The organism is Microtetraspora sp. NBRC 13810 (assembly GCF_030268685.1).
GTDB lineage: Bacteria > Actinomycetota > Actinomycetes > Streptosporangiales > Streptosporangiaceae > BSRQ01.
This window is the reverse complement of record NZ_BSRQ01000002.1, coordinates 1-57,671: the sequence shown is the minus strand read 5'-3', so window position 1 is coordinate 57,671 and position 57,671 is coordinate 1. Positions and strand designations below refer to the sequence as shown.

The 57,671-nt window shown below is 70.7% G+C and carries 49 protein-coding genes and 2 pseudogenes (1 of these 51 running past the window's edge); 23 read left to right on the top strand and 28 right to left on the bottom strand.

The genetic code is table 11. The annotated features are described in order from the left end of the window. From asnB to QSK26_RS04045, 3 genes are all read right to left on the bottom strand, one after another. On the bottom strand, positions 1–1,786 hold the 5' portion of the coding sequence (gene asnB / locus QSK26_RS04055; RefSeq protein ID WP_285773587.1) for an asparagine synthase (glutamine-hydrolyzing). 59 nt of this gene lie to the left of the window's left edge; 1,786 of the gene's 1,845 nt are visible here — the first part of the coding sequence; the start codon lies at positions 1,784–1,786; the stop codon falls past the left edge of the window. A 207-nt stretch (positions 1,787–1,993) separates the two neighbouring features. Then, a complete protein-coding gene (locus QSK26_RS04050) occupies positions 1,994–2,929 on the bottom strand; it encodes a sulfite exporter TauE/SafE family protein (protein ID WP_285773586.1) in 936 nt (311 codons plus the stop codon). An 832-nt stretch (positions 2,930–3,761) separates the two neighbouring features. Beyond that, positions 3,762–6,632: a helix-turn-helix transcriptional regulator gene (locus QSK26_RS04045; protein ID WP_285773585.1), complete on the bottom strand. Its 2,871-nt coding sequence runs from the start codon at positions 6,630–6,632 to the stop codon at positions 3,762–3,764. A gap of 93 nt (positions 6,633–6,725) precedes the next feature. On the opposite strand from QSK26_RS04045, the gene QSK26_RS04040 reads away from it, so the two are divergent. From QSK26_RS04040 to QSK26_RS04030, 3 genes are all read left to right on the top strand, one after another. Next, a complete protein-coding gene (locus QSK26_RS04040) occupies positions 6,726–7,907 on the top strand; it encodes an MFS transporter (protein ID WP_285773584.1) in 1,182 nt (393 codons plus the stop codon). Then, positions 7,885–9,273 (top strand): M20/M25/M40 family metallo-hydrolase, encoded by a 1,389-nt coding sequence (locus QSK26_RS04035; RefSeq protein WP_285773583.1) that lies wholly within the window; start codon positions 7,885–7,887, stop codon positions 9,271–9,273. Before QSK26_RS04040 ends, QSK26_RS04035 begins: the two co-directional genes overlap by 23 nt. A gap of 92 nt (positions 9,274–9,365) precedes the next feature. Continuing rightward, entirely contained in the window at positions 9,366–9,773 is a 408-nt protein-coding gene (locus QSK26_RS04030; protein ID WP_285773582.1) for a nuclear transport factor 2 family protein, read from the top strand. Here the strand turns inward: QSK26_RS04030 and QSK26_RS04025 are convergent. Continuing rightward, on the bottom strand, positions 9,770–10,306 hold the full coding sequence (locus QSK26_RS04025) for a (2Fe-2S)-binding protein (RefSeq protein ID WP_285773581.1): 537 nt from the start codon (positions 10,304–10,306) through the stop codon (positions 9,770–9,772). The two genes, QSK26_RS04030 and QSK26_RS04025, sit on opposite strands and share 4 nt — an antisense overlap. Then, positions 10,303–11,184 carry an FAD binding domain-containing protein gene (locus tag QSK26_RS04020; RefSeq protein ID WP_285773580.1) on the bottom strand — a complete coding sequence of 294 codons (882 nt, stop codon included), beginning with the start codon at positions 11,182–11,184 and terminating at the stop codon, positions 10,303–10,305. The genes QSK26_RS04025 and QSK26_RS04020 overlap by 4 nt, the downstream gene beginning before the upstream one ends. Positions 11,185–11,243: 59 nt before the next feature. Here QSK26_RS04020 and QSK26_RS04015 point away from each other — a divergent pair, with 59 nt between their 5' ends. From QSK26_RS04015 to QSK26_RS04005, 3 genes are all read left to right on the top strand, one after another. Next, positions 11,244–13,469, top strand: a complete 2,226-nt coding sequence (locus QSK26_RS04015) for a xanthine dehydrogenase family protein molybdopterin-binding subunit (RefSeq protein ID WP_285773579.1) — start codon at positions 11,244–11,246, stop codon at positions 13,467–13,469. Positions 13,470–13,630: 161 nt separating this feature from the next. After that, entirely contained in the window at positions 13,631–14,251 is a 621-nt protein-coding gene (locus QSK26_RS04010; protein WP_285773578.1) for a hypothetical protein, read from the top strand. Positions 14,252–14,337: 86 nt separating this feature from the next. Beyond that, the gene (locus QSK26_RS04005) at positions 14,338–18,810 is read left to right on the top strand and encodes an HAD-IC family P-type ATPase (protein WP_285773577.1); all 4,473 of its coding nucleotides are present in this window, start codon (positions 14,338–14,340) and stop codon (positions 18,808–18,810) included. A 79-nt stretch (positions 18,811–18,889) separates the two neighbouring features. Here the strand turns inward: QSK26_RS04005 and QSK26_RS04000 are convergent, their stop codons facing one another. After that, entirely contained in the window at positions 18,890–19,567 is a 678-nt protein-coding gene (locus QSK26_RS04000; RefSeq protein WP_285773576.1) for an FAD-dependent monooxygenase, read from the bottom strand. A gap of 95 nt (positions 19,568–19,662) precedes the next feature. Between QSK26_RS04000 and QSK26_RS03995 the strand changes: the two genes are divergently transcribed. Further along, the gene (locus tag QSK26_RS03995) at positions 19,663–19,902 is read left to right on the top strand and encodes a hypothetical protein (protein ID WP_285773575.1); all 240 of its coding nucleotides are present in this window, start codon (positions 19,663–19,665) and stop codon (positions 19,900–19,902) included. A gap of 24 nt (positions 19,903–19,926) precedes the next feature. Here the strand turns inward: QSK26_RS03995 and QSK26_RS03990 are convergent, their stop codons facing one another. From QSK26_RS03990 to QSK26_RS03980, 3 genes are all read right to left on the bottom strand, one after another. Further along, on the bottom strand, positions 19,927–20,457 hold the full coding sequence (locus QSK26_RS03990; RefSeq protein ID WP_285773574.1) for a hypothetical protein: 531 nt from the start codon (positions 20,455–20,457) through the stop codon (positions 19,927–19,929). Further along, entirely contained in the window at positions 20,454–21,941 is a 1,488-nt protein-coding gene (locus QSK26_RS03985; protein WP_285773573.1) for an ATP-binding protein, read from the bottom strand. The genes QSK26_RS03990 and QSK26_RS03985 overlap by 4 nt, the downstream gene beginning before the upstream one ends. A gap of 91 nt (positions 21,942–22,032) precedes the next feature. Further along, positions 22,033–22,713, bottom strand: a complete 681-nt coding sequence (locus QSK26_RS03980; RefSeq protein ID WP_285774178.1) for a response regulator — start codon at positions 22,711–22,713, stop codon at positions 22,033–22,035. A gap of 181 nt (positions 22,714–22,894) precedes the next feature. Between QSK26_RS03980 and QSK26_RS03975 the strand changes: the two genes are divergently transcribed. The 4 genes from QSK26_RS03975 to QSK26_RS03960 all read left to right on the top strand — a co-directional run bounded on the left by QSK26_RS03975 (position 22,895) and on the right by QSK26_RS03960 (position 25,631). Continuing rightward, positions 22,895–23,269: a hypothetical protein gene (locus QSK26_RS03975; protein WP_285773572.1), complete on the top strand. Its 375-nt coding sequence runs from the start codon at positions 22,895–22,897 to the stop codon at positions 23,267–23,269. 341 nt (positions 23,270–23,610) lie between these two features. Further along, the gene (locus QSK26_RS03970; RefSeq protein WP_285773571.1) at positions 23,611–24,057 is read left to right on the top strand and encodes a class F sortase; all 447 of its coding nucleotides are present in this window, start codon (positions 23,611–23,613) and stop codon (positions 24,055–24,057) included. An 87-nt stretch (positions 24,058–24,144) separates the two neighbouring features. After that, on the top strand, positions 24,145–25,242 hold the full coding sequence (locus QSK26_RS03965) for a M20 family metallopeptidase (protein WP_285773570.1): 1,098 nt from the start codon (positions 24,145–24,147) through the stop codon (positions 25,240–25,242). A 53-nt stretch (positions 25,243–25,295) separates the two neighbouring features. Then, positions 25,296–25,631, top strand: a complete 336-nt coding sequence (locus QSK26_RS03960) for an MmcQ/YjbR family DNA-binding protein (protein ID WP_285773569.1) — start codon at positions 25,296–25,298, stop codon at positions 25,629–25,631. Between the two features lie 28 nt (positions 25,632–25,659). On the opposite strand, the gene QSK26_RS03955 is transcribed toward QSK26_RS03960, so the two are convergent. Beyond that, positions 25,660–26,646, bottom strand: a complete 987-nt coding sequence (locus QSK26_RS03955; protein WP_285773568.1) for a helix-turn-helix domain-containing protein — start codon at positions 26,644–26,646, stop codon at positions 25,660–25,662. 70 nt (positions 26,647–26,716) lie between these two features. Here QSK26_RS03955 and QSK26_RS03950 point away from each other — a divergent pair, with 70 nt between their 5' ends. Both QSK26_RS03950 and QSK26_RS03945 read left to right on the top strand, forming a co-directional pair. Further along, positions 26,717–27,988 (top strand): MFS transporter, encoded by a 1,272-nt coding sequence (locus QSK26_RS03950; RefSeq protein ID WP_285773567.1) that lies wholly within the window; start codon positions 26,717–26,719, stop codon positions 27,986–27,988. 5 nt (positions 27,989–27,993) lie between these two features. Then, entirely contained in the window at positions 27,994–28,959 is a 966-nt protein-coding gene (locus QSK26_RS03945; protein ID WP_285773566.1) for a magnesium transporter CorA family protein, read from the top strand. 1 nt (position 28,960) lies between these two features. Here the strand turns inward: QSK26_RS03945 and QSK26_RS03940 are convergent, their stop codons facing one another. Beyond that, positions 28,961–29,572, bottom strand: a complete 612-nt coding sequence (locus QSK26_RS03940) for an SDR family NAD(P)-dependent oxidoreductase (RefSeq protein ID WP_285773565.1) — start codon at positions 29,570–29,572, stop codon at positions 28,961–28,963. A gap of 178 nt (positions 29,573–29,750) precedes the next feature. Here QSK26_RS03940 and QSK26_RS03935 point away from each other — a divergent pair, with 178 nt between their 5' ends. Continuing rightward, on the top strand, positions 29,751–30,857 hold the full coding sequence (locus QSK26_RS03935; RefSeq protein WP_352244287.1) for an ISL3 family transposase: 1,107 nt from the start codon (positions 29,751–29,753) through the stop codon (positions 30,855–30,857). A gap of 144 nt (positions 30,858–31,001) precedes the next feature. On the opposite strand, the gene QSK26_RS03930 is transcribed toward QSK26_RS03935, so the two are convergent. From QSK26_RS03930 to QSK26_RS03920, 4 genes are all read right to left on the bottom strand, one after another. Then, positions 31,002–31,625 carry a M15 family metallopeptidase gene (locus tag QSK26_RS03930; RefSeq protein WP_285773564.1) on the bottom strand — a complete coding sequence of 208 codons (624 nt, stop codon included), beginning with the start codon at positions 31,623–31,625 and terminating at the stop codon, positions 31,002–31,004. Positions 31,626–32,039: 414 nt separating this feature from the next. Continuing rightward, positions 32,040–34,181: a glycoside hydrolase domain-containing protein gene (locus QSK26_RS03925; protein ID WP_285773563.1), complete on the bottom strand. Its 2,142-nt coding sequence runs from the start codon at positions 34,179–34,181 to the stop codon at positions 32,040–32,042. Positions 34,182–34,801: 620 nt separating this feature from the next. Beyond that, positions 34,802–35,362: an RICIN domain-containing protein gene (locus tag QSK26_RS41700; protein WP_352244295.1), complete on the bottom strand. Its 561-nt coding sequence runs from the start codon at positions 35,360–35,362 to the stop codon at positions 34,802–34,804. Between the two features lie 63 nt (positions 35,363–35,425). Beyond that, positions 35,426–36,442: a hypothetical protein gene (locus QSK26_RS03920; RefSeq protein WP_285773562.1), complete on the bottom strand. Its 1,017-nt coding sequence runs from the start codon at positions 36,440–36,442 to the stop codon at positions 35,426–35,428. A gap of 466 nt (positions 36,443–36,908) precedes the next feature. Here QSK26_RS03920 and QSK26_RS03915 point away from each other — a divergent pair. Continuing rightward, positions 36,909–37,121, top strand: a pseudogene (locus QSK26_RS03915) (hypothetical protein); the annotation flags it as partial. 408 nt (positions 37,122–37,529) lie between these two features. Here QSK26_RS03915 and QSK26_RS03910 read toward each other — a convergent pair. After that, positions 37,530–38,141, bottom strand: a complete 612-nt coding sequence (locus QSK26_RS03910; RefSeq protein WP_285774197.1) for a hypothetical protein — start codon at positions 38,139–38,141, stop codon at positions 37,530–37,532. Here QSK26_RS03910 and QSK26_RS03905 point away from each other — a divergent pair. Beyond that, positions 38,022–38,600, top strand: a complete 579-nt coding sequence (locus QSK26_RS03905) for an SWIM zinc finger family protein (protein ID WP_285774176.1) — start codon at positions 38,022–38,024, stop codon at positions 38,598–38,600. The genes QSK26_RS03910 and QSK26_RS03905 overlap by 120 nt on opposite strands. Here the strand turns inward: QSK26_RS03905 and QSK26_RS03900 are convergent. The 10 genes and pseudogenes from QSK26_RS03900 to QSK26_RS03855 form a co-directional block, all read right to left on the bottom strand. Then, positions 38,561–39,250, bottom strand: a pseudogene (locus QSK26_RS03900) (GntR family transcriptional regulator); the annotation flags it as partial. The gene QSK26_RS03905 and the pseudogene QSK26_RS03900 overlap by 40 nt on opposite strands. Before the next feature lie 42 nt (positions 39,251–39,292). After that, positions 39,293–40,057: a 3-oxoacyl-ACP reductase FabG gene (fabG, locus tag QSK26_RS03895; protein ID WP_285773560.1), complete on the bottom strand. Its 765-nt coding sequence runs from the start codon at positions 40,055–40,057 to the stop codon at positions 39,293–39,295. A gap of 10 nt (positions 40,058–40,067) precedes the next feature. Further along, positions 40,068–41,069: a phosphotransferase enzyme family protein gene (locus tag QSK26_RS03890; RefSeq protein ID WP_285773559.1), complete on the bottom strand. Its 1,002-nt coding sequence runs from the start codon at positions 41,067–41,069 to the stop codon at positions 40,068–40,070. Positions 41,070–41,095: 26 nt separating this feature from the next. Next, positions 41,096–41,797, bottom strand: coding sequence for a hypothetical protein (locus tag QSK26_RS03885; RefSeq protein WP_285773558.1), 702 nt, complete (start codon positions 41,795–41,797; stop codon positions 41,096–41,098). After that, entirely contained in the window at positions 41,790–42,074 is a 285-nt protein-coding gene (locus QSK26_RS03880) for a BMC domain-containing protein (protein ID WP_285773557.1), read from the bottom strand. Before QSK26_RS03880 ends, QSK26_RS03885 begins: the two co-directional genes overlap by 8 nt. 31 nt (positions 42,075–42,105) lie before the next feature. Beyond that, positions 42,106–42,351 carry a EutN/CcmL family microcompartment protein gene (locus QSK26_RS03875; RefSeq protein ID WP_285773556.1) on the bottom strand — a complete coding sequence of 82 codons (246 nt, stop codon included), beginning with the start codon at positions 42,349–42,351 and terminating at the stop codon, positions 42,106–42,108. Further along, positions 42,351–42,761, bottom strand: a complete 411-nt coding sequence (locus QSK26_RS03870; RefSeq protein ID WP_285773555.1) for a hypothetical protein — start codon at positions 42,759–42,761, stop codon at positions 42,351–42,353. The genes QSK26_RS03875 and QSK26_RS03870 overlap by 1 nt, the downstream gene beginning before the upstream one ends. Then, a complete protein-coding gene (locus QSK26_RS03865) occupies positions 42,758–43,381 on the bottom strand; it encodes a BMC domain-containing protein (RefSeq protein ID WP_285773554.1) in 624 nt (207 codons plus the stop codon). Before QSK26_RS03865 ends, QSK26_RS03870 begins: the two co-directional genes overlap by 4 nt. 1 nt (position 43,382) lies before the next feature. After that, positions 43,383–44,885 carry an aldehyde dehydrogenase family protein gene (locus QSK26_RS03860; protein WP_285773553.1) on the bottom strand — a complete coding sequence of 501 codons (1,503 nt, stop codon included), beginning with the start codon at positions 44,883–44,885 and terminating at the stop codon, positions 43,383–43,385. Beyond that, a complete protein-coding gene (locus QSK26_RS03855; protein WP_285773552.1) occupies positions 44,882–46,150 on the bottom strand; it encodes a class-III pyridoxal-phosphate-dependent aminotransferase in 1,269 nt (422 codons plus the stop codon). Before QSK26_RS03855 ends, QSK26_RS03860 begins: the two co-directional genes overlap by 4 nt. Before the next feature lie 223 nt (positions 46,151–46,373). Between QSK26_RS03855 and QSK26_RS03850 the strand changes: the two genes are divergently transcribed. The 3 genes from QSK26_RS03850 (at position 46,374) to QSK26_RS03840 (ending at position 49,939) form a co-directional block, all read left to right on the top strand. Next, positions 46,374–47,873 (top strand): APC family permease, encoded by a 1,500-nt coding sequence (locus QSK26_RS03850; protein WP_285773551.1) that lies wholly within the window; start codon positions 46,374–46,376, stop codon positions 47,871–47,873. A 13-nt stretch (positions 47,874–47,886) separates the two neighbouring features. Next, complete coding sequence (locus QSK26_RS03845; RefSeq protein ID WP_285773550.1) at positions 47,887–48,894, top strand: acetamidase/formamidase family protein; 1,008 nt, start codon at positions 47,887–47,889, stop codon at positions 48,892–48,894. A gap of 190 nt (positions 48,895–49,084) precedes the next feature. Continuing rightward, entirely contained in the window at positions 49,085–49,939 is an 855-nt protein-coding gene (locus tag QSK26_RS03840; RefSeq protein ID WP_285773549.1) for a hypothetical protein, read from the top strand. Positions 49,940–50,029: 90 nt separating this feature from the next. Here the strand turns inward: QSK26_RS03840 and QSK26_RS03835 are convergent, their stop codons facing one another. Both QSK26_RS03835 and QSK26_RS03830 read right to left on the bottom strand, forming a co-directional pair. Continuing rightward, on the bottom strand, positions 50,030–50,758 hold the full coding sequence (locus QSK26_RS03835; protein ID WP_285773548.1) for an MOSC domain-containing protein: 729 nt from the start codon (positions 50,756–50,758) through the stop codon (positions 50,030–50,032). Positions 50,759–50,767: 9 nt separating this feature from the next. Then, a complete protein-coding gene (locus QSK26_RS03830; protein WP_285773547.1) occupies positions 50,768–53,344 on the bottom strand; it encodes a hypothetical protein in 2,577 nt (858 codons plus the stop codon). A 188-nt stretch (positions 53,345–53,532) separates the two neighbouring features. Here QSK26_RS03830 and QSK26_RS03825 point away from each other — a divergent pair, with 188 nt between their 5' ends. The 4 genes from QSK26_RS03825 (at position 53,533) to QSK26_RS03810 (ending at position 57,492) form a co-directional block, all read left to right on the top strand. Beyond that, entirely contained in the window at positions 53,533–54,108 is a 576-nt protein-coding gene (locus QSK26_RS03825; protein WP_285773546.1) for a MerR family transcriptional regulator, read from the top strand. A 237-nt stretch (positions 54,109–54,345) separates the two neighbouring features. Next, entirely contained in the window at positions 54,346–55,641 is a 1,296-nt protein-coding gene (locus tag QSK26_RS03820) for an extracellular solute-binding protein (RefSeq protein WP_285774175.1), read from the top strand. A gap of 16 nt (positions 55,642–55,657) precedes the next feature. Further along, a complete protein-coding gene (locus QSK26_RS03815) occupies positions 55,658–56,638 on the top strand; it encodes a carbohydrate ABC transporter permease (protein ID WP_285773545.1) in 981 nt (326 codons plus the stop codon). After that, entirely contained in the window at positions 56,635–57,492 is an 858-nt protein-coding gene (locus QSK26_RS03810; RefSeq protein ID WP_285773544.1) for a carbohydrate ABC transporter permease, read from the top strand. The genes QSK26_RS03815 and QSK26_RS03810 overlap by 4 nt, the downstream gene beginning before the upstream one ends. Positions 57,493–57,671: the final 179 nt, after the last annotated feature.

Below are 57,671 nucleotides of genomic sequence, written 5' to 3'. Positions count from 1 at the left end.
CCAGGGACGCGCGGGTCTGCAGGAGGCTGATCTCGGCCACCGGCTGCTCCAGCGCCTTCCGGATCTTCGGCACGTCGACGAGGTCGGTCAGCTCGTGGCGGTCCAGCAGCCGGGTCACCTCCTTGCGCAGCGCCCTCTCGTAGGCGGGGTCCTGGGTGGAGGGGTAGGGGCTCTTGACCCGCTCGACCACCGACCGCGGCAGCACGTCCGCGGTGGCCGCCCGCAGCAGGCTCTTCTCCCTGCCGTCGAAGGTCTTCATGGCCCAGGGCGCGTTGAAGACGTACTCGACGAGCCGGTGGTCGCAGAACGGCACGCGGACCTCCAGGCCGACAGCCATGCTCATGCGGTCCTTACGGTCGAGCAGGATCTGCACGAACCGGGTGAGGTGCAGGTAGCTGATCTCCCGCATCCGCCGTTCCAGGCCGGTCTCGCCGGGCAGCCGCGGCACCTCGGCGAGCGCCTGCTGGTACCGGTCGGCCCGGTAGCGGGGCAGGTCCAGCTTGCGCAGCAGGTCCTCGTCGAGGAGCTGCCCCGTCGTGGCGTGCCCGGTGGGGTCGTGCGGCGACAGCCAGGGGAAGGTGTCGGCGTTGACCGCGACCGGGTCGTGGAACCACTTGTAGCCGCCGAACACCTCGTCGGCCGACTCCCCGGACAGCGCCACCGTCGAGTGCCGCCGGATCGCCTTGAACAGCAGGTAGAGCGAGGTGTCCATGTCTCCGATGCCGACCGGCAGGTCGCGGGCGGTGAGGACGGCGTCGCGCACGGCGGGGTTCATCAGGTCCGCGGAGTCCAGGACGATGTCGGTGTGGTCCGCGTCGACGTGCCGGGCCAGGTCGTGCACGAAGGGGGTGTCCGGCGTCTCGCGCACCGCGTCGGGCTTGAAGTGCTCGGTGTAGCCGGTGAAGTCCACGGAGAAGGACCGGACCTTGCCCAGCCCCTGTTCGCGGAGCTGCTGGGCGGCGAGCGCGGTGACCGCGCTGGAGTCGAGGCCGCCGGACAGCAGGGTGCACAGCGGCACGTCGGAGATGAGCTGGCGGGCGACGATGTCGTCCAGCAGCTCGCGCACGGTCCGCACGGTGGTCGGGATGTCGTCGGTGTGCTCGTAGGAGGACAGCTGCCAGTAGCGGCGCTTGCTGAGCCCCTCCCTGCGCACCCGCACGAGTTGGCCGGGGCGCACCTCGTGCATGCCCTCGAAGATCGCCTGCTCCGGCGTCTTGACGAAGCCGAGCATCTCGCGCAGGCCGTCCGGGCCGATCGCCCGCTTCGCCAGCGGGTTGGCCAGGATCGCCTTGGGCTCCGAGCCGAACAGCACGCCGTGCGGCGTCGGGTAGTAGTAGAGCGGTTTGATGCCCATCCGGTCGCGGACGAGCAGCAGCTCCTCGCGGCGGGCGTCCCAGATCGCGAAGGCGTACATGCCGTTGAGGTGGTCGACGAGGTCCTCGCCCCATTCGAGGTAGGCGTGCAGGACGACCTCGGTGTCGCTCTCGGTCCGGAAGCGGTGGCCGCGCGCGGAGAGCTCGGCGCGCAGCTCCTGGAAGTTGTAGACCTCGCCGCTGTAGGTGAGGACGGCCAGCGGCCTGCCGTCGTCCTCGGCGGTCATCGGCTGCCGGCCGCCCTGGAGGTCGATGATCGCGAGCCGGCGATGGCCGATGCCGGCGTGCGGGGCGACCCACAGTCCCTCGTCGTCGGGTCCGCGGCAGGCCATCGTGTCCGTCATGGCCTGTACGGTCTCCCTCGCCAGTTCGAGGTCCCGCTCGTAGTCCACCCATCCGCATATGCCGCACATATCGACGATCCCCCTTGCTCGTCGGAACTTAGTTCAGCTAATAAAACAGCGGATGGGTGCCCTGATATGCCCTGCCTTAGGCAAAATCTACGTTTTTGGGGGATATGTCAGCTTTTGTCGGCATATGCCGAAAGGGGCGCCCGGGGGCCCGCCCTTTCGGGGCGGTGCCGCCGGGCGCCCCTTCCGGGCGAGCGGTCGTCCGAGGTGTCAGGAGGCGGCGGTGGGCTCGGCCTCCCGCTTCTCCGCCTCGGCCTCGACCGCCTCGACGGACTCGTGCGCCTTGTCCTTGCGGTACTCGCGGACCGAGTAGACGATCGCGGCGACCCAGATGACCGCGATGACGATGTACGACACGGTCTGCACGCTGTCGGAGGCGTCGATCCAGTCGCTGCGCAGCAGGGTGCGGACGTTGGTCAGGATGATGAGACCGCCCACGGCCGAGCCGAGGATGCGCGGCGGGATGTGCCGGACCAGCCAGGCCGCGATGGGGGCGGCGATCACACCGCCGAGCAGCAGCACGCCGACCCAGGCGAAGTCGATGTTCTCCGAGCCGATGCCGATGATGAAGCCGATGCTGGCGGCGATGGCGACGAGGAACTCGCTGGCGTCGATCGAGCCGATCACCTTGCGCGGCGCGAGGCGCCCGCTGGCCAGGATGGCCGGGGTGCCGACCGGGCCCCAGCCGCCGCCGCCGGTGGCGTCCACGAACCCGGCGACCAGGCCGAGCGGGCCGAGGAACCGCTTGCGGAGCGGCTTGCCCAGGTTGCCGCGGGGCAGGCCGAACGCGGTGAACCGGACCAGGATGTAGAGGCCCAGCGCCAGCAGGATGATGGACATGATCGGAGCCGCGGTCTCCGTGGACAGGCTGGACAGGAACGTCGCGCCCGCGAACGCGCCGATGGCACCCGGAATGGCGATCTTGGCTACGACTTTCCAGTCGATGTTGCCGAAGCGCCAGTGCGAGATGCCAGAGGCGAGTGTGGTGCCGATCTCGGCCAGGTGCACGGTCGCCGAGGCGGCGGCCGGGTTCGTGCCGATGGCCAGCAGAAGGGTCGTCGAAGTGACCCCGTAAGCCATACCTAGGCTGCCGTCGACCAGTTGGGCCGCGAGACCGACCAGGCCGAGCAGGATGAGTGCGCGCACGACATCCGCCTCCCCTATATCCCTACTTAATAGACTGGGAATATCGTTTGCTAGCGGAGCGGATCCGTCAAGTCACGTTTTGAGCACCTTCTGTGGGATGGCGGGTGTGGGGCTGATGGCGCGGTGGTGAACGACCGTGCCGCGAGGGGCCTGTGGGGCGGAGGGCCCCGCCTTTCGACCCCTTGCCCGGAACGCGCCATGATTACCCGATGAGTCAAGATTTTTTACGCTATATCCGGTGAGGTGCGCCGTGGAATCGGGAGGCGCCACTGCCGGTCGCGAATGGCGCCGGATATGACGGCGACCCTCCGGTGATTCCGGCTTTCGGGGGCGCGGTGTCCTGCTTCGCCGGCGCGGCGGCGTACGGAACGCATGCCCGCGAAATGGCGGAAAGCCTGGAGAAAGCGAACCGGGATACGACGTCCGCCCCATGACCGGCGATCCCGGCACGGCCTCGCAGCCAGGATGATCCCGCGTCACCGGAGCGCCGCGGACATGGCCAGGGCGCTGCCGGCCCGGCCCGGCGGCGACCCGCCCTCAGCCGCCCGGCCCAGGAGATCGGTCACCCAGCGACAGGAGATCGACGTCGTACGCCCCTGGAACGTCTGCCCGCCGCCGGAAGTCCGCGCCGCCTTTCCCGGGCAGAGCCCTTTGTGCAAAGGCCAGGTTCTGGTGCGCGGCAGGGGATTCTCGCCGGTCCATCGCCCTGTGCGTGGCCGCCATCGCGTGCAATTCCGTCACGCCGGACAACCGTGTCAAAGGCGCCGTATCTATGTCGGCCGTTCGCCGCGCTGCACGTTCTCCACCGGCAGGGAGGCCCGTTCGCGACGGCCTAGACCAGCCTGTGCCGATGGGCCGCCGTGGCGGCCTGGACGCGGCCGCGTACGCCGAGCTTGGCGAGGATGTTGCCCACGTGCACGCCCGCCGTCTTCACCGAGATGAACAGTTCCTCGGCGATCTGCCGATTGGTACGCCCGTCGGCGAGCAGGCGCAGGACGTCCCGCTCGCGTGGCGTGAGGCCGAAGGCGCGCTCCCCGGCCGGGCCGGTCCCGCCCTGGGCGTCGAGCGGGATCCGCGCCAGGCGCGCCAGCCGTTCGATCCTGGCGCGCAGGGGCTCGGCCCGCAGGTGGTCCGCCTCCCGGGCCGCGTCGGCCAGATGACCGGCGGCGCGGGTGCGGTCGCCCGCCTCCGCGGCGTGTTCCGCGGCTCTCAGCAGGGCCAGCGCGCGGGGGTACGGCTGGTGGAGATCCGTCCACGCGTCAGCGACGCGTGGCCACAGGTCCGGTTGTCCCGCCTCGGCGGTGCTGGCGAGGCGGTGGGTTTCCTGGACGGGCCCGATCACCGGCAGCGTGGCCGCGGCCTCGGGCAGGCCGGGCACGGCGAGGGAGGCGCCCGCCTCGATCACCGGCCACAGGTAGCGCGGGCTCGCGTGCCCGCCGCGCAACGCCTCGGCCACCAGTCGCGCGGCGTCGGCCGTGCGCCCCTGCGCCTTACGGAGATCCACCTCCATGCGCACCAGGAGGAGATGGTCCTGCGCGTAGGAGGTGCCTCCGGTGAAGACCTCCCGGGCGTGCGCCGCGGCGTTCTGCGCGGCTCCGAGGTCACCTCTGGCCAGCGCGATCGTCCCGGTCAGCACCATGAGGTACGCGCCGAGGCTGGGGGTCGGGGCGAGCCGCAGGGCGTGTTCGACGATCTCGGCGGCCTCGTCCCACCGGCCCAGCGCGATCAGCGCCTCCGCGAGGTTTCCCGCGTGGGTCGGGCCCGCGGTACGGGCGAGGCCGGGCCGCGTGGCCGCGAGCCCCCGGCGGGCCGCATCCGCCGCCTCCGCGTACCTTCCCGCGCCCTGCAGGACGTCGGCCTCGCAGCGGCAGGCGTGCAGGAGCGCGGCCCGGTCACCGATGCGGCGCGCCGTCGCCTGGGCTTCGACCAGGTGGGGCAGTTGCGCGTCGAGATCGCCGGCGCGGGCCCGCGCGTACGTCAGGTTGACGGTGGCGATGACCTCGGCCCTGGCGTCGCCCGCGGCCCGCGCCGCGTCCAGCGCCGCGCGGGCGACGGCGCTGCCTTCGGCCTCCCGGGGAAGGGTGAGGAGGCGATGGGCGAACAGGTTGAGCACGGTGGCGCGCGCGGGATGCCCGTGCGGCGTCAGGCGGGCGGCCGCACGCAGGTCGTCCAGGTCACCCGGCACGCCTAAGAGGTGGCGCAGCTCTCCCCGGTGGGCGATCAGCCAGCCGGTCCGCGCGGGATCGGCGGGAGGGCCGGCGGCGGGGGGATCGGCAGGAGGGGCGGTGGCAGGGGTGTCGGTGGCAGGGGTGTCGGTGGTGGGGGCGGTGGCTGAGAGGGCTGTGTCGATCAGTTGGACGGCGGTCGCGTTCTCGCCCGCGGCGATGGCGGCGCGTACCGCTTCGTCGAGCACGTCGGCCCTGGACGTGGCCGGGTCGGGGGCCTGCTCCCACAGCTCCAGGACGCGGAGCAGCATGTGCAGCTGTTCCGCGTGCGCCAGAGACGCCGCGGCCTCGTCGGCGGCGCGGCGCGCGGCCGCCAGCGTCCTGGACGGCCGGCACCTCGCGGCGTGCCAGTGCAGGGCGGACTCGTACGCGGCCCGGCCCAGCGGGGCGAGCTCCGGCGCCCCCTCCAGGGTCTCGGCGTAGCGCACGTGCAGCAGCTCGCGCTCGCCGGGGAGAACGTCGTCGTAGAGCACCTCCCGGATCAGCGCGTGCCGGAACGCGTACCCGTCCTCCTCGATCAGCAGGAGGTTCTCGCTCACCGGCGGGCGCAGCGCCCGGGTCAGCCCGGCGTCGTCCAGCCCGGTGACGGCGCGCAGCAGCGCGTGGCCGACCCGGGCGCCGCCGACGGCCGCGGCCTGCGCCACCCGCCGGGACTCCGCGGGCAGCCGGTCGAGCGGCGTGATCAGCAGGTCGCGCAGGGACGAGGGCAGCGGCGCGCCCACCCGGGCCGAGAGCGCCTCGACGAACAGCGGGTTGCCCTCGCTGCGCCGGAAGACGTCCTCGACGACCTCGGGAGCGGGCTCGCCGCCGGACAGGCCGCGAAGCTGCCGGACCACGTCGCCCCTGCCGAGCCGGCCGAGCTCAGTCCGGGTCGTCCACGGCTTGCGGTCCCATTCGGCCAGCACCGGGCGGAGCGGATGCGCCCGGTGCACCTGGTCACTGCGGTACGTCACGACCAGGAGGAAGGCCGCGGCGGCCTGCTGGCCTCCGATGAGCAGGTCGAGCAGCTCCCGGCTGGACCGGTCGCTCCAGTGCACGTCCTCGACGATGACCACCAGGGGCCGTTCCTCGGCGAGGTTCTCGAAGAGGGTGAGGATCTCCTCGAAGAGCCGCGCCCTGGTCAGAGCGGGATCGCCGGCGCCGGCGGGCCGGCCCAGGAGCGGCAGCAGCCTGCCCAGCTCACCGGGCTCGCCGCGGGGCAGCAGGCGGCGGAAGCCGTCCGCGCCGAGCGTGCGCAACAGCCCCCGCAACATGGCGGTGAACGGCGCGAACACCAGGCCGTTCTCCCCCATCTGGGGGCAGTCGCCCCGCAGCAGCCGCGCCTCCCCGGCCAGCGGCGCCGCGAACTCGGAGATCAACCGGGTCTTGCCCACCCCGGCTTCGCCGCCGAGCAGCACGGTGGCGGGAGAACCTCCTCGGACCCGTGCGTAGGCCGCGCCCAGAGCGGACAACTCCGCGTCTCTGCCCACGAACACCATGGAGACAGGCTCTCAGATCGCGCGGAGAACTAGGGATGCCGAATAGGGCATCTGCCCGATCCGGCCGGCCGCCGCTCCGGCGAGGCTGGCCCCATGATCCGCACCGGTGCGCGACCGCTGCTCACCCGTCCGATGGTCCTCCTGGGCGTGACCTCGCTCGCCTCGATGACGACCTTCTATCTCCTGGTGCCGCTCGTCCCGCTGTACACGGCGGAGGGCGGTTCCGGCGACATGGGCGCCGGGCTGTCCACCGGCGTCACCATGCTGGCGACCGTGCTCATGGAGCTGGTCACGCCGGCGTTGCTGGGCCGGTACGGCTACCGCGCCGGCATGGCGCTGGGCGTCCTCCTGCTCGGCGCTCCCTCGGCCCTGCTGGTCCTGTCGTCCGGGTTGCCGATGGTGCTGACCACGAGTCTGGCACGCGGCGCCGGTCTGGCGATCGTGGTCGTGGCCGGCCCCGCCCTGGTGGCCGAGCTGGCTCCGGCCGGACGCCGGGGCGAGGCGCTGGGCGTGTACGGGGTGGCCGTCGGGATACCCGCGATCCTGGGACTGCCGATCGGCCTGTGGCTGGTTCCGCTGCTCGGCTACGGGCCGGTCTTCCTCGCGGCGACGGGACTCACCCTGCTGGCGCTGATCGGGATTCCCTGGCTGCCCGCCAGGACGGCGCCGGTCGAGCAGCACGGAGGCGTCCTGCACGCGCTGCGCCGCGCCGGGATCGCCCGGCCCGTCATCGTCTTCGCCGTGATCGCCCTGGCCGCCGGGGTGCTGCTGACGTTCCTGCCGCTGGCCGTCCCCGCCGGCTCACCGGGCACGGCCGCGGCGGCGCTGCTCGCGTTCTCCTGCGCGATGCCGCTCGCCCGCTGGGCGGCCGGCCGGTACGGCGACCGCCACGGCCAGGCCGCCCTGCTGGTGCCCTCGGTGCTCGCCACGGTCGTCGGGATGGCCGGGCTCGTCCTGCTCGACGTCCCGTACGCGGTGATCGTCGGGGCGGCGCTCTTCGGCGCCGGGTTCGGCGCCGCCCAGAACGCGACCCTGGCGCTGATGTTCGAGCGGTCCTCGCCCTCCCAGGCCGGCCGGGTGAGCGCGCTGTGGAACCTCGCCTACGACGGCGGGATGGGGATCGGCGCCGTCGGGTTCGGGCTGGTGGCCGGGCCCGCCGGGTATTCGGCCGGGTTCGCGCTGCTCGGCGCCGTGCTTGCTCTCGCCCTCGTCCCGTCCCTGCTCGACAAGCGATCGGAAAGGAAACCGCTCAGTGCGCGATTCGGTGAACGATGACCTGCGGCGCGCCGTACGGGAAGTGCTGCCTGGTGTACGAGCCGACCTCGACGCCCTCATCCGCATCCCGTCGGTGAGCGCCGACCCGGCCGCCGCCGGGGACGTGCGCCGCTGCGCGGAACTGACGGCGCGCCTCTTCCTGGCCGGCGCCGCGCGGGAGGTGGAGATCCTGGACGACGTCCCCGGCGGCCGTCCCGTGGTCGTCGCCACCTGCCCCGCTCCACCGGGCCGTCCCACGGTGCTGCTGTACGCCCACTACGACGTGCAGCCCGCCGGCGATCCGGCGGCGTGGTCGGGCGGGCCGTTCGAGCCGTGGGAGAGCGGCGGGCGGCTGTACGGCCGCGGGTCCGCCGACGACAAGGCGGGGATCGCCGTCCACCTGGCCGCGTTGCGCGCGTATGGCGGGCGCCCACCGGTCGGCGTCGTCGTCATCGTCGAGGGTGAGGAGGAGATCGGCTCCCCGACGCTCGGCGCCTTCCTCGACCGGCACCGTGCCAGGCTCGCCGCCGACGTGATCGTGCTCGCCGACTCGGAGAACTTCGAAGCGGGTGTCCCCTCGTTCACCACCACGCTGCGAGGTCTGGCCAACTGCGTCGTCGAGGTGCGGACCCTGGCGGAGAACGCGCATTCCGGCACCTACGGCGGGGCGGCCCCCGACGCGCTCACCGCGCTGTGCCGGCTGCTCGCCACCCTGCACGACGAGCACGGCCACGTCGCGGTGGACGGCCTGGTCACCGGCCGCCCGCCGCAGGCGGACTATCCCGCCGAACGGTTCAGGGCCGAGGCCGGGGTGCTCGACGGCGTCGGGCTGCTCGGCTCGGGCGGCGTCGCCGAGCGGGTCTGGGCCGGGCCCGCGGCGACCGTCCTGGCGATCGACGCCCCCGCCGTGCCGGAGGCCGCCAACGCCCTCACGGCGTCCGCCCGGGCCAAGGTGAGCCTGCGCGTCGCGCCGGGGGACGACGCGGTACGGGCCCGCGCGGCCCTGGCCGGGCATCTCCGCGCGCACGCCCCCTGGGGCGCCCGGGTCGAGGTCACCGAGGCGGAGGTCGCGCAGCCGTACGCGGTGGACACCCGGGGACCGGCGTTCGAGGCGGCCCGGCGCGCCTACCGGCGGGCCTTCGGCGGCGACGTGGTGGACGTCGGAGGAGGCGGAGCCATCCCCTTCGTCGCGGAGTTCGCCGCCGCGTGCCCGGACGCGGCCATCCTGATCACGAGCCCGGGAGGAGATCCGGCCGCCCGGGCGCACGGCGTGGACGAGAACCTGCACCTGGCCGACTTCGAACAGGCCTGCCTCGCGGAGGCGCTGCTCCTCGCCGAGCTGGCGAACGGCGTGGAGGGGGCCGGCGGGGCGGACGGAGCGGAGTGAGTCCGCCGTGAGATCGGCCGTCGCGCACTCGCCGACGATTCCCTATTGTTGGTATCACCAACGATTCACCCAGTCCCCACGAAAGGAAACCGGTGTCCACCGATCTGCACGACCGCCTCGAACTCGCGGAACTGGTGTCCCGCCTGAGCCACCTGCTGGACGACCCGGCGGACGACGACGGCCTCCGGGCCGTCTATGCCGAGAACGCCGTGGTCAACAGCCCGCGCGGCACCGCGGAGGGAATCGACGCGGTGATCGCGTTCGTCCGCCGCGGCGACGGCGGCGAACGCACCCACCACTTCACCACCGACGTCGTCGTGGACCTCGACGGCGATCGGGCGGTGGTCCGCGCCAGCCTGATCGACGTGTTCTACCGGCCGGGGGAGACCCCGCACCGGACGGTCGGGCTGCGCTACGTCTTCGGCGCGCTGCGGACCGCGCGGGGATGGCGGTTCGACCGGGCCGACATCACGCCGGTCTGGTTCAGTCCGCAGCCCTAGACGCTCCCGCCGGGCACGCCGTCCTCCCCGTCCTCGTCGGCTTCGCGGTCGTCATAGGCTTCGCCGCGGAGCCGGGCGGCGGCGTGCGCGGCGGCGCGCCGGATGCCGACGTATCCGGTGCAGCGGCACAGGTTGGAGGCCAGGACCTGGTCGAGCCGCCGCTCGTCGCGGTCGAGTTCGGGCTCCGCCGCGAGGGCCCCGGCGAGCAACATGAGGAAACCGGGCGTGCAGAAGCCGCACTGCAACGCGTGCTCGGCGGCGAACGCCTCCTGCAACGGGTGCAGCCGGTCCCCGTCGGCGAGCCCTTCCACGGTCCGCACCTCATGACCCGCCGCCTGCACCGCGAGGGTGAGGCAGGCGCGTACGGCGGCGCCGTCCAGCAGCACGGTGCACGAGCCGCAGACGCCGTGCTCGCAGCCGAGCGTGGTGCCGGTCAGGCCGAGCCCGTCGCGCAGCAGGTCGGCCAGGCTGGTCCGGGGTTCCACGGTCGCCCGGCGCGGCTCGCCGTTGACGGTCAGCTCGATGTCGGTCATCGGTTCGCCGCCTCCGCCGCGGCCGCCTCCGCCGCTTCGGTGAGACACCGCCGCACGAGCGTGCGCAGCACGTGCCGCCGGTAGGGGACCGAGGCGTACGGCTCCTCGACCGGGTCCGCCTCCGTGCCGGCCACCTCCGCGGCCTCCGCGATCGGCCCGGGGCCCGCCCGCTCGCCGATCAGCACGGCTTCCGCCTCCACCGCGCGCAGCGGGACGTCGGCGGCGTTGGCCAGCCCGATGCGCACCCATGCGACGCGTTCCGCGGCGAGCCGCACGGCGACCACGACCGCGGCGAGCGCGAAACTGGCGTGGGTGCGGCGGTGCTCGGCGAAGCGGACGGCCGTGCCGGGCCCGAGACGCGGCAGCCGTACGCCGGTGACCAGTTCGTCCGGGAGGCGGGCGGTGGTGAACGGGCCGAGGAACCAGGCGCCGGCGGGCACCCGCCGCTCGCCGTACGGGCCGCGCAGTTCCACCTCGGCGTTCAGGGCGGCGGCGAGCGCGCACCACTCGGCGGCCGGGTGCGCCCAGGCGAGACTGCCGGCGAAGGTGCCCCTGGCCCGGATCGGCGGATGCGCGACGTTCGGCGCGACCAGGCGGAACAGTGCGGCCAGCGGGTCCGCGAACCGGGCGCGCTCCAGGTCGGCGTGCCTGACCAGGGCGCCGAGGCGCGCGGACGCCGGGTCCAGCGCGATGCCGGACAGCCCGGCGACCCGGTTGACGTCGATCAGGATCGCGGGACGCCTGCGCCGGTAGCGCATCTCGATGAGCAGGCTCTGCCCACCGGCCAGGACGCTCGCCTCCGTGCCGTGCTCGCCCAGCAGGCTCACCGTCTCCGCCACGGAGGGCGGGGCCACGTAGTCGAAATATGCCGGTTTCATGTCATTTGTCCTGGGAAGCGGATATCCGTGGTAGCTACCGCATCGGGGGGAAGCCAAACATGCGCTACATCGGTGAGCGGATCCCGCGGCGCGAAGACCGGGACCTGATCACCGGCCGGGCCCGCAGGGTCGCCGACCTCGATGTGCCCGGCACCCTGGAGCTGGCGTTCACCCGCAGCCCGCTGCCGCACGCCAGGATCCGCGCGGTGGACACCGCAGAGGCGCGGGCCATGCCCGGCGTCGCCGCGGTGTGGGCCGCCGCGGACCTGCCCGCCCAGGCCGCCCGGCCCGCGCCCGGCGAGGGCGGCCCGCCGCCGCGGCCGCTGCTCGCCACCGGCAAGGTCCGCTACCCCGGCGAGGCCCTGGCGGCGGTCGCCGCCGACACCCGCGCGCACGCCGAGGACGCCGCCGAACGCGTCCGGTTCGACCTCGACCCGCTGCCCGTCCTCGACGACCCGGTGGCCGCCGCCGCCCGGGACGCGCCGCGGCTGTTCGACGGGCGGAGCAACGTCGCCGAGGAACGCACTTTCGGCGGGCCCGCCGACGACGTCTTCGCCGCCGCGCCGGTGGTGGTCGAGGCCGCCTACCGCGAGCAACTCGTGCTGCCCATGTCGCTGGAGGCGCGGGCCGTGCTGATCAGGCCCGACGGTGCGGACCGGTTCACCGTCTGGGTCTCCCACCAGGCCCAGCACCGCATGCGGGACGGGGTGGCCGCCGCGCTCGGCCTCGCCCCCGAACGGGTCCGGGTGATCGTCCCCGCCACCGGCGGAGCCTTCGGCGCCAAGAGCCAGGTCTTCCCCGAGTACCTCGTCGCCGCCCATCTGGCCCGCCACCTGCGCCGCCCGGTCCGCTGGAGCGAGGACCGCGCCGAGGCCATGCTCGCCGCCCCGCGCGGACGCGGCCAGCATCAGCGGGTACGGCTGGCCGCCGGCACCGACGGCACCTTCCTCGGCTACGAGTTGCTGATCGACGCCGACATCGGCGGCTACCCGCACACCGGGGCCTTCGTGCCCATGATGACCGGCGCGATGAGCACCGGCGCCTACCGCACCCGCCGGGTGCACACCCGTGTGCGCTGCGTCCTCACCACCACCGCGCCCACCACGTCCTACCGGGGCGCGGGACGCCCGGAGGCGGCGTACGCGCTGGAGCGGACCGTGGACCTGCTCGCCCGCAGGCTGGGGATGGACCCGGCCGAGCTGCGGCTGCGCAACTTCATCCGGCCCGAGGAGTACCCCTACCTGACTCCCACCGGCCGCACCTACGACTCCGGCGACTACGCCACCGCCCTGCGCACCGCCCTCGACGCCGCCGGGTACGCCCGGGTGCGCGCCGAGCAGGTCCGGCGGCGGCGGGAGGGCGGCCGGCCGCTCGGCGTGGGCATCGCGACGTACGTGGAACGCTCCGGCGGGCCGCCGGACAGCGACGAGTTCGGCAGCGTGGAGGCGTGCCAGGACGGCACGTTCCTCGCCAGGTCCGGGTCCACGGCCACCGGGCAGGGGCATCTGACCGCGTTCGCCCAGGTGGTCGCCTCCGCGCTGGACGTCGAACTCGACCGGGTGCGGGTCGTCGAGGGCGACACCGCCGAGGTGCCCTACGGGTTCGCCACCTTCGGCAGCCGGTCCATGCAGGTCGGCGGCGCCGCCCTGTGGCGGGCGGCGGAGGCGCTGGTGGCGGAGGCGCGGCGGCGATACGCCAAGGAGCTGGGCGTGGACGCCGCGGAGGTGTCCTACGCGGCGGGACGGCTGGTGTGCGGCGACGACTCGGCGGAGCTGGGCGACCTGGTCGCCGGGACCGGGCCGCTGCGCGCCGACGAGCGTTTCGCGCCGCCGCAGGCGTTCCCGTTCGGCGCGCACGTCGCCGTCGTGGAGATCGACCCCGACCTCGGCACCGTCGAGGTGCGCCGGGTGGTGGCGGTGGACGACTACGGCGTGGTGGTGAACCCGATGATCGTCGACGGGCAGGGGTACGGCTCGATCGCCCAGGGACTCGGCCAGGCGCTGTACGAGCAGGCGTTCGCCGACCCGTGCGGCCTGCCGTACGCGACGACGCTGCTGGACTACCTGGTGCCGACCGCCGCCGAGATGCCGCCGATCACCCTGCTGGAGACGAGCACGCCGAACCCGAACACGCCGCTCGGCGCCAAGGGGGCGGGCGAGGCCGGCTGTATCGGCATCCCGCCCGCGGTGGTGAACGCCGTGTGCGACGCGCTCGACGTCGACCACGTGGACATGCCGCTGACACCCGAGACGGTCTGGCGGGCGATGCGCCGCGGCGGCCCCTGACCTGGTCCTGGAATTGGCATAGCAGGTCATAAAACGGGCAAGTGGGTGTGTCAGGGGATATCTGAGCGCCGGCACGGGGGAGAAGGACGAGGGGGTACCTCGGGCACGTCGGTCTTCGTCATCGCCGTGGCTCGGAAAGATTTCTCGGTTTGGAGGGGGCCATGACCGTGACACAGACCAGGCGTTCGGCCACAGCGACGGAGGCCAAGAGGACGAAGCCGGAGGGCCGGCACAACGGAGGCCGGGAGTTCACCCTGGACCTGCCGTTCCTCACCGTCCAGCTCCGGTCTCCGGACGTACGGATGCCCAGCGTGCACCTGCCGGACATGAAGCTGCCCGAGATGCACATGCCCGAGATGCACATGCCGGACATGAGGATGCCCCGGGTCAACCGCCAGGAGGTCGGGCACGCCGTGGACGTCGCGCGGTCCTTCCTCCCGCCGCCCGAGCGCATCGTCTACTACGGCGGGCTGGGCGCGCTCGCGGTGTTCGGCCTGCTGGAGTGGCCGGTGGCGGCCGCGATCGGCGCGGGCACGCTGATCGCCCAGCGAGCCAGGTCCGGGGAGCGCGGCAAGGAGACCGCGCGCGGCAGGAACGAGCGGAAGCCCGAGGCCGTCACCCCGGCGGCGAAGGCGCCCAGGGCGAAGGCAACCGGGGCCAAGGCAGCCGGGGCGAAGGCGCCGGGGACGAAGGTCTCCGGGACCAGGGCCGCCCGGACCAAGGCGTCCGAGCCCAAGCCCGGCGGCGGCACGACGACCCGTCGTACCCGTACCGCGAAGTGAGCCAGGCCACACCGCCGCGCGAGGGCGCGGCCTGATCGGCGTGCCCGGAACCCCGTCCCTGTTCCTCCGACCGGAGAAGAAAGCCCATGAACCTGTTCGGCGCGCTGCACCCGGACTCCCTCCTCGCCATGCTTCCCGAGCCGGTGCGCGGCCTGGTCCCGCACAAACGCTGGACCAGGCAGTGTCCCGGCGGGCTCCGCATCGAACTGCGCAACATCGGCGGTCCGGGCAGCGCGCGCGTCGTCAAGGAGCTCGAAGAGCGGCTGCTCAGGGTGGGCGTGGCCCGGGCGGAGGTGAACGGCGCCCTCGGATTCGTGTACATCGGCTGCGATCCGGAGTCGGTGGACCACGACAAGCTGCTGTCGATCGTCGAGGAGCTGGACGAGACGCACGAGAGCATCGACGTGCCCTGGGCCCGCATCCCGCTGGAACAGCACGCCCGTGCCGTCGTCGGCCTGGGCGGCAGCCTTCTCGGCACCGGCCTGGCGCTGGCCGGCAACGTGACCAGGATCCGCGTGCTCAACGCCGCCGTCCCCGCCTTCCTCCAGCTCGCCGAGCACTCGCCGCGGCTGCGCAGGGACCTCGACCGGTTGATCGGGACGCCCGCCGTGGACGCGATGTTCGCCACCGCCCGCACGGTCACCCAGACCCTGGCGGTGCGGCCGGTCGGCCTGCTCATCGACTCGGCGGCGGCGGCCGGCCGGTTCGCCGACGCCCGCAGCGGCCTGCACGCGTGGTTCAGCCGGGAGGAGGAGTTCGCCGAGCACAAGGGCGCCTACCGGCACATCCGCACGGTGCAGCCGCCCCGGCCCGCGCCGCTGCGGCACGGCCCGATCGAGCGGTACGCCGGCATCGCGATCCCGGCGTCGCTCGGCGCCTACGGGCTGACCGCGGTGGTCGGCCGCGACGGGGACCGCGGCCTGTCGGTCCTGATCCCCGGCACGCCCAAGGCCGCGGCGGTCGGCAGGGACGCGTTCGCCAGCACGGTGGTCCGCGCCCTCGCGAGCAGGCGCAGCATCGTCCTGCACGCCGACGCGCTGCGCCGGATGGACCGGATCGACACCGTCGTCCTGGACGCGGAGATGCTCCGCACCGGCGGCTGGGAGATCCACGGCGTGCTTCCCCTCGGCCCGGCGACCCCCGCCCCGAACGGCGGGGCGGCGAACGGCGGGGCGGTGAAAGGGCGGACCCTCAACGGCGCCGCCCAGGGCGGGAACGTTCCAGCCGGGAACGCGCCGGACGGGCGCGCCGACGGCCAGGACGGCGGCCAGGACGGCGGCGGCCAGGACATGGACGAGTTGCAGGCGCGGCTCTACGCGCTGCTCGACTTCACCGACCCCGGCGCGGAACGGGAGAAGGACGGCTGGGCCGTCGCCCCCTACCACGGGGGCGCGGACGAACCGGAGGAGGTCGCCCGCTGGCGGGACGAGGGGACGCGGCCGGTCCTGATCACGAGGAACGGCGTCCCGGTGGCCGTCGCGGGCCTCGCGCCGGAGCTCCACCCGCTGGCCGAGGCACTGGTCGGCGCGGCGGCGGACTGCACGGTGATGCTCGCCGGCGGCGAGCCCTGGCTCGCCCGCAGGCTGGGCGTCGAGCCGCTCCCCGGCGCCGGCGCGCGGTTCGGCGCCGCGGTCCGTGCGCTGCAGAAGGACGGTCACGGCGTGGCCGTGGTCGCCCGGCGGGCCCGGCGCGCGCTGCGCCAGGCCGACCTCGGGATCGGCGTGCTGGACCAGCCCGGCCGGGTGCCGTGGGACGCGGACGTGATCGGCGACCTCGACGGCGCCCACCTGCTGCTGGGCTGTCTGGCCCCGGCGCGGCGGGCCAGCTCGCAGAGCGTGCGGGTGGCCGCGGCGGGCGCGACCATCGGGTCGGTGCTGGCGCTGTTCGGCGACTCGGGCCCGGCCTCGGTCGCGCGGGCCGCGCTGGTGGGCGACTGCACGTCGCTGGCCGCGCTGGTCACCGGACGGTGGGCGGGCCGCGACCTCGGCCGCACCGCGCCGCCGGTCGGCGCCGACCGCACGCCGTGGCACGCGATGAGCGCCGCGGACGCCCTGGCCCGGCTGCACAGCTCCAAGCGCGGGCTGAGGGAGAGCGACGCCGTCCACCGCAGGACGGCGGACGGGGCGGCCGAGGCGGACCGGCCGGCCTCACTGGTGCGCACGTCGGTGGAGGAGCTCGCCAACCCGCTCACCCCGGTCCTCGCCGCGGGCGCCGGCGTGTCGGCCATGGTTGGCTCGGTGCTGGACGCGGTGCTGATCGGCGGCGTGATGGTGACCGACGCGCTGCTCGGCGGGGTCCAGCGCAGGAACGCCGACCAGGCGCTGCACCGCCTCACCGAGGTGACCGCGGCCCGGGTACGGCTGCGGCGGCCCGACGGCAAGCAGGAGGTGGACGCCGACGAGCTCGTCCCCGGCGACGTGATCGAGTTGCATGCCGGCGACGCCGTACCGGCCGACTGCCGGGTGATCAAGGCGTCCGGGCTGGAGGTGGACGAGTCGAGCCTGACCGGGGAGTCGCAGCTCGTCACCAAGACCGCGGCGCCGACGGCCGCGCAGGCCCTCGCGGAGCGGACCTCGATGGTCTACGCGGGCACCACCATCGCGGCCGGGCACGGGCGCGGCGTGGTCGTGGCCGTGGGCGCCAGGACCGAGTCGGGCAGGACCGCGGCGAGTGGCGCCGACGGGCCGCCGCCGAGCGGTGTGGAGCTGCGGCTGCGCGCCCTGAGCCGGCGCATCCTGCCCGCGGCGCTCGGCTCCGGGGCCGTCCTGATGGTCATCGACCTGCTCCGCGGCACCCCGCTGGCGAAGGCGCTCGCCCCGGCGGTGAACCTCGCCGTCGCCGCGGTGCCCGAAGGGCTGCCGTTCATCGCGACCGTCGCCGAGCTGGCCGCGGCCAAGCGGCTGTCGGCGCGCAACGCGCTGGTGCGCAACCCGTCCACCATCGAGGCCCTGGGCCGGATCGACGTCCTCTGCTTCGACAAGACGGGCACCCTGACCCAGGGCCGGATCACCCTCGGCCTGGTCTCCGACGGCCGCAAGGACCGGACCCTGGACGACGTCACCCCCGAGCTGAAGGGGATCGTCGGGGCGGCGCTGCGGGCGGGACCGCGTTTCGGCAAGGGGCAGGCGCTCCCGCATCCGACCGATCGCGCGGTCGTGGAGGGCGCCGAGCGCCTCGGCGTGCCCGATGCCGAGGGGCTGCGCGAGTGGGAGCGGGTGGACGAGCTGCCCTTCGAGCCGGGACGCGGCTACCACGCGGTGCTGGGCCTGTGCGAGTCCGGGCACCTGCTCAGCGTGAAGGGCGCCCCGGAGGTCGTGCTCACCCGGTGCGAGAGCGTGATCCGGGACGGGGAGATCCTGCCCTTCGACGACGAGGTCAGGCGGGAGCTGGAGATGGAGGTGAACCGGCTCGCGTTGCAGGGCTACCGGGTGCTCGCGGTCGCCGAGCGGCCCGCCTCCGACCGTTCCGACCTGGACGAGGAGCGGATCGGCAAGCTGCGCTTCCGCGGGCTGCTCGGCCTGGCCGACCCGGTCAGGCCGACCGCGGCGGAGAGCGTCGCCGGGCTGATCAAGGCCGGGGTCCGGGTCATGATGATGACCGGGGACCACCCGAGCACGGCCGAGGCCATCGCCGCCGAGGTGAACGCGCTGAACGGCGGCCGGGTGATGACGGGTCCCGAGCTCGACGCGCTGGACGACGACGCCCTGGACCGGGTGCTCGGCGAGGTGGCGGTGTTCGCCCGGGTGACCCCGGCGCACAAGGCGCGCGTCGTGGCGAGCCTGCGCCGGTCCGGCAACGTGATCGCGGTCACCGGCGACGGCGCGAACGACGTCCCCGCGATCCGGCTGGCGGACGTGGGGGTGGCCCTGGGGGCGCACGCCAGCCCGGCCGCCCGGGTCGCCGCGGACATCGTCGTCACCGACAACCGGATCGAGACGCTCATCGACGCGCTCCTTGAGGGCCGGGCGATGTGGGGCTCGGTGCGCGACGCGCTGGGCATCCTGCTCGGCGGGAACATCGGGGAGATCGTCTTCACGGTCGGTTCCAGCGTGCTGACCGGGCGCAGCGCGTTGAACGCCCGCCAGTTGCTGCTGGTCAACCTGCTGACCGACATGCTGCCGGCGATGGCGGTGGCGGTGCGCCCGCCGAGCGCCGCCAGTCCGGAGCGGCTGCTGGCCGAAGGCCCGGAGGCGTCGCTGGGCGCGGCCCTGACCCGCGACATCTACGTGCGCGCGGTGACCACGGCGGTGGGTGCGGCCGCCGCGTGGATCCTCGCCAGGATGAGCGGCACCCGCGGCCGCGCGGACACGGTCGGGCTGATCGCCCTGGTGAGCACCCAGCTCTTGCAGACGCTGGCGATGGGACGCAAGGACCGGATGGTGCTGCTCGCCGCCCTGTCGTCGCTGGGGCTGCTGGTGGTCGTCGTCTCGGTGCCCGGCCTGAGCCACTTCTTCGGGTCGCGCCCGGTCGGGCCGGTCGGCTGGTCCACCGCCCTGGCCTGCGCCGTCGCGGCGAGCCTGCTGGGCAAGGTCATCCGGTGGCCGTTCACCGAATCGTAGTCGAACGTTCATTGTTCTGATGAGTGAGATATGCCCTTAACTCACGACTATTGGTAAAGTTGGTGATAAGTACACGTAACTACCTCAAGGTGTATCTATGTCCGAGTTCCTGGCCACTCTGCTGGCCCGCGCAGCCCTGATGTTCCTTGAGGGCTTGATCACTCAGGTCGTTCAGGCCGTCGTCAGTTCCCTGGTCAGGCCCTCCGCGCAGCCCGCGTGACCTGCTCTCCCTCATCGCTGCGTCCCCGGCCAGGCTCACCCGCCCCCTTGACCAGCCGTCCATGCGGACCTGGGTGATGGAGTCGAAGTAGAACGCGGAGGCGGCGTCCATCGCGTCGAGGAGCCTCGGCACCTCCCAGCCCGCGCCCGCGAACGCCTCCCGTACCAGTGCCTTCTGCCGGGGGATGTCGCGGTGGTGGTAGTCGTGTGCCCGGTCCCGGCGGAAGATGAGCACCGCCCGCGCCTCGTCCAGGTGGGCCGCCGTGTAGTAGGCGGCCGTCCGGCCGGGGGCGGTGTACGCGCGAGCCTCGCCGTCCGGGCCGTCGTGGGCGGGCATGGCGAAGACCGCGAGGTACGCGCCGATGAACTCGGTGATCCGGGACTCCTCCCCGAAGGCCAGCCGGCGCACGTTCGAGTGCAGTCCGTCGGCGCCGATCACCAGGTCGAACCTGCGCGGCGGGCCCGTCTGGAAGGTGACGCCGATCCCGGCCCCGTCCTCGTCCAGTGCGGTGACCGAGTCGCCGAAGAGGTACTCCACCCGGTCCCGGCCCGCCTCATGGAAGATCTCGCTGAGGTCGTCGCGCGGGCTACTTCGACATCATCCATCGGCACCGCGCGGTCACCCTGATCGTGGTGCGTGAACTGTTCACCCTGGCCCACCTGGATCTCGCCGAGCGCCTGTTCGACTGGCGGCGGCGGCTCACCGTGCTGCTCCTCGGCCCGGAGCCCGACCTGGCCGCCCGGGTCCGCGGCGTCGTGGCCATCGGCGGGCTGTCGGACTGCACGGTGGCCTTTCCCGAGTCCCTCGCCGACGAGCTCGGCCCGATGGCGGTGGCCGCCGCGCTGGCCGCCCTCGAAGGCGCCCCGGCCTGACCACGCCCCAGGTCACGCCGTGGGTCACTCCTGCGCGCGCGGGAACTCCGAGCACCGGAACGAGCCGAACCGCTGGGCCTCGCCCCGCCGGATGACCACGGTGACCGCGTCGGGGTCGATGTTCGCCCGCGCGGCGAGCGCGTTCGCGGCGGTGCAGGTGAGCTGGCCGAGCCACAGCGGGGGCACCCGTGGCTCGGGCGACGGCCGCGGCCGGGCGACGGGGGGGACGGCCAGCGAGATGCGCACCCGCGCCGCGTCGGCGGTGACCTGGTCCGGCGTGCCCTCCTCCGGCGAGAGGTCGGTGCTCAGGCCCTGCCGCCGCTCGGCCGTGCTGGGCCCGTCCACCAGCAGGTTCAGCGTCTCCTTCAGCGAGGGCAACGGGCCGGGCCTGCTCACGGCCCGCAGCCGCGCGCCGGACACGAAGTAGAGCCGCACGCTGGGCTGGAAACCCACGGCGGGCTCGCCCCCGTCGATCACCCCGGTCGGCCCGATCGCGCACCCGGCCACCGTCGCGGCCACCGCCAGCAGGCACGCCGTCACCCCGCGGACGTTCATCCGGCCTCCCCACGGGCCGGCGAACCGCCCGGTACGGGGGCCGCGCGGCGGGGGAGGGTGAGGGTGAACAGCGCGCCGCCGCCGGGCGGGTTGGCCACGTCGATCGAACCGCCGTGCAGGCGCGCGTTCTCCAGGGCGATGGCCAGGCCGAGCCCGCTCCCGTCGGACCGCGTCCTGGCCGCGTCGGCCTTGGCGAAACGGTCGAAGACGTGCGGCAGGACGGCCGGGTCCACCCCGTCGCCCGCGTCCCCGACCTCGATGACCACGTGGTCCTGGCCGGTCGCGCGCAGCCGTACGGTGACCGGGGGCGCGCCGTGCCGGAGGGCGTTCCCGGCGAGGTTGGCCATGATCACGTCGAACCGGCGCGGGTCCATCCGGATCCGCACGCCGTGCGGCAGGTCCTGCGTGATCCGGGCGGTCCAGCCGCGGGTGCGCAGGCAGGCGCGGATCGCCTCCGCCACGTCGACGTCGTCCAGGATCAGCCGCGCCGCCCCGGCGTCGAACCGGGAGATCTCCATGAGGTCCTCGACGAGCCGGACCAGTCTGCCCACCTCCAGGCTCAGCAGCCGGGCGGCCTGCGCCAGGTCCCCTTCGAGGCGGCCGGCCTCCTCCTCGAACAGGTCCGCCATGGCCAGGATGGACGCCAGCGGGGTACGCAGCTCGTGGGACACGTCGGCGACGAACCGGCGGGCCCTGACCTCCATGTCGCGCAGCTCGGACACGTTGGCCTCCAGGGCGGCCGCGGTGGCGTTGAAGGTCCGCACCAGCCGGGCCAGCTCGTCGCCGCCGCTCACCTTCAGCCGGGTGTCCAGCTCGCCCGCCCCGAGCCTGCGGGCCGCCCGGTCGAGGTCGCGCACCGGCCGCAGCACGCCCCCGGCCGCCAGCAGGGCGAACAGCACGGCCAGCGCCACCACCGGGAGCACCCCGTTCGGCGCGGCGGCGACCAGCGCGTCCTCGTCGGCGGACTCCCTGGCCAGCGGCGTCACGAGATAGACCTCCACCCCCGACGGGGTCCGCTGCCGGCCCAGCAGCACCGGCGTGCCCACGACGAGATAGGGCACACCGGCCGAGACGACCCGCTGGTAGACGAGCCGGTGCCGGGCGGCGACGCCGCGGCGCAGCGCGGAGGTGATCGGGCCGGTGCCGTCCCCGGAGGCGACCAGGCCGGAGTCCTCGTACACGGCGGCGCCGGTCGCCGCCAGGAACGCGGGCGCGACGCCGTTGGCGAGCCGCTGCAGGGCCGCGCGGTCGGGCGGGTGCTGCATGTTCTCGGTGAGGGTGGTGACGCGCAGCCGGAACTCGTTGACCACCGACCACTCGGTCCGCTCCAGCATGAGGTCACGCGCCTGCCGGTAGACCAGCCCGGCCGCGGTCAGCGCGCTGAGCCCGGCGAGCAGCACGAAGACCACGACCAGCCGGGCACGCAGCCCGCGCGCCCCCGACGGAAGCCGTGGCCGCCACCTCCCCGGTGCCCCGGAGCTCATGGCGAGCCCCTCACAGCCGGCCCCGCCCGGCGGACCCACAGCGGACCTCGCCCAGCGGGCCTTTCGCAGCGGGCCTTTCGCAGTGGGTCTTTCACAGGGGACCGAACCGGTACCCGAACCCGCGCGCGGTCTGGACGTACCGCGGCTTCGACGGCACGTCCTCGATCTTCGTGCGCAGCCGCTGCACGCACGCGTCCACCAGCCGGGAGTCGCCGAGGAAGTCGAGGTCCCACACCGACTCCAGAAGCTGCTGACGGCTGAACACCTGACCGGCCGCCGCCGACAGTTCCAGCAGCAGCCGCAGCTCCAGCGGCGGCAGCACGATCGGCACGCCGCCCTTGGCCACGGTGAGCGAACCGCGGTCGATCACCAGGTCCCCGTGCACCTCCCGGCCGCCCGCCGCCGTGCCCTGCCCGCCGCGCCGCAGCACCGCCCGGATCCGCGCCTCCAGCACGCGCGGCCGTACCGGCTTGACCACGTAGTCGTCGGCACCCGCCTCCAGGCCGCTGACGACGTCCAGGTCGTCGCCGCGGGCCGTGAGCATGACGATCGGCGTGGGGCCGCCGGCCCTGATCCGGCGGCACACCTCGAAGCCGTCCAGGCCGGGGAGCATGAGGTCGAGCACGACGATGTCCGCAGGTACGGCGTGCAGCCGCCGCAGCCCCTCCTCGCCGGTGCCGGCGACGTCGACCTCGTGGCCGTGCCGGCCGAGCGAGAGGCGCAACCCCTCCCGCACAGACGGGTCGTCCTCGATCAGCATCACTCTGGCCACCGTCCAAGTATCCGCCGTGGTCAGCGCGTCGCCGGACGATGAGGTCATTCATTACACGCTCATGACATTTCGGTCATGGGCGGCGGACATCGCTCTGCCAGCATCGTGGCCGCTTCCCATCGACGATCCCTGACCCGGGTTCGCACCGCCGCCACCATGGCGGGCCACCCTAGGAGGATGTATGCGATTCGCCCGTAACGCCCTGGCCGCGGCCGGCCTCACCGCGGCCCTGCTGACCGTCGCCGCCCCGGCCTTCGCCGACGCCGCGTCGGCACATGTCGCCACCGCGGCCCTGGCGCGCACGAACCCCAGCCCCGCGCCCGCCTCGCCCTCGCCCTCCGGTCCGGCTTCGGACTCCGTCGCCACCCCCGCTCCGGCGCCCGCCGAGGACGCTCCCGACCGGTCCGCGCCCCGCCGCCCGGTACCCGCCGGGGCCCCGGAGACCGGTGGCGGCCCGGCCGGCAGCACGCTGGTGCCGGTCGGCGGAGTCCTCCTCGCCGCGGGGGCCGGGGCGGGTCTGCTGGCACTGCGCCGCCGTACGCCCGGCCGGATCTGACCGTGCCGGGGGCGGGAGACGACGCCGGCCGGCCGCCGCGCCCGGAGGAGGCGGCGCCGGGCGGGTCCGGCGCCCTCCGGCCGGCGGCGGCGGGAGGTCGCCGGGCGCTCGGCGTGGCGGCCGTCGCCGTCAGCGTGGCGGGTGCCGTGCTGATGGGGCGTGGTCTCCTGCCCGCGGCAGGACCTCCTGCTCCGCCGCCCGCGCAGGCACAGGCGGCCGGTTCCGCGCCCGCGCGAGCGGGGGACGGGGCTTCCGCCGCGGGGGCGGGGGATTCCGGGCAGGGGCCGGGGGACGGTCCTGCGACGTCCGGTGACCGTTTCCCGGATGCGGACGGGCTTGCCGTGGCGGAGCCTCGGTGGCTCGACGTGCCGGGGATCGGGGTGCATGTCGGGCTTTCCCGGCTCGGGCTCAACGGTGACGGGACCGTGGAGGTGCCGCCGGTGGACCGGCCCGGGGAGGCAGGGTGGTACGCACGGGGGTACCGGCCCGGGGAGCGTGGCGGGGCGGTGATCCTCGGGCACGTGGACGGCGGGGGGCGTAAAGGGGTGTTCTACGACCTCGGGCGGGTGCGCCGGGGCGACGACATCTCCGTCACCCGTGCGGACGGCTCGGTCGCCGTCTTCGTGGTCCAGTCGGTGGAACAGGTCCCCAAGAGCGGCTTCCCCTCCCAGCGGGTGTACGGCCCGCTCGGCTACCCGGGCCTGCGCCTGGTGACCTGCGGCGGCGGCTTCGACCGGCGAACCGGCCACTACACGGCCAACGTCATCGTCTACGCGCGTCTCACCTGACCGGCCCTCCGCACCCGCCGCCCTCCGCACCGGCCCTCCGCGCCCGGCCGCCGGGTCGGATGGGGCGCGGGCGGGCAGCATCAGAGGATGGAATCCTTGCTCACGGCCGCCTGGGAACTGCTGTCCGTGCCGTCCACCGCCGACCGTCCCGCCGAACTGCGCCGCGCGCTCGACCTCGTGCTCGGCTTCGTCGGGCCGGGGTTCGCGGTCGAGCGGTTCGAGTCGGGGGGCAAGCCGAGCGCCCTGCTCTACGCGGGGGCGGGAGCCGTACGGCCGCGCTTCCGGGTCGTGCTCAACGCGCACCTCGACGTCGTGCCGGCCCCGCCGGAGCAGTTCAGGCCGCGCCGCGACGGCGACCGGCTCTACGCCAGGGGCGCCCAGGACATGAAGGTGTCCGCGCTGGTGCAGGCGCTGGTGTTCCGCGAGCTGGCGGCCGGCCTGCCGTACCCGATCGCGTTGCAGCTCGTCACCGACGAGGAGCTGGGCGGGCGGGACGGGACGCTGCACCAGCTCGGCCAGGGGGTGCGCGCGGAGTTCGCGATCATGGGGGAGCACAGCGGGCTGCGCGTGGTGACCGACTCCAAGGGCGTCGTGACGGCCGGGCTGCGGGCCGCCGGCCGGGGCGCGCACAGCGCGTACCCGTGGCTCGGCGACAACGCCCTGCTGCTGCTGAACCGCACTCTGGACGCCGTGCTGGCCGCCTACCCGCCGCCGGCCGAGGAGGTGTGGCGCACCACGGTGAACGTGGCGCGGATCGAGACCCCCAACCTGGCGCGCAACCAGGTGCCCGCGCTGGCCGAGGCGTGGCTGGACATCCGGTACCCGGCGGGCGACGCCGACTTCGACGGCAGGACCGCCCAGGAGATCGTCACCCGCCTGGCGTCCTTCTGCGTGCCCGGCGTCGTCCCCTTCGTGGACCACGTGGACCCGCCGCACCACGCCGATCCCGGCTCGCCGGGCGTGACCGGGCTCATGCGGGCGGCACGCGGCCAGGGGTTCGACGGCGGCCTGCTGCGCAAGCACGGCTCGGCCGACGCGCGCTTCTACTACCAGCGGGGCGTCGACGCCGTGATCTTCGGCATCGGCGGCGACGGCCAGCACGGCCCGGACGAGTACGCCGACCTCACCACGGTCGCGCCCTACTACCGGGCGCTGAAGGAGTTCCTGCGGAACCTGGCCCGGTGAGTCTCTGGCAGCATGAGGGCGGAACGGGCGATTCCGGATGGAGGCTGACGCGGATGGTCACGGCCGACGACGTGCGCCGGGTGGCGCTCCCCCTGCCGCGCACCGAGGAGCACCTGATCAGGGAGCACGTCAAGTTCCGGGTGGGCCGGATCGTCTACGTCGCGATCTCACCCGACGAGACGTGGATGGGCTTCGCCTTCCCCAAGGAGGAGCGAGACGCCCTGGTGGCCGCCGAGCCCGCGAAGTTCAGCCTGCCGCGCCCTTCGGACCTGCGGTTCAACTGGGTGCACGCCGACCTTTCCGCCCTCGGCGAGGAGGAGATGCGGGAGCTGGTCGTGGAGGCGTGGCGGATGGTGGTGCCCAGGCGGGTGGCCGCCGCCGTCCCGTAGCCGTCCGGTCACGTGTGTCCGGGCGTTCTCAGCCGGTGGGCGACCGGCCGGCGACCAGCGCGTCCCCGAGGTCCGTGCGCTGGTAGAGGACGCGCCGTCCGGCGCGGGCCGCCTCCACCAGCCCCGCGTCGCGCAGCGCGGCCAGGTGGCCGGACGCCGTGCCGAGGCCCAGGCCGAGCAGCTCGGCGAGCTGCGTGGTGGTCGCCGGCACCGCCAGCTCCAGCAGGACCCGGCTGCGGGTCCGCCCGATCAGCCGCCCCAGCCCGTGCGGCGTCGCCACAGCCGCCGCCGTGCCCCTGGCCGGATAACTGATCGCGTACGGCCACGCGTGCTCCAGGTAGGAGCCCACGCCCGTCTGGAAGACGGTCGGCACGAAGAGCAGGCCGCGCCCGCCCAGCCGGTGCGTCACGTCGGGTCCGGCGGCCCGCACCACGATCACCCCGTCCGGCCGCCAGCGCACCTTGGGCCGCAGGTCGTCCAGCGCCGCCGCCCACCCGTAGGTGGCCAGCCGGCCCGCCCGGTGGATCACGTCCCGCTCCAGGACGGCCCGGAACCGCGGCCAGAACGGCGCCACGGTCTCGTCCCACAGCGCCTGGTAGGCGTCCGCGACCAGGTCCACCACGTCCGGCGCGAAGAGCACGTCCATGACGTGGCCCGGCATGCGCGGCATGCCCTCCAGGTTCCTGGCCAGTTCCTCGTGCGCCCGCGCGGCCGGGGTGGCCCGCACGACCGCGATCTCGTCGGCGAAGGGCACCTGCACGCCGCTCGGGGGAGGCGCGACGAAGTCGGCGTTGTACCGTCCCTGCCGGAGCAGCCCGGTCAGCGCGGCCAGCGCGGGCCGTTCCGCCGCCAGCCGCCGGTACGGTCCGCGCATCCGCTCCGCCCAGCTCCGCCACACGCCGGGCGCCCGCACGCCGGACAGCACCCAGTGCGCGTGGTGCGTGACGATCAGCGGGGAGACGGCGAACCTGCTCGCGATGACGTCCCGCGGGCTGACCTCGATCAGATAGGACATCGGACCGAACCTTTCGGATATTTCCGAAAGATTAGTCCGGGCGGGACGGCCGCCGACAGCATCCCCTCCCATGGAACAGGCAGCCACCTACCGCGAGGTCTTCGGCAACGGCGAGTTCAGAGTGCTCTTCGGCAGCTTCGTCCTCCAGGTGGCCGGGGACACGGTCAAGAACCTGGCGCTGTCGGTGCTGGTCTACGAGCGCAGCGGGTCGCCCGGCCTGGCCGCGCTGGCGTACATGCTCGGGTTCCTGCCCTACATTCTGGGCGGCACCTTCCTGCTGTCGCTGGCCGACCGGGTGCGCCCGCGGACGCTGATGGCCGCCGGTCAGGCGCTGCTGGTGGCGGTCTGCCTGGTGCTCGCGTACGCCGGGCTGCCGGTCTGGGCGATGCTGCTCGTGGTGTTCGGCACCGGGCTGTTCTCGCCGCTCTTCGCCGCCGCGCGCAACGCCGTGCTGCCCGAGCTGCTGCCCGGGGACGCGTTCGTGCTGGCCAGGTCGCTGATGGTGATGGCCGCCGGCGGGGCGCAGATCGGCGGCCTCGCCACCGGGGGCGCGCTCCTCGCGGTCACCGGCGCGACCGGCGGGCTGACCGTCACCGCGGGGCTGTCCGCGGTGGCGCTGCTCCTGGTGCGGTTCGGCCTGCCCGACCGGGCCGCCCGCACCTCCGCGTCGACCCCCGGCGGGGCCTCCGGTAGCGCCTCCGGCGGGGCTTCCGGCGGGCGCGGCGCGGTGCGCGAGACGCTGCGGGTCAACCGGGTGCTGATGGCCGACCGGCGGGTGCGCGGGCTGATGCTGGTCCAGTGGCTGCCGGTGGCGTTCGTGGCCGGTGCGGAGGCGGTGTTCGTGCCCTACCTGTCCGGGCCGGCCGCCGCCGGATCCGGCGCGGCCGGGATCGCGCTGGCCGCCGCGGCGGCCGGCATGGCCGCGGGCAACTTCGCCGTCGGCCGGCTCGTCACCCCCGCCGGCCGGGAACGGCTGGCGCTGCCGCTGGCCGTGTGGAGCGGCGTGCCGCTGCTCGCCTTCGTCCTGCGCCCCGGTCTCGCCGCGACCGTCGTACTGGCCGCCCTCGCCACGCTCGGCACCGCCTACCTGCTCGGCGTCCAGCGGCCCTTCCTCGACGCGGTGCCCGAACCGGTGCGCGGCCAGGCGTACGGGCTGGCCGCCGCCGGGCAGATGACCGCCCAGGGGCTCGGCGCCGCGCTGGCCGGCGGGCTCGCCGAGCTGGTGCCCGCCCACCTGGCCGTCGCCGCCGCCGGACTCGGCGCCGTTCTCGCCTCCCTCTGCCTCGCCGCCCACCTGCGCCCCCGGCCCGTCGCGGCCGCCCCCGGCGGGGAAATAGCCTGAGCGGCATGGTCAACACCCGCCTGTACCGCAACGGCGTTCTGCGAGCCGAGGGGTTCCCGATCGCAGACGTATCGGAGCACATCGGCGACCCGGAGACGGTCGTCTGGTTCGACCTGTGCTACCCCGACGAGGAGAACCTCCGGGTGATCAGCGAGGAGCTCGGCCTGCACGAGCTGGCCGTGGAGGACGTGCTGGCCGACCACCAGCGCCCCAAGCTGGACACCTACGACAGCCACCTGTTCCTCACCGTGTACGGCGTGCGGCTCGCGGAAGGCGCCCTCGACCTCACCGAGATCTCGATCTTCGTGACCAAGAACGCCCTGGTCACCGTGCGGGAGAACGAGAACTTCGGCATCGAGCAGGTGGTCGGGCGGTGGGACGCGAACAAGGAGATGGCGAGGTTCGGGGTGTCGTTCCTGCTGCACGGCGTGCTCGACGCCGTGGTGGACGGCCACTTCGAGGTGGTGGGCAGGCTCGACGACGAGATCGAGAAGCTGGAGGACAAGCTGTTCGACGAGTCCTCCGACCGGCGCGAGCTGCAACTGAGCACCTTCGCCGTACGCAAGAACATGGTCACCTTCCGCAAGGTGACGCTGCCGATGCGCGAGGTCGTCAACAGCCTGTTCAAACGCGACCTGGGCGTCATCCAGCCCGTCATGGTGCCCTACTACCAGGACGTGTACGACCACGTGCTGCGGGTCGCCGAGTGGACCGACTCCCTGCGCGAGCTGGTCGGCAACATCCGCGAGACGCACCTCACGCTGCAGGGCTACCGGCTCAACGACATCATGAAGCGGGTCACGAGCTGGGCGGCCATCATCGCCGTGCCCACCCTGATCACCGGCTTCTACGGCCAGAACGTGCCCTACCCCGGCGCCGAGCGCCCGCTCGGCTTCTGGACCTCCACCCTGCTCATCCTGTGCGGCACCTTCCTGCTCTACAAGATCTTCAAACGGCGGGACTGGCTGTAGCTCACACGTCCATGAGCCAGTTGTGCAGCGCTAGACCGCCGTCCACCGGGATGTTCGCGCCCGTCACGTAGCCCGACCAGGCGTCGTCGAGGAGCGTCAGCGCGATCCTGGCCACGTCGTCCGGCTCGCCGAAACGCCCGGCCGGGATCAGCTTCGCCGCCTCCTGCTCGGGGATCCGCTCCTCGCCCGGCCCGGCCGTCTCGACCCAGCCCGGCGACACGGCGTTCACCCGGATCCGGTGCGGCGCCAGCTCGTACGCCATCTCCTTGACAAGCATCGCCACCCCCGCCTTGGCCACGCTGTACGACGGATGCAGCCGGACGTGGTGGTCGTGCAGCGACGAGACGAACAGCACCGAGCCGGGCAGCCCCGCCGCGATCAGCGCCTCGACCAGGCGCTTGGTGAGGAACGCCGGACTGTGCAGGTTGGCCCGGAACGACCGGACGAGCTGCTCGTCGTCCCGCTCCTGGAGGAACGTGCGCCGGTGGTTCACCCCGACGTTGTTCGCGATCAGCTCGATCGGCCCGTGCGCGTCGAGGAGCCGTACGGCGAGCGCGGTGGGATCGGCGGCGGACAGGTCGGCGGTGACCAACACGAAATTTGCGTGTGACACGCTCGGGAAATCTCGGTCGACGGTGCTGTATGCGGCCATCTAGAAGTGGCTCTGGCACAAAGATCGTGACGCCGTTACGACGTGTGATCGTGGTCGCGATTCCGTAACTGGCTGCGCATGAGGGCGGCCGCGTCGTGAAGATCAGGTTCGACCAAGAATTCGATCATCACGAGCGGCCGTGAGGGCTATTGTGCTGCACTTCCAAGCGGGCGGCGAGAGCCCCCGCTTTGATCTTCTTTCCTTCTCGTTTCCCCACCTGGCGGAAGTACAGGTAGAGAGGGTGACGAAGGGCCGCAACGGCCTGCTGATCAGCGCACGCACGAAGAACACCGAGGCCGAGTGTGGCGCCTGTGGCACGCTCAGTCAGCGGATCCACAGCAGATACCGTCGCCATCTGCGCGATGTGGCCTGCGGCGAGGTGCCCGTGACCATCGAGCTGGAGGTACGGCGGTGGTTCTGCGGCAATCTTGACTGCCCGGTCCGTACCTTCACCGAGCAGGTACCCGAGCTGGCCCGCAGATACGCCCGGCGGACTTCGTCGCTGCGTCGGCTGCTGGAACACATCGCATTGGCCCTGGCCGGTCGCGCTGGAGCGCGCTTGGCCGCCCGGCTGGGCATCACCGTGTCCCGGTCCCTGCTGATCAGACTGATCCGGGCGCTGCCCGACCCCGAGGTCGGCCCGGTCACCGTCTTGGGGGTGGACGAATTCGCCAAACGGCGAGGCCAGTCCTACGCCACGATTCTCATCGACATGGCCACCCACCGGCCCGTCGATGTCCTGGACGACCGCACCGCCGAGGTCTTCGCCGCCTGGCTGGGTGAACATCCCGGCACCCAGGTGATCTGCCGCGACAGGGCCGGCAGCTTCGCCGAAGGCGCCCGCGACGGCGCGCCAGAGGCGATCCAGGTCGCTGACAGGTGGCACTTGTGGCACAACCTGTGCACCGCGGTCGAATCCACAGTCCGCCCCCATCGCGCCGACCTGGCCGAGCCCCCACCCGAGACGTCACCCGCCGATGAAGACTCCGAGGTCGACACAGCTCCCGACGTGCCAGAATCGCGGACCGCGATCCGCACCCGAGAACGCCACGCCACGATCCACGCTCTCCTGGCGGAAGGCAGGACGCACACCCAGATCTGCATCGTTCCGGAAACAAGATCACGCGAAGGTCCACTTATACGCCACTCCCATGGACGTCACCCCGGCGACCCGCTGATCCCCGTCGCGGCGTACTTGAGCGCAATCCTCGAGCGATCGCTTGCCAGAACCGAACGCGGTCCGTAGGCCAGGCGATAGTCGGCCGTCGCGGCGATGGATCTGGCCGCGATACAACTGGACAGCTTGTTGCTTCTTCCCCAAGCCCATTCGCCAACACCTCCAAAAACAGAGTGTTCCGAGCAACGGTTGTATCCGCCCATAGCTCCATCGTCAATTCCTGCGCTGCTTCTCCCGCAACAATCTCGAAGCAATGAGACGGTCCTCCAAAAATGGATCTCTAGCCCCGGCTCCTAAACCTGGTGTCCGATTCCACTTACTTATCTTCTCGGCCAGGGCGGCTAGCCGTTCGTCGTCAGGTCTTACGTCAATCTGGAAATGACTCTCCTTGGGGACCCTCTCATCTCCACCCCAACGTACAACCCCTTCGCATTCTGCAAGAATGTCACGAATGACAACAAGCTCATGAGGAAAGAAGCTCCCCGAGACACCGGTTGGGTAACTATTGGGACGAATTGCGATAGCGGTTCCCGAGCTATGGTTGCTCTCGTATTGCTGTACAAACTTCCCAGAGGGCAAATAACCAACTACTTCCTCAGACGCCTCCGGCTTTAAGTGATCGACCTCGTAATGAAAGCGACGGGCCACATGTAGCAGGATCACGGCGGCAGGCCCCCCTGCTACGGATACTGCAAGATCACTGCCCTCGATCTTGTGCTCGTCCAGCTTGTCGACTATTGGCCAACCGTTGGCACTTCTTTTCGGAGCCTCCGAGGAGTCGCTCCTCGTAGCGGCCCGAGCCTCGCTATTCACATCGTTACCCAGAAGTGTGGTCACTCCTGCAAGAGTCAATCCACAAGCCAGAAGATGACGACGTGATAATCCCGAGTGAGAGCTTAGCATGAGACCTCATCTGCCTATTGGATCGGCGTGTTTATCTGCAAGTCAGTCCACCCTGCTGCGGCTCGACAATGTGAGCTGTATTGCGCCAATTACCGCAACAACCACGAAAATAGCCACTATGGGGTTAACGTACACGGGAACCAGATCGGTTGTCGTGCCGTCAATCCGATGACACAGGTGCCTAAGTGGAATCCACGTCCAGGACGTCGCTGGAAACGTGAGCGGCTTATCGTTGCAATATTCACTGGTGGGCCGCAAATCTAGTAAGTGGGAAACCATAAACCCGTGGAGATAGGTAGCGCCAGCAATGAATAGCGGTAATCCTATACGGACAAAGACCTTCACACGCTAAATCTTACCTTCCGCCCGGAGTTTCCGCAGGCGAAATTCCTCTTCCGCAACCTTGGCCTCCAGTGTATCCACGAAGCCATTTACGAATTCATCCAGTTCCGCAGTCGGCAATGCGGAGGGAAGTAGAGTAGGCCAGCCGCCAGTACTATTAATGAGATATATCCGCCCCGCCGCTATTATTGGGAGGTTGTTATCGGTAAGCGCAAGGTTAGCAACGACCCTGCCCGTCGTCACCGTCTCGAAGCGATCAGCAAAGAAGTGTCCAAAACGAGATAAATACCCGTTATTTTGATAGTACACATCCATGGCTTCAACGATATGCGTGCCCGCCCTGAGCATCTTTGCGAGATTATGTCCATCTGCATCTTCGATCAGATCTCGTAGTTTGAACGTACCGGCATCACTTACCTTCGCCAACTTTTCCATGCAGTAGGTATGGCCAGATGGGTAGGCATCGACGTCACGGCGCCATTCGCCGTAAAAGGTCATCAAGTCACCGGCCCAGCCAGTCACATCACCAGCACTGATTACAGATAGTGGGTGAGCAGGAGGACTTGAGACGTACAAGCCGTTGCATGTAGCCCCAAGATGGGCGACATTGAGATCGATGCCATAAAATGGATCACGAACATGCCGGATCATCACTATCCCTGCATTCTTTACATGCCGAACGAACCCCTCATCGACTCCCCCAATTAGTTGCTGCCATTCAAAGTTATTATATTCCTCATGTCGTAAGAACTCCACTACCAATTGACTAGGCGACCTGTTACTACTATAGCTTAGGGCCAAGCCGTAGATACGTTCGATGTAGGCAATGAAGGCATTTAGAGAGCTACTGGGATTATTCACCGACGAGACGCCGTAGTCCGTTCCCGCCTTATGGATGTTCTTATCAATCTCAATCGCGCCACCACCGGCCCCGACTCTAATAGTTTGAATCTGATTGAAGGACCAATTCTCGGGTAGCGGAAAACCCATATTACCCGAGAACCCGGTGGACATGCCAGAGACAAAAGACCAGCGGGAATATGTAAATTTGGTAACCTCGATGCATACGTTTCTAGATCCGTAAACACCATGTACATATCTCTTGCCCTGACTGAGCAGGCCGGCAACAACACCCCTGAAGTAAGGAATTATGTGAGACTCGATCTCTAATTGCGTTGCATCATAATCGACAGCAAAGTAGATAACCGTGCCAGCATCGAAACCATAGCGGACTGCGGCGGCATGCGCGCCGAGTGCATCTGCGTAGCCTTGAGTGTAAGTAAAGTAGCCGACCTCCCCGCCATAGTACTGTGAGATGGGGAATACTGATAGCCCGTTTCGAAAAATCGTGTCCAGCTCGCCCGGTTGAATCTGCTTATTCAGTGGCGTACTGCTTGACCGCTCATCCAAATATCGGCCTACGATCTTATATTCAGCAGCTCTAAGTGCTGCAGCGCGAGCATCAGTGACCGTGGTGATGCAGTCAGCAGCAGTACCTGGACGATTAGGGTCTCCGGTTGACACTAAAGCTTGGCACCATGTGGCGAAATCTACATTGCCCGTGACGGGCAGTTCAGAGAAAGACTGAAATGCGCTGACATAACCGCTGAGAGCAGAGTTGAAAGCAGTACTAAACGAGGCCTCTTCGTACTTGTAACCGTCACTGCCAAGGAACTTGGCTTTGCCATTAAACACAGCGGCCGCGCTGAAGAGTTGCACCCAGATACCTGAAGATCCGGTAGAAAGTGGATGGCTTCTCAAGCCAGCTTGCGTTCCAGGACCGAATACACCGGTGGCCTGGTCGTCGGTCATGCCTAGTTCGAACTGGATCGCTAGATAAAGGGCCTTCTGTACATCGCGAGAAAAGATCCCATCAGAAGGAATAATAAAGAAACTGGTCCGATTCGTATAGCGGCCGTTGAGCCACTGTTGGACGGATCGAACCTTTTCCGAACCTCCCGTAACAAGCGTATACGCATCCATGGTAAGAATAGCCTTGAAAATCTTCGGTTGCACATAGCCGTTGGGTCCTAACCCCATATTTGCTTTGAGTGTTTGAACCGAAGTTATCGTTTGAGGATCATAGTTGCCGTCCTGCAACCCTCCCCAGTAGCCTTTACAGAACAGTCCATGCTGGAGAATCTTCACAATGTTTGTGCGTGTAGACCCAGGGCCGATATCACCCAGGGCGCTGAGTCTAGAGAGGGTGGTGGGCCCAAAGTTATCCGAGATAGCAGTGATACCCAGCTCAATCTGTAAAGCGCGAGTTAGAGAGTACATCGTCCTCCAACCGCTTATACCATCCTCGGAACACCTGCTATAGCCGGGAATTGCACCATATGTAGCATTGACCCACACCTGCGCCGCGCGAACTTTCTCGTCCATATCCCTGACCCTTAATTATATTGAACTTAGAGAGTATTAAGTCCTTTGTTAACTCGCGAGGATGGGTGCATGCTTCAAAGCATTCCTAAATACTCCTTCCGTGAAGTCGTATACAACACAACCCGAAGGCGCTTAGGTGATTTCTCGTCCTCACCCACTTCGAGCACAACTACCTACCGGCAATTCGCTGAGATCACGTCAGTGTTGCTTATCAGGCCGCTCATAATATCTTCACTCATCCTCGAGAATTTGAAAAATGTGCAGAGTTATGTCCCGGCGGGGTTCGAGAGGATATCACTAGAGTGGCTATGTAGTAATAGCTACCGACTCCTGCGGCGGTCTGATGCTTTTTTCATGCAATACTCACTCATGTCAGGAGCTGATCAACCTCGGTTCCAGTAGCACTGAGATTGCGGGCCGTAACGCTGATCGCTGCACAACTCCTCTGTATATAGTGAAGTGGTAATAGGATAGCCTGACGCATTTAGGAGTAATGCACCCAAAGCGTCATGATAGGGATCTCCCTGGCAGCCGGCTCTGTTGATCCAGAAATTGAAGTAGCGTTGATCGTGCCCGCTCCACTCCCATCTAAATTTCCAATGCTGGTATGACGTGTTGACCCAATCATATTGATCCGGAAACCCACACAGCCTCAGGTCGTCAGAGCGTCCTTCGTCCCGGTGCCCCAAAAACTTCCAACTATTATTGTTTTGTAGTCTATAGTATTCATCGCCAAGATAGGTATCGCTCCAAAGCTGATTGGATGAGGCGGCGTTTAGGGGATATGTTATTACGTCTGCCTGATTGGCGGTGGACGATAGCCACACTTCTAGATACCATCCGTTATACATGTTTTGCCATCGAAATGTTCCGTCCGCGCGAGAAGTGCCGGCGGCGAGAATGCTAAAACATGCGACGAGGCTTCCTATAAGTGTTATGCGCATTGATGTGGACGCCATTCTTTTGATGGCTCTCATGCTTCTTCCCCTTTGCGCAGTAAGATAATATTAGTACCCTTTGTTTGTGATTTCCCTTGCTGTATCGAGCCAGCGTTGGAAGATCAACTTTGATGCTGCGAGATCGGCCTTATGGTCGGTCACCAGTCGCTCTTCATATACGGTCCTCAATGTCTTATAGGTACCTACCAGATTCACGCCCGTCTGGCATGTTGCGTCAATAAAGGCGACGCGTCGTTCCTCCTCGCTAGCTGGCGCTTCCACCCGCGTTTTCCATCGCGGATCGTGTGGAGGAACGACTGGGCTATCGTATATAAGGCCTTGCTTGCTGATACATAATCTCCATGATGAGACGGCTTCTTGCATTCGGCTGTCTGTCATGGCGGAAGTGCGTGCTTGAAGTGCCAGCTCCCGAGGATTTACCGGCAGTTTGGCATCGTTTCCATGGATTTTGCGCGTCGATTCTGCGGTGCAACCACCTGAAGGTATTTTGTTTCCTGTCGCAGTTCTCTCACTTAGCCCGTCAAACGCCTTTCGCTCTTCTGTCGTGGCACTTCGACGAGTCGGCTCTGCCTGCTCGATCTCTTTGGCGGGTATAACAGGGGGGCGCGGATATCCCGATATTGCAACTTGTTTCGGATCCAAATACTCAAATACATCTGACTCTTGATATGCCTGGGGATGCCATGTCCGTATAACGTTGTCTGTCCAGTTGTCAAAACCAAGTGCCCGCATACAGGCAGCCGCGCCGATATCGCGCGCCTTGTCGATTGTTTTAAGGTCCTCCATGGAAGTCATGTATGGATCTAGAGGCATGGGAACCGGATCGCGGTTCGTTATGGTATTTAGTGATCCAAGTTCAGGTTCATCGGCTCTCTTGGTAACGGAGGGAGGGCTTTCCGGAGCAGAAGTCGGCAGGTTGGGATGCGGAGTGGTGGAGGGATGTGCTGGTGGTACTTCCGCCATTTCTGCCGACATGCCGGCAAATACCTGCCCATTGCCGCAACTTGTGATCGCGAAAGCGGCTGCTATCGTAAGTAGCGCAGCTTGGGCTGCCTTATCTCTCATAGTTCCTCCATTCTCTTTAGGTTTCGCGCGAGCGTGGCGCCCATAGTAGCGAATAGGCACTTTGCTGAGGATAGTTGAATCTAATACGCCTCACCAAGGACGTGCCTGTCTGATCATCACTCTTAGGTCGCTTTCTGGCAAGGGGAACTTGAGCTGACTAGTTCATCGCTACTTCCCTTCCGGGGGCAGTGATTCGCTTGCGGTGCTTCCGTAAGCTGCCTTTATTGCGGGAAGTGAACCTCGGACCACCATCTTATGTGAGCTAGGTCACATTATTTTGGCCAGCCATCTGGCCTCCTACGGGTGGACCGAAGCGAATGATCATCCCTTTATTCGCCGACATATAGGTGGGGCTCCGTGTCACGGTAGATGACATCGAGGTAGCGCTGCTGGACGCAGCCTAGATCGCTGATGTGAAATTCGGTGATCGGCTGCGGGCGTGACGAAGGGCGTCCATGGTCGGTGTGTGAAGACTGACTTGGACGCCCTTCTGACCGCACTCTATGTCTATCTGGACGATCACGTGATGCCTTCGCGGGGACGGCCTCGCGGACGGGGCCGGCCGCCGGTGCTGACCTCGGCCGAGGCGGTGGTCGTGGCGGTGGCTCAGGTACTGCTGCGTTGCGATCAGGAGCGCTACTGGCTGCGGACCGCGGCGGCCCGGATCGGTCATCTGTTCCTTAGTTCGTCATGGTGGTCGTTGATGGCAGGTGGGGCATCGGCCGGTCCAGGTGGCTAACAGCACCTGGAGCATGTGCAGGGCCTTGTAGAAGGTCAGGCCGCCCCAGCCGCTTTTGGGCTGGTCAAGCGCAATTCCTTGAGGAACAGGTGGGCGGCCGAAGCCAGGGTGACATGCCGCTGCCAGCCGATCCAGGAACGCCCACCACGCTGGACGGCGCGGTGGTGGAGAAGAAGGTGCCGCTGCCCATGCGGTGGCTGCGCGGCTTCGCCGAGGTGCAGGTCATCGCCTCTCGCTTCGACCTGCGGGCCGAGCTGCCCGGCATGTACGCCGTGCGGTTCCTGCGCGGCCTGCCCAAGCGGGCCGCGGCGGACCTCTGGCTGGCGCCCGCCGGCCGCGAGCTGCGGGTCACCGCGGGGCCTGGACCGGGCGCGGTGCCTGTCCGGCGTCGGCCGGCTGGCCACGCTGATGCCGCTGCTCCGCTTCGTCAAGTCCCTGCGGGTGTACGGCCCTGCGGCCGGCGCCGGCACGGACGCGCAGGCCGGCGCGTGGGAGGTCGAGCTGCCCGGCATGCGGTACACGCTGGTCCTCTCGCCCGGCCGCCGGCGCGGTTTCTCCGGGGAGGGCGCGGTCCTCGACGACCTGTCCACCGACGAGGCCGAGGGCGACGCCGACCTGATCGGCATGCTGCTGAACTTCGAGCCCGCCGTCGAGCTCGGCCTGCTCGCCGACCGCTCCGGCCTTCCGCTGCCCCGGGTCCGCGCCGCGCTCACCCAGCTCGGCACGGCCGGCCGCGTCGGTTACGATCTCGCCGACGCCGGCCACTTCCACCGCGAGCTGCCCTACGACCGCGAGCACGTCCAGGCGCTCAACCCGCGCCTTGTCTCGGCCCGCGCCCTGGTGGCCGCCGCGGCCGTCCGCGTCACCGGACCGGACGAGGCTGAGGTGACCACCGACGGCGGGGTGCGCCGCGTGCGGCTGGAGGCCGGCTCGTGCACCTGCCCCTGGTGGTACGACCACCGCGGCTCCCGCGGTCCGTGCAAGCACGTCCTCGCCGCCCGGATCACCGCCCGCCGGGCACATCGACCCCGCCCTCGTCGAGGACGCGGCGGTCGAGTGAGCTCCGGCATGACCGCCTGGCGGGAGGTCCGCGACCGGCCGGAGGGCGACACTGCCGCAACCTGTGGTCAGGACGTGGTGGGGGACCGGGTGCCGGGTGCCGGGAAGCGGATGCGGCGGGGGAGCGCGGCGGGCCTGGACGGGGCGAGGGGAGCTGACGGTGCGGATGGGGTGGATGGGGTGGAGGACCCTGACGGGGAGGGTGCGGCGGGCGCGGTCGGCGGGGTGGCGGGGAAGCGGATGAGGCGGCCCCGGTCGCGGGCGGAGTGGGTGGTGCCGGTGGGGCCGGAGACGTGCACGAGGACGCGGGTGCGGTCGCCGCGGAAGAGGTCCTGGGAGTACTCGAACGGCCGGCCGTGATCGTCGGACGTGGTGCGGGTGATGGCCAGCACCGGCACCCCCGGCTCCACGCCGAGCACGGCCGCCTCCTCCGCACCGGCCGAGACGGCCTCGATGCGTTCCAGGGCGTCGGCGGGGCGTACGCCGTACCGGGCGGTGAGGAGTTCGTAGACCGATCCGCCGAGGGGGAGTTCCAGCAGGCCGGGGAAGCGCAGGGCGGGGAAGCGCGCCTGTTCGAGGGAGAGCGGCACGCCGTCGGCGAACCTGATCCGCACGATCTCGGTCACCAGTTCGCCCGGCTGGATGGCGAGGGCGGCGGCGGTCGGGCCGTCGGCGGTCACGATGGTGGCCCGGATCACCCGCGAGCCGGAGGTGAACCCCTGCTCGCGCAGCAGGGCGGGCACGCCGACGACGTTGGACAGGTCGCGCTCGACCTTGGTGCCGCTGACGAAGGTGCCGCCGCCCCGGCCGGGCACCCGCCGTACGGTCCCGGCCTGTTCCAGCAGGCCGAGCGCCTGGCGCAGGGTGGTGCGGCTGACGCCCATCCGGAGCGCGAGCTCGCGCTCCGAGCCCAGCCGCTGGCCGGGCTGGAGCTCTCCGGTGGCGATCAGCCGGAAGATCTCCTGCCGGGCCGCCTCGACCGTGCTCTGGCCAACGGGCTCGCGGGGCACCTCTTCACCCTTCCTCACGTGCCGAAACGACGATCAAGTAGATCACAGGACCCCGAGCGCGTCCTGCGACTCCGGGAGGATCTGGCCCCCGTCCACGACGAGCGGATGCCCGGTGATGAAGGCGGCCTCGTCGGTGGACAGGAAGACGCACGCGTGGCCGACGTCCTCGACCGAGCCGAGGCGGCGCATCGGGATGGCGGCCCGCATGCCGTCGAGGTAATCCTCGCCCATGCCGGCGAGTCCCTCGGTCATGATGTTGCCCGGCAGCACCGCGTTGACCGTGATGCCCTTGGGGGCGAGTTCGAGCGCGGCGGTGCGCATGAAACCGAGCTGGCCCGCCTTGCTGGCGCCGTAGTGCGACCAGCCGGGGTATCCGGTGACCGGGCCGGTGATGGACGAGGTGAGGATCACCCGGCCCCGGCCGGACGCCTCCAGCGCGGGCAGGCAGGCGCGCACGCAGAGCATGGTGCCCTTGAGGTTGACGCCGAGGACGTCGTCGATGTCCGTCTCGGTCATCTCGGCCAGCCTCCGGTCGGGGAAGACGCCGGCGTTGGCGCACAGGACGTCGATGCCGCCGTGCCGTTCCATCGCGGTACGCGCGATCAGCTCGCAGTCCGCCGCGTGTGACACGTCCGCCACGACGTGCGCCACGCCGAGCTCCTTGGCCGCCGCGGCCAGCGTCTCCGCGTCCCGGCCCGCGATGAGCACCTTCGCGCCCGTCCTGGCGAAGACCCGGGCGATGCCCTTGCCGATGCCCTTGCTGCCCCCGGTGACGACGACGGAGCGCCCGGCCAGTGAAGTGAACACGTGAACTCCTTCAGAGTGATCCGCTGAGGAAGCGTTCCGCCAGTTCGCAGCTCCCGGCGGTGTAGCCGGCGCCGAGTTCCCTGGCGACGTCGGCCGCCGTGTGGGAGCCGATCCAGGCGACGAGGAGCATGCGGCGGAGCATGATGAAGGTCCAGATCTCGTCCTCGTCCGCGTGTGGCAGGTCGAGGACGCTCCGGTAGCCCTTGACCCAGGCGTCCACCATCTCCGGCACCAGGGGGTGGTGCTCGATGAAGCTGAGGGCCGCGCCGAGGTCGTAGAGGTACCAGCCGAAGCCGCAGTCGTCGAAGTCGATCACGCTGGTCCCGTCGCCGGGTTCGCCGACCAGCAGGTTGGCGAGGCGCAGGTCGGCGTGGATCAGGCCGTACCGGTCCGGCCCCCGGCCGTACCGCGCCAGCCGGCGGCGCAGCTCGGTTTCCAGGCGGGACAGTACGGCGTGCGCCTCCCGGTCCACGCCGGCGCCGTCCTGCCACCTGCCCCAGCGGGCCCGCGGGCCGAAGGCGGCGTCGAGGTCCCAGTGGAACCGGGTGAACGCGGCCGGCCGCGCCCACGCGCGGGCGTGGCGGTGCATGCGGGCGGTGAGCGCGCCGAGCGGCTCGAAGCTCTCCACCAGCCGGTCCTCGGCCGGTTCCGCGCCGGGGAGGAACTCGAACATCACGCACCGGCGCGGCTCGCCGCCGGGCCGCTCGACGGTGACCACCTTGGAGCCGTCGCGGGCGGGCAGCACGCCCGGCGTCCTGATGCCCTCCTCGGTGCGCAGCGCCTCCAGCCAGGCCAGCTCGGAGGCGATGGCCTCGGGGGAGTGGTAGCCGAGGCGGTGCACCCGCAGCACGGCGCGCGAGCCGCGGTCGGACACGGTGAAGGTCGCGTTCTCCGACACGTTGAGGAGGCTGAGCTCGGCGGCCGGGGACACGTCGTAGTGCCGCAGGGCGTGCCGGGCGGCGTCCTCGATCCGGACGAGCACGTCGTCCCCGCCGGACAGGTCATGGACCATGGTTCTCCTCAAGGTCCTGGCGGCTCCTACCGGTCACGGCCCTCGACGGATTCGAGGACCCTGACGATGGCGTCGCGGGCGGTTCGCACCGGACCCGCGCGACCGCTGATGTACAGCCGGCCGGCCGATCCGATCATCTGGACGTCGACGAGGGTGATGTCGGGGGCCGCCGCCTCCGCCTCGTTCGCGGCGACGGTGGCGAACAGCGCCGGAGTCATCTCGCAGACCAGCAGCGACTGCCCCGGCAGCACCATCGACCCCTGGCGGTTGCGGTTGATGAGCACCGCGTGCTGGTCGGTGATCTCGTCGATGACGTCAGCGTAAAGGATTCTGGGGCGGAGCCGGTCTCCCGCGGCGGCCCCGATGCCGCCGAGGATCGCCTCCCCGGCCCGCCGCACGTCGTCCAGCGCGGAGCCGTGCACCTCCAGCACGCCGAACTGCCGCTCGACGAAGAGGATGCCGGGTTCCACGGCCGGCACGGCGCGCAGGGCGAGGTCGATGACCCGCTCGATCGCGAGGCCGGGGGCGACCTCGACGATCAGCGCGTGCTGCCCCTCCTGCGGCGGGTAGCCGCGGGCCCGGGTGGGGGCTGCCATCGCCGCGGTGAACTGCCGCCGCAGGTTCTCCACCAGCAGGTAGACCCGCAGTTCGGCGGCGTACGGGGCGGCGGGCGGGTCCGGTCGCGCGGCGGCGGCGCGGGTGCGCGGGGCGGAGGCGGCGCTACTCACCGGTCGAGACGGTGAAGGCGCGGGCGAGGTCGGCGTGCGGGCGCGGGATGACGTGCACGGAGACCAGTTCGCCGACGGTGGAGGCGGTCTCCGCGCCGGCCTCGGTGGCGGCCTTGACCGCGCCGACGTCACCGACCACGGTGACCGCGACCAGGCCCGAACCGACCTGCTCGCGTCCGACGATGGTCACGTTGGCCGCCTTGACCATCGCGTCCGCCGCGGCGAGCGCCGCCACGTAGCCCTTGGTCTCGATCAGCCCGATCGCGTTGTTGGCCATGTGTCTCTCCTTTTCGAGGGGTTCGCTGAGGTCAGCGGGGTTCGTCGATCGAGCCGATGATCAGGGCGTCGACCGGTGGTGACTTCGGCGCGGGGAACCAGGAGGCGGCGACGGAGCCCTGCACGACCAGGACGCGTTCGCCGATGCCGCTGCTGAGCACGTCGAAGGCGATGAGGCGGCTGCCGCCGTCCAGTTCGACCTCCAGGAACGCGCCGGCCGGGATCCCGTCGATCCGCTTGGTGGCCCAGACGCTGGCCGTGACGGTCGCGCGCAGCATCAGCTCTCCCTTTCCACGACGAGCCCGCAGTTGCGGGCCTTCTCCCGGGCCAGCGGCGTGAGCACCGCCCCGCGTCCGAGGACCAGCCGCGCGCCCGCCGCGGCCGCCGCCGCCACGTGCCGCTCGGTCACGGCCCCCTTCTCGTGCCGGTGCACGAGCCCGTCCGCCCGCCCGGGCTCCGGTACGGCAGGCGCGGCGGCGTCGAGGCGGAACCGCAGCCGTCCCGCCCGCAGGTCGGCCGCCCGCCCGGGGTCGGCCGCCAGGTCCAGGACGCGCAGGGCGAACGCGTTCAGGTCGCCGTCGTCCCTGATCGTGACCGGCTCGGCCGCCGGGAGCGCGTCCACGGCCCGGCCGTCCACGACCTCGCGCAGGACCTCGCGGATCAGCAGGCGCAGTTCCTCGGAGTTCACCGGCGGCCTCCCCCGGTCACGGCGGGCTCGCCCAGGGCCCGGCGGGCGGCGTCGGCGGCCTGCCGTACGTCGGACTCGCGGCCGGTCAGGTAGACCCGGCCGGTGGCGCCCATCATCCGGTAGTCCACCACCTTGATCTCGGCGGCCTTCTCCGCCTCGTTCACGGCGAGGACGGCGTAGGAGGCGGGCTGGCACTCCAGGACGAACAGCGACTCGCCCGGCAGGGCCAGGGAGCCGGCGCGGTTGCGGTTGATGAGGAAGGCGTGCCGGTCGTCCAGGCTGGAGACGATCTCCGCGGCGAGGATGCGCGGGGCCACGGCGTCGGCGGCGCTCGCGCCGAGCGCGTCGAGCACCGCGTCCGCGGCGGCGCGCACCTCGCCGACCGGGCCGTGGAACTCCAGGTAGCCGAACTGCCGCTCCACCACCAGCACCCCGGCCCTGACCTCGGCGTGCTTGAGCGCCACGTCGGTCAGCGGCTCGATGTCCAGCCCGGGGGCGATCTCGACGATCTGGGCCGCCTGGTTGAGCCGGGGCAGCGCGCCGCGGATCCAGGTGCCCAGGTAGCACATGGTCTGCGGCTGCAACTGGTCGATGAAGATGAAGGAACGCAACTCCGCCATGTCAGCGCCTCGCCATCGACGCGAGCTCTTCCAGGATGAGCCGTCTGATCTCGGCGCGCAGCGCGTCCGGCCCGGCCGCCGCGGGGGTGGCGGGCGCGGTGGCCGCGGGGACGGCGCGGGCGTTGGACGGCTCCGGGTAGCGCGGCACCGGCCCCTCCGGCGAGGACCACGGGTCGAGCCCGGTGAAGTCGCCGAACGGCGCGTCCACGTGGTAGGCCAGCCGGGTCCAGTTGATCAGGTCGCCCGGCTGGAGGTTGGCCCCCGCCGAGGAGCCGCCGGCGTACCCGGTGCCGATGGTCATGGAGATCGGCAGGTTGGTGTGCACGCCGGAGCCGCCCAGGCTGTTGCCCGCGTTCACCGAGACCCGCAGCACCGGTACGGCGGCGCCGAACTCCATGATCGTGCGCGGGTCGGTGCTGTGGATCGCGGCGGAGTGACCCGCCCCGGCGATGCGCAGGACGGCCCGCGCGGCGTCGATCCCGCGTTCCGCCGACGGCACCCGCAGCACGCCGAGCACCGGGCACAGCTTCTCGTGCGCCAGCGGCTCCTCAGGCACGGCCAGGTCGAACGGCGCGAGCAGCACCCTGGTTCCGGCCGGCACCCGGATCCCGGCCTGCCCGGCGATCCAGCCGGCGTCCTTGCCGACGAAGCGGGGGTCGAAGACGCCGCCGGGGAAGAGCGTCTCGCGGAGGCGGCCGGTCTCCCCGGCGGACAGCGGGTGCGCGCCGCGCATGAGCGACACGAGCCGGTCGGCGACGGCGTCCTCCACGATGAGGACCGACTCGTTGGTGCACAGGATCGAGTTGTCGAAGCTCTTGCTGTCCACGATCAGCCGGGCCGCCCGTTCCAGGTCCGCGGTGCGGTCCACCAGTACGGGGACGTTGCCCGGCCCCACGCCGAGCGCCGGGTTGCCGGAGCGGTGGGCGGCCCGTACGACCGGGGTGCCGCCGGTCGCGACGATCACGCTCACCAGCGGGTCGGCCATCAACTCCTCGATGAGCGGCAGCCGCGGGTCCTCGACCACCTGGATCACGCCGTCCGGCGCGCCGGCGGCGACCGCGGCCTCGGCCAGCGTGCGGGCGGCGTCGGAGCAGCACTCCTTCGCCATCGGGTGCGGGCTGACCACGATCGCGTTCCTGGTCATCAGGGCCAGCAGGATCTTGAAGTAGACCGTGGCGACCGGGTTCGTCGAGGGCGTCAGCGCGAGCACCACCCCGGCGGGCCGCGGCACCGACACGGTCTTCGTGGCGGCGTCGGCGCGCGGGGAGACGTAGTCGTGCCCCGCGTACTCCGCCAGCAGGCCGGTCGAGCAGGCGACGTTCTTCAGCGTCTTGTGCTCGGCCACGCCGAAGCCGGTCTCGCGTACCGCCCACTCGGCGTAGCGGGCGGCGTTCCGCGCGGCCACCTCGCCCGCGGCGGCGACGATCCGGTCCACGGCCGCCCGGTCGTAGCCGGCGAAGGCCCGCGCGGCCCACTGCGCCCGCCGGAGCATGCCGTTACTCATGATCGGGCCTCCTCGGCCGCCCGCCCGATGGCGAGGGCCGTACGGTCGAGCAGTTCCTCGGCCAGGGACGGGTCGAGCAGGATGCCTGGTTTGTACTGGAGCACCCGGGGGTCGAGGGTGGAGAAGATCGCCCAGACGCCGTTGGCGTACAACTGCCGCATGACGTGCTTGGCGCCTTCGGGGTGGTCGAACTCCAGGCCGATGACCAGGCCGTTCTGCCGGATGCCGGTGAACCAGCCGGGGTTGTCGCGCTGGATGCGCTCAAGGCCGCGGCCGATCAGGTCGCTCGCGTGGTGCACGATCGAGCGGGTCTCCGGGCGGTTGCAGATCTCCAGCGTCTTCAGGGCGACGACGCAGCCCAGCTCGGCCCCGCCGAACGTCGCCATGTGCGCGAAGCCGTCCTCGGTCAGCCAGCCGGCGCAGCGCTCGCTCACCAGCACGGCCGCGATCGGGTAGACGCCGCCGGAGATGCCCTTGCCGGTGACCAGGATGTCCGGCTGGATCCCGTGTTTGGTGATCGCCCACAGCTCCCCGGTGCGCATCAGCCCGGTCTGCACCTCGTCGGCGATGTAGAGCGCGTCGTAGGTCTCGCAGAGCCCTTTGACGCCCTCCAGGTAGCCCGGCTCGGGCAGCGGGAAGCCGTACGTCGCCGGGATCGTCTCCATGATCACGGCGGCCACGTCCCTGCCGCGCAGGGCCGCCTCCATGGCGGCGAGGTCGTTGAACGGCACGTGCGCGAACTCCTCGGGCCGGTCGGCCAGGAAGAGCTTGGAGAACCGGTCGTCCCCGGTGCCCACGGCGAGCCCGGTGTGGCCGTGGTACGCCTTGACGATCGACACGATCTTGCGCTTGCCGGTCGTGTGCCTGGCCGTCTTGAGGGCGATGTCGATGGCCTCCCCGCCGCCGCTGCCGTAGATCACCTTGCTCATGCCCTCCGGGCCGGTGGTGATCAGCGCCTCGGCCAGGGCCGTGCGGGCGAGCGAGGGGAAGTGGTGGTTGCCGATGTCGAAGTGGTCCGCCGCCTGCTTGAGGGCGGCCACCACCTCGGGGTTGCGGTGACCCAGGTTGTAGGTCCCGCCGTTGAGGTGCACGTCGATCAGGCGCCTGCCGGAGACGTCGTAGAGGAAGTAGCCCTCCCGGCGGTCGATCACCAGGGGGACGCCGGAGTCGATCCAGAACTGCGTCTTCCCCGGATTCCAGTACGCCGAGGACTTCTCCAGCACCTCGTCCTTCGACGCGTAGGCGAACAGTCCGTAGTCCAGCATCCCGGTCCCATCGGTATGCGAATCGGTTGGACCAAATACTGCGCTTGGTAGACCTGAAACGTCAATGGTTATCGTGGTGAGGATTATGAAACACCAAAGGTCTTGCCTGGGCAGGGTGCCAAGTGTCACTATTTCCGCACCTCGGTGCCTTAGGGCATGCCCCCTAACCCCCCTTACGGTCTCTCCGGAAGGCACGGCTGTGAGCCCCATCGAACAACAGGCTGTGACCCCTACCGAGTCGCAGAATGTCCACCGCCTCCGCAAGAACGCCGTCGGACTGATGGGCGTGATCTTCATGGCGGTGGCGACCGCCGCCCCCATCACCGCGATGACCGGCAACGTGCCCATCGCGGTCGGCTTCGGCAACGGACTCGGGGCCCCGGCGGGGTACCTGTTCGCGACGATCGTGCTGACCGTCTTCTCGGTGGGCTACGTGTCGATGGCCAGGCACATCACCTCGGCCGGCGCCTTCTACGGCTACATCTCGCACGGCCTCGGCCAGGTGGCCGGCATGGTGGCCGGCATGCTCGCGACCATGGCGTACGTGGTGTTCGAGGCGTCGATCATCGGCTTCTTCGCCTACCAGGCCAACGACACCTTCAAGACGCTGGCCGGGGTGGACATCCACTGGCTGTGGTTCGCCTTCGTGGCCCTCGCGCTCAACGCCGTCCTGACCTACTTCGACATCAACCTCACCGCCAAGGTGCTCGGCGTCTTCCTGATCACCGAGATCTTCATGCTCGGCCTCACCGCCGTCGTGACGCTCTTCCACGGCGGCGGCCCGGACGGGCTGATGGCGTCGTCGGTCAACCCGGTGAACGCCTTCGGCACCCCCGGCCTGGCGGCCGGCGCGGTCGGCCTCGGGCTGTTCATGTGTTTCTGGTCCTGGGTGGGCTTCGAGTCCACCGCGATGTACGGCGAGGAGTCGCGCGACCCCAAGCGGATCGTGCCCAGGGCGACCCTGGTCTCGGTCGTCGGGATCGGCCTGTTCTACACGTTCGTCTCCTGGATGGTGGTCGCCGCCAACGGGCACAACGCCCCGGCCATCGCCGCCAAGGAGTACGCCGGGATCTTCTTCAACCCGACCAGGGAACTCGTCGGCGTGTGGGCCGTCGACCTGTTCAAGATCCTCATCCTGACCGGCTCGTTCGCCTGCTCGATGGCGTTCCACAACTGCGCCTCGCGGTACCTCTACGCGATCGGCCGGGAGAACCTCATCCCCGGCACCGCCAGGACCCTCGGCCGCACCCACCACTCGCACGGCTCGCCGCACATCGCCGGCTTCGTGCAGACCGCGATCTCGGTCGTGCTCATCCTCGCGTTCTTCTTCGCCGGGATGGACCCCTACCTGCACATCTACACGCTGCTCGCGGTGCTCGGGACGCTCGCCATCCTCGTCGTGCAGGCGCTCTGCTCGTTCTCGGTGATCGGCTACTTCCACGTCAGGAAGAAGCACCAGGAGACCGCGAACATCTGGCGCACCTTCCTCGCGCCGCTCACGGGCGGGCTGGCGATGCTCTTCGTGGTCCTGCTGCTCTTCCAGAATCAGGAGGCCGCCGCCGGCGAGGCGTCCAAGACGCTGCTCTTCCGGCTCATTCCGTGGATCGTGCTGGGCTTCGCCGCCATCGGAGCCGGACTCGCCCTTTATCTGAAAGTCAAGGATCCGGAAAAGTTTGGAATTATCGGGCGCATTGTCCTGGAGGACACCGTCGAGCGGGACTGAGGAGAACGGCAATATGACGGTCTCGTACGACTTCGACCCGCAGGCGGACCCCAGCGGCCTGACCTACACCTTCGGCGGCGCCGCGCCGGTGATGTCGGTGAAACCGGGCACGGCGCTGTCCACCTGGACCCGGGACTGCTTCGCCGGCCGGGTCCGTTCGATCACCGACAAGGTGTCGGAGGTCTGCGACCCGCGGTTCATCAACCCGCAGACCGGCCCCTTCTACGTGGAGGGGGCCGAGCCGGGTGACACGCTCGCCGTGCACTTCGTCAGCATCGAGCCGAGGGAGGCCCAGGGCGTCAGCACCACCGTGCCCTTCTTCGGCTCGCTGACCGGCACCGGCACCACCGCCCTGCTGCACGAGGCGCTGCCCGAGCGCACCTGGATCTACGAGATCGACCGGCGGGAGCGGCTCGTCCGCTACAACGCGCTGGAGTCCCCCTACGAGGTGGACCTGCCCCTCGACCCGATGCACGGCACGGTCGGGGTGGCCCCGGCACTCGGCGAGGTACGCAGCTCGCTCGCCCCCGGCGACTGGGGCGGCAACATGGACACCCCCGAGATGCGCGCCGGCGCGACCTGCTACCTGGGGGTGAACGTCGAAGGCGCGCTCTTCTCCTTCGGCGACGGGCACGCCAGGCAGGGCGAGGGCGAGACCTGCGGGGTGGCCGTCGAGACGGCGATGGACACGGTGGTCGTCATCGACCTGATCAAGGGCGCGCCCTGCCCCTGGCCGAGGCTGGAGACCGACGACTTCATCATCACCACCGGCTCGGCCCGGCCGCTGGAGGACGCCTTCCGCATCGCGCACGCCGAGATGATCAGATGGCTGTCGGCCGAGACCGGGCTGTCCACGCTCGACGCCTACCAGCTCGTCTCCCAGGCGGTCCTCACCCCGGTCGCCAACGTGGTGGACACCGTCTACACGATGACCGCGAAGCTGCCCAAGGCGGTGCTCAGGGGCGCCGAGCCGATGGGCGGCACGCACGCCCGGCTCCGCGCCCTCGCCGCCACCCTCTGACCCGGTCGCACCGCGACTCTCTGACCCTGGCCGCGACGGGAGCCTCTGACCTGGCCGCACCGGGAGTCTCCGGCCTGGTCGCGACGGGTGGGCGAACTCGGCGTAATCGGTGTGCAACCGGCGCGCAAGCGGGGTGGCTTTTCCTTTCGGCGTCACAGTGACTCGGACTGGTCGAAGTGGGGAAACGCCGATGGGATGGATCGGGAAGCTCGGGCTGGCGGCGGGATGCGCGGGAGCCGTCCTGATCGCGGTGGGCGTGACGGGCATGTTCATGTGGCCGTTCCCCGGCTGGGCGGTGCCGGCGTTCGTGGCGGGCATGACGGTGCTGGCCCCGGGGCTCATCGCCACCGCGTTCGCCCACCACGACGCGATGTTCAGGAAGGCGATGTCCCGGCACGGTGAGCAGACGGGCGGGCTGCTCGGCATGGTGCGGAGCCTGGCGGGCGGTGACCCCGGCCTGCTCACCGCCGGCCTGCCCGCGACGGCCCTGGTGGTGTCGATGAAGGACAGCGGCATGACGGTGAACGACATGCCGCTGGTCGGCTTCGAGCTGGAGGTGCGCCGCGAGGGCGCGGACGCCTACGCGGTCGCGCACCGGGAGACCGTGCCGCGGCTGCTCGTCGGGGCCGTGCTGCCCGGGACACTGCTCGCGGTCCGGCTCGATCCGGCCGACCAGTTGCGGCTGGCCGTGGACTGGAGCGTCCCGCCGCGGCAGGGCGAGACGCCGGTCAGGGAGCGGCTGTCCGCCGCGGAACTCCTGGCCAGGGGCCTGCCGGGGATCGCCACCGTACTCGGCACGTTCTCCCTGAACGGCATGGAGGCGGACAACGGCGACCCGATCCTCGGCCTGCAACTGGAGGTCACGCCGGAGTCCGGCCGCATGCCGTACCAGGTGCGCATCGGGCACCGCGTCCCGCTCGCCCTGGTACGCCTGACGGTACCCGGCACCCGGCTGCCCGTCCGTATCGCCGGCGAGGACCCCGAGAAGGTCGCCATCGACTGGACCGCCGCCGAGACCGCCGGCCCGCACTCCGGCCTCTGGTGAGCGCCGCGGCGGGACCGCCCGGTGGTTGCTCCCGCCGCGCCTGTTGCGGTCGCGGTGCACCATGAACCCGGCGAGGCCGGGGAGTGCGGATCAGCCGAGCGTGGCGGGCGTGCCCACCTCGACCGTGCCGGGGCGGGTGACCCGCATGATCAGGCCGAACTTGTTCTCGTGCTCGACGATGAGGTGCTTCTGCAGGGCGGGCCAGCGCTCCCCGCCCAGCGGATCCCAGCTCGGCACGACGCAGCGGATGCAGGGCCCCGCGTCGTCGCCGATGATCGCAAGGACGGCGTCGCCGATCGTGACGGTGGTGCCCGGCCCCATGGACTCCTCGGCGAAGGCCGGCGCGTCGAGGTCGAGGTGCACGTTGGGCCGGAACCGCAGCACGTCCACGTCGGCGCCCATCTCCTCGGACAGCGCCCGCCGTGACGCCTCGAAGGTCACCAGCACCGTCGGGCCGCGATCCTGCTGACCCTCGGCCGAGCGCAGCGAGAGCGGCACGCCGTAGGTGTCGCTGAGTGCGGCGGGCAGGGCCGGGTCGTCCCACGCCCACGCGGCGCCGCTCGCGTCGTAGAGGACGGGGGCGCCGGGCGGCTCTGGGGAGCCGTCGCAGGTGGCGGGGTAGGACGCCTCCCAGGACAGCATCTCCGGCCGCTGCCGCACGGTCAGCCGCGCCCTCGAACGCTCCGGCCGCTCGTCGATCAGCGCGTAGGCCCGGTCGCCCGCCAGCCCCCGCCCGTCGAGGACCGCGGCAGGCAACCGCTCACCCCGCAGCGACTTCACCGGCCAGCGATGCAGACTCCGGACCCGTCCCGCGTACATGCTCGTATCCTACGATGTCCGCACCTGGGAGACAGCGCCGTTCTCGGCCGGCGCGGCGCGCAGGGACGCGGTGGCCTCCTCCACGACGGTCCACAGGGCCGGATCCTGCCAGTAGCCGGAGTGGCCCCGGATCGCGGGCGGCGGATCGCCGTAGAGGAACAGGCTGGTGCGCGGGTCGGGCAGCTCGACATCCGCACACCCGTCGGCACGGACCGGCCCGCCGATGAAGTCGGTCAGGTAGTAGAGGTTCTTCCAGTACGGCACGCGTAACGCGGCGACCTCGCCCAGCTCCCGCGCGCCGAAGTAGGCGGGAAAGGCCCAGCCGTACAGTTTGTGCAACGGCGAGCCGAAGGTGACCAGGGCGACGGTGTCGTCGGGCGGCCGGCAGTCGCGCTGCACCAGGGCGGCGGCGGCCAGCACGGAGCCCTGGCTGTGCGCGACGAGCACCACCTTGCCGCCGTTGTCGTGCAGCCACCACATGCGCCGCTGGAGGTCGGGCACCGCCCGCTCGGCGTACGACGGAGGCGCCAGCGGGTGGTAGGAGCGCGGCCAGAAGGTGCCCACGTCCCACAGCACGGCGATGTTCCTGCGCCGGTCGAAGTCGCGCCAGCCGCTGCTCAGCAGGCCGAGCAGCAACGCGGGCAGCGCCGCGGCCGCCGTCGTGCCGGCATCCGTCAGCCACGGGGACACCGGCGCGGTCCAGGCCCGCCACACCAGCCGGCCGAGCAGGAACGCCCACAGCGTGACGGTCGTGGTGAGCAGCAGATCGAGGTCGAGGGTGGCCCGTCCCAGCCGGCGGACCGCGGCCACCCGCGCCGCCCAGCGCCGCCCGCGCCACCGCCCGCACCCCACGGGACCGTCTGGAGCGGGGTCCGTGAAGTCGCCGGGGTCGCCGGGGTCGCCGGGGATGCCGGGGTCGCCGGGGCCGCGGACGGCGGAGGCCATCCAGACGCGGGCGCGCTCCGGCGCGGGCTGCGCCGCCTCCAGCGCGAGGTATTCGCGGCGCACCTCGGCATACCCGGTCAGCCACGCCTTGCCGTACAGGACGAGCTGGCGGCACAGGCACAGCAGCAGCGCCCCGGCGGGCACGAGGATCAGGTAGGGGGCGGTCTGCTGGACGCCGGCGAAGACGGCGATGCCCGGTTGCCCGGCGACCGACTCGGCCGTGCTGTCGGCGTACTCGATGTTGCCCACGGTGTCGGCGAGGCGGATCAGCAGGCCAAGCCCGACCGTGTTGAGCAGGGCCACGCCGAGGGCGAGCACGACGAACGGCGCGGCCCAGCGGAAGCCCTCGAAGCCGCGCCGCCGCGCGGCCCGCCCGGCCAGGGCCACCCCGAGCGCCACGGCGAGGGCGGCGACCGCCCACGGATACGGATGCGACAGGGAGGTGCTGTCCAGCAGCAGGAGCAGGCCGGCGGTCGCGGCGGCGGCGCAGGCGGACCCGGCGAGCCGGAGCCGGAGACCGGCCCGGGTGGCGGTGCCGAGCAGCAGCACGAACGGGATGAGCGCGATCAGCGCGGCGATCGCGGTGTAGGCGGCGGCGACGGCCTGTCCCATGCCGGGAGGCTCGCCGGCCGCCGCCCGCGCGGCGGGCTGGGACCAGGCGAAGATGGCCGCCAGCGCCACCGCCACCGCGCCGGCGGGCGGGAGCCCGAGTTCGGGCCACTCGGTCCACCTCCGCCGGGCTCCGGGGTGCCCCGCGCGCCGCTCGTCGGCGGCGAGCAGGGCGAGCGCGGCGAGCAGCACGGCGGCGGCCAGCGCGAGGGCGGCCGGGCGCAGCGCCTCGCGCTCGACGTGGCCCGCATGCTGCGCCGACGCCTGCGCCGTGTGCGTGACCAGCGCGGCCACCAGCGCGAGCGAGCCGCCGATGTGCGCGCAGCCGAGCCGCCAGGCCGAGCGGCGGCCGTTCCAGAAGTCGCGGTGCGCCAGCCCGTCGCGCAGCGCGGCCCCGCTGCGGGACGGCCGGCGGGCGGCGCGTGTGGCGGCGGGCGGCAGAACGGTCTCGTAACGCCGCACCGAACGGTAGGTCAGATAGGCCAGCAGCGCGATGACCGCCAGCGGCACCGCCGCCCCGAGCAGCAGCCGCCTGGCGGGGAAGGCCGCGACCGCCTCGGCCCGGAACGGCTGCAACGGCCACCAGCGCCCGGCGCAGGAGGCCATGCCGCCGCACTGGTAGCCGAGGTAGTCGAGCGGGATCCAGGTGACCAGCAGGATGAGGTTGAGCGTGACGGCGAGCGCGGCCCAGCGCATGACCGCCCGGTAGATCCGGAAGCTCCTGGGCCGCTCCAGCAGCCGGGCAGGGCACATCCAGCCGGCCAGGTTGGCCAGCATGAAGGGGAGCAGCAGCAGCCAGAGCACCCGGGTCGCGCTGCGCGAGGTGAGCCCGCCCCAGGAGTATGCCTCGACGTGCCGCTTGCGCGGGTCGTCGCTGCGGTAGAAGCCGGCGATCGCGTCGCCGGCGACCTGGCGCGGGGCGGGGTCGCCGAGCAGCCGCTGCGGCCGGGTGCCGCCCACTCCGTGCACCCGTAGCTGTGTCGTCCCGGCCGGCGCGGCCGGCGGGACCGGTCCCACCTGGGAGACAGGCATGTCGATCGGCCCTCCTTCGCTCGCTCCGATCGCCCCCGTCCGACCCTGCCGCGATTGCACCACCGCCGGTGCCGCGGGCGCATGAGTAGTGGATTACTCAAGGCGTTATCCACAGGAGGAAATATCCCGAAATATCCGTTTAGGGGCGGGCTTGAGTCTCCCCTGAGGGGAGGCGGCAGAGTGTGCGCATGGACGGCGACACGCTGCTGACGATCGGGGACCTGGCCCGGCGCACCGGGCTCACGGTGAAGGCGATCAGGTTCTACTCCGACCGCGGGCTCGTGCCGCCGACCGCCCGCAGCCCCGCCGGCTACCGGCTGTACGGCGTCGAGGCGCTGGCCCGCCTGGAGTTCGTGCGCACCCTGCCCGAACTGGGCATCGACCTGCCGACCGTGCGGCGTCTCGTGGAACGCGACGTCCCGGTGGCGCAGGTCGCGCAGGAGTACGCGGAGGCACTGGACGTGCGGATCCGCATCCTGCGGCTGCGCCGCGCCGTGCTGCGCACGGTCGCCGTGCGGGGATCGACTCTGGAGGAGACGGAACTCATGCACAGGCTCGCCAAGCCCGGACGACGCCGCCCTGCGCGCCTGGATGCTCGACCGCCTGGAGGTGGCCGACGAGCCGCTCGCGGAGCGGTACATGCTGCTGCTCGCCACGATCAACGGCTGGCCGGTGCCGCCGAGTCTCGCGCCGCTGTCCGGCTGGTTCGTCCAGGCTCTGCGCGCGGGGCGGTGAGGCCGTCCTCCGCCCGCGCGGAGCCCTGACCGTCCCGTTTACTCCCCTCCCATCACGAAAGCCACCTGCTGCGGCGGGTGGCTTTCGTGTCTGCGCGTAACGGGTGGACAACGGCCGTTGATCCTGTCGAAAACCCATTGTAACGTCATCTGAAACTATCGGAGCCAAGCCGAAAGTTTCGGAAACGGAGTCCTCGCGGCAACGAGCGAGAGCCCGGTCTCGCATGCCTCGATCGTTCTCCCCGGGTCGGAAAGGGGACGACTGTGATGTCGTTGGGTCGGCGAAGTGCAGCACTTTTCGCCGTCGCCGCGCTCCTGCTGAGCGGCTGCGGCGGCGGCGGAGACGGTGGCGGAGACGGTGGCGGGAACCAGGCGGGAGGAGCGGAGACCACCACCATCGAGTGGTGGCACATCCAGAACATCGAGCCCATGCTGCCCGTCTGGGACGCGATGGCGAGGGAGTACGAGAAGGCGCATCCCAACGTCAAGATCAACATAACGCCGATCGAGAACGAGGCGTTCAAGGCCAAGCTGACCACGGTCACCCAGTCCGGCGAGGCCCCCGACCTGTTCCAGACCTGGGGCGGCGGCGTGCTCGACCAGCAGGTCCAGGCCGGCCTGGTGAAGGACCTCACCGCCGACGTGGCGGCCTGGCCGAGCCCCCTCCTCCCGCTGGCCGTCCAGCCCTACCAGATCGGCGGCAAGACGTACGGCGTGCCGTACGACATCGGCATGGTCGGGTTCTGGTACAACAAGGCGCTGTTCGCGAAGGCCGGGATCGACGAGCCGCCGGCCACCTGGGCGGAGTTCCTCGACGACGTCAAGGCGCTCAAGGACGCCGGGATCACCCCGATCGCGCTGGCCGGCAACGCGAAGTGGCCCGGCCACTACTACTGGGCCTACCTCGCCATGCGGGTCGGCGGGCTGGAGGCGCTGAAGCAGGCGGCCGAGACCAAGTCGTTCGAGAACCCCGACTTCGTGGCCGCCGGGCAGCAGCTCAAACAACTGGTGGACCTCCAGCCGTTCCAGACCGGCTTCCTGGGCGCCGCCTACGAGACCCCGGACGGGCAGGCCGCCGCGGTGGGCAACGGCAAGGCGGCCATGGAGCTCATGGGCCAGTGGGCGCCGACCGTCCAGCGTGACGCGGCCAAGGACCTCGGCGACGACCTCGGCTTCTTTCCCTTCCCCGCGGTCGAGGGCGGCAAGGGCACGGCCACCGAGGCGTTCGGCGGCGGCGGCGGGTTCGCCGTCGGCGCGGACGCCCCGCCCGCCACGGTGGACTTCCTGAAGTACATCACCAGCGTCGAGAACCAGCGCCGGTCGGTCGAGACCGGCGCGTTCCTGCCGGTCGTGCAGGGCGCCGAGGACGCGATCAAGGACGCCCGCGCCAAGGTGGTGGCGGAGAACCTCGCCGGCGCCACCGGCTTCCAGCTCTACCTCGACCAGGCGTACCCGCCCGCGGTCGGCCAGCAGGTGAACGACAGCGTGGCCGAGCTGATCGCGGGCAGCAAGACCGCCGAGCAGGTCACGGCGGACATCACCCAGACGGCGAAGTCGGAGTAGCCGCCGGGTGGACACGATGACACGACTCGACGGGGCGACCGAGCCCCGCGAGGCCGGGCGGCGGGCGGGCGACAGGCCCGCCCGCCGTTTCCGGCTTCGCGCCTGGGCGACGATCGCCGCCTTTCTGCTGCCCGCGCTCGTGCTCTTCTGCCTGCTGGTGGTGGCGCCGATCCTGCTCGCGCTGTACGCCAGCCTGTTCAAGTGGAACGGCTTCGGCGTGCTGCCGACCGACTTCATCGGGCTGGACAACTTCACCAGGCTCTTCGAGGACGAGATCTTCCTCGGCGACCTGTGGCGCGGGCTGCTGCTGATCGTCCTGTCGGTGGGGGTCCAGCTCCCGCTCGCCCTGGGCATCGCGCTGCTGCTCAACCAGCCCATGCGCGGCCGCGCGGTGTACCGGCTGCTGTTCTTCGCGCCGTACGTGGTCTCCGAGGTCATCGCGGCCGTGCTGTTCACCATGGTCTTCTCACCCGAACAGGGCCTGGCGAACCGCATCCTCACCGCGATCGGCCTGGAAGGGCTGACCTCCACCTGGCTGGCCGACCCCTCCACCGTCATGTACACGCTGTTCATCGTCATGACGTGGAAGTACTTCGGCTTCTACATGATCATCTTCCTGGCGGGGCGGCAGGCCATCCCGAGCGAGGTCACCGAGGCCGCCGCGATCGACGGCGCGAACACCTGGCAGATCTTCCGGCACGTCACCCTGCCGCTGCTCGGCCCGACGATCCGGATCGGCGTCTTCCTGTCCGTCATCGGCACCATCCAGCTCTTCGACCTGGTCTGGGTGCTCACCGGAGGCGGCCCCATCCACACCTCGGAGACGCTCGCCGTCACCATGTTCCAGTACGGCTTCGCCCGCTACCAGGTCGGCTACGCCAGTGCCATCAGCGTCGTGATGTTCATCATCAGCCTGGTCTTCGCTCTCGGCTACCAGCGTTGGGTCATGCGCCGTGACATCGAAGGAGCGATCACCGGAATGAAGGACCATCGATGAGCGCGCACGCCCGGGTGGCGCCGGCCCGCCGGCGCCCCTGGCCCAAGAGCGTCGCGATGCACCTCGTCGTCGTGGTCATCGGCACCTTCATCCTCGTGCCGATCGCCTACGGCGTCCTCAGCGGCTTCAAGACCAACAGCCAGCTCTCCACCAACCCGTTCGGGCTGCCCGCGCCGTGGGTGCCGTCGAACTACACCGACGTGCTGGCCGCCGGGGAGTTCTGGCGGCAGATCGGCAACAGCACGCTGATCGCGCTGGCCACGGCGCTGCTCGTGGTCGGCGTCTCCGCGATGGCCGCCTACGTCTTCGCCCGCTACGCCTTCCGCGGCCGGGAGGCGGTCTTCATGTTCTTCGCGACCGGGCTGATGTTCCCGTTCGCGGTGGCGATCCTCCCGCTGTTCGTGCTGCTGCGGACCCTCGGCCTGCTGGACAACCCGCTCGGGGTGATCCTGCCCCAGGCGGCCTTCGGACTGCCGCTGACGATCATCATTCTGCGGCAGTTCTTCCGGACCGTCCCCGGTGAGATCGAGGAGGCGGCGACCCTCGACGGCTGCTCCGCCTTCGGCTTCTTCTGGCGGATCCTGCTCCCGATGGCCCGGCCCGCGATCGCCACGGTCTCCGTGCTGGCGGTGGTGAACAGCTGGAACAACTTCATGCTGCCGCTGGTCGTCTTCAACGACCCGAGCTGGTGGACCCTCCCCGTCGGGGTGCAGCAGTTCAGCGGCCAGTACTCCAGCGACACCGCGCGCATCCTCGCCTACGTCGTCCTCGCGATGATCCCCGCCCTCGCCTTCTACTCCGTCGCCGAACGCCAGCTCATCGGCGGCCTGGCGGCGGGGGCCACCAAGGGCTGACCGCAAAAGGAAGCGGGGGGTACGGCCGGCCGGCCGTACCCCCCGCTTCGTCCGTCACGGGGTCAGGGTGTGGCGCAGGTGTAGGCGGCGGGGGTGGTGGTGTTGCCGTTGGGGCGGGTGGCCTGGTAGCCGAAGGCGGTGGTGGCGCCGGGGGCGATGGTGGCGTTGTAGGGGAGGCT

Bases quoted from the DNA above. Each gene is read 5' to 3' on its own strand.
- QSK26_RS04045 (WP_285773585.1), bottom strand. From the start codon at position 6,632: ATGGTGTTCGTGGGCAGAGACGCGGAGTTGTCCGCTCTGGGCGCGGCC.
- QSK26_RS04040 (WP_285773584.1), top strand. From the start codon at position 6,726: ATGATCCGCACCGGTGCGCGACCGCTGCTCACCCGTCCGATGGTCCTC.
- QSK26_RS04025 (WP_285773581.1), bottom strand. From the start codon at position 10,306: ATGACCGACATCGAGCTGACCGTCAACGGCGAGCCGCGCCGGGCGACC.
- QSK26_RS04020 (WP_285773580.1), bottom strand. From the start codon at position 11,184: ATGAAACCGGCATATTTCGACTACGTGGCCCCGCCCTCCGTGGCGGAG.
- QSK26_RS04015 (WP_285773579.1), top strand. From the start codon at position 11,244: ATGCGCTACATCGGTGAGCGGATCCCGCGGCGCGAAGACCGGGACCTG.
- QSK26_RS04010 (WP_285773578.1), top strand. From the start codon at position 13,631: ATGACCGTGACACAGACCAGGCGTTCGGCCACAGCGACGGAGGCCAAG.
- QSK26_RS04005 (WP_285773577.1), top strand. From the start codon at position 14,338: ATGAACCTGTTCGGCGCGCTGCACCCGGACTCCCTCCTCGCCATGCTT.
- QSK26_RS03990 (WP_285773574.1), bottom strand. From the start codon at position 20,457: ATGAACGTCCGCGGGGTGACGGCGTGCCTGCTGGCGGTGGCCGCGACG.
- QSK26_RS03985 (WP_285773573.1), bottom strand. From the start codon at position 21,941: ATGAGCTCCGGGGCACCGGGGAGGTGGCGGCCACGGCTTCCGTCGGGG.
- QSK26_RS03975 (WP_285773572.1), top strand. From the start codon at position 22,895: ATGCGATTCGCCCGTAACGCCCTGGCCGCGGCCGGCCTCACCGCGGCC.
- QSK26_RS03965 (WP_285773570.1), top strand. From the start codon at position 24,145: ATGGAATCCTTGCTCACGGCCGCCTGGGAACTGCTGTCCGTGCCGTCC.
- QSK26_RS03960 (WP_285773569.1), top strand. From the start codon at position 25,296: ATGGTCACGGCCGACGACGTGCGCCGGGTGGCGCTCCCCCTGCCGCGC.
- QSK26_RS03955 (WP_285773568.1), bottom strand. From the start codon at position 26,646: ATGTCCTATCTGATCGAGGTCAGCCCGCGGGACGTCATCGCGAGCAGG.
- QSK26_RS03950 (WP_285773567.1), top strand. From the start codon at position 26,717: ATGGAACAGGCAGCCACCTACCGCGAGGTCTTCGGCAACGGCGAGTTC.
- QSK26_RS03945 (WP_285773566.1), top strand. From the start codon at position 27,994: ATGGTCAACACCCGCCTGTACCGCAACGGCGTTCTGCGAGCCGAGGGG.
- QSK26_RS41700 (WP_352244295.1), bottom strand. From the start codon at position 35,362: ATGCGCATAACACTTATAGGAAGCCTCGTCGCATGTTTTAGCATTCTC.
- QSK26_RS03920 (WP_285773562.1), bottom strand. From the start codon at position 36,442: ATGAGAGATAAGGCAGCCCAAGCTGCGCTACTTACGATAGCAGCCGCT.
- QSK26_RS03890 (WP_285773559.1), bottom strand. From the start codon at position 41,069: ATGGTCCATGACCTGTCCGGCGGGGACGACGTGCTCGTCCGGATCGAG.
- QSK26_RS03880 (WP_285773557.1), bottom strand. From the start codon at position 42,074: ATGGCCAACAACGCGATCGGGCTGATCGAGACCAAGGGCTACGTGGCG.
- QSK26_RS03875 (WP_285773556.1), bottom strand. From the start codon at position 42,351: ATGCTGCGCGCGACCGTCACGGCCAGCGTCTGGGCCACCAAGCGGATC.
- QSK26_RS03865 (WP_285773554.1), bottom strand. From the start codon at position 43,381: ATGGCGGAGTTGCGTTCCTTCATCTTCATCGACCAGTTGCAGCCGCAG.
- QSK26_RS03860 (WP_285773553.1), bottom strand. From the start codon at position 44,885: ATGAGTAACGGCATGCTCCGGCGGGCGCAGTGGGCCGCGCGGGCCTTC.
- QSK26_RS03855 (WP_285773552.1), bottom strand. From the start codon at position 46,150: ATGCTGGACTACGGACTGTTCGCCTACGCGTCGAAGGACGAGGTGCTG.
- QSK26_RS03845 (WP_285773550.1), top strand. From the start codon at position 47,887: ATGACGGTCTCGTACGACTTCGACCCGCAGGCGGACCCCAGCGGCCTG.
- QSK26_RS03840 (WP_285773549.1), top strand. From the start codon at position 49,085: ATGGGATGGATCGGGAAGCTCGGGCTGGCGGCGGGATGCGCGGGAGCC.
- QSK26_RS03835 (WP_285773548.1), bottom strand. From the start codon at position 50,758: ATGTACGCGGGACGGGTCCGGAGTCTGCATCGCTGGCCGGTGAAGTCG.
- QSK26_RS03830 (WP_285773547.1), bottom strand. From the start codon at position 53,344: ATGCCTGTCTCCCAGGTGGGACCGGTCCCGCCGGCCGCGCCGGCCGGG.
- QSK26_RS03825 (WP_285773546.1), top strand. From the start codon at position 53,533: ATGGACGGCGACACGCTGCTGACGATCGGGGACCTGGCCCGGCGCACC.
- QSK26_RS03820 (WP_285774175.1), top strand. From the start codon at position 54,346: ATGTCGTTGGGTCGGCGAAGTGCAGCACTTTTCGCCGTCGCCGCGCTC.
- QSK26_RS03815 (WP_285773545.1), top strand. From the start codon at position 55,658: ATGACACGACTCGACGGGGCGACCGAGCCCCGCGAGGCCGGGCGGCGG.
- QSK26_RS03810 (WP_285773544.1), top strand. From the start codon at position 56,635: ATGAGCGCGCACGCCCGGGTGGCGCCGGCCCGCCGGCGCCCCTGGCCC.